The organism is Amycolatopsis palatopharyngis (genome assembly GCF_003385185.1).
GTDB classification, from domain to species: Bacteria; Actinomycetota; Actinomycetes; order Mycobacteriales; family Pseudonocardiaceae; genus Amycolatopsis; species Amycolatopsis palatopharyngis.
The window spans coordinates 1-57,671 of the sequence record NZ_PQHZ01000011.1; the positions used below are offsets into that span (position 1 = coordinate 1).

The following is a 57,671-nucleotide window of genomic DNA, read 5'->3' on the forward strand; positions in this document are numbered from 1 at the left end:
CGCCGGACTGGCGGCTCACTGGGACGCGGTGACCGAACTGGACTATTCAGTGGTCGCGGCCTTCACGATCGCCGCCCTCGCGGCGTCGGTGGCCTCGGGCAGGCTTGCCGGCCGCGTGGACGCCGACCGTTTGCGCCGCTGGTTCGCCTACCTGGTGATCGCGGTCGCGGTATTCGTCGCGGTTCAGGCCCTGATCAACACCAGCGCGCTGACATGAGAAACCACGGAAAGGAAGGAGTGCAGGATGCAGGTCGAGGAGCTCTACCGGCGACGAAACGAGGTACAGCTGGTGGACGTGCGCGAGCCCGAGGAATGGCAGGCCGGCCGCATCGAGAGCGCCCGGCACATTCCGATGGCCGAGGTGCCCACCCGGCTCACCGAGCTCGACACCACGCGGCCCGTGGTGACCGTGTGCCGCAGCGGTCACCGCAGTGGACAGGCAGCCGAATTCCTGCGGCAACAGGGTTATTCCGCGGAGAACACCGACGGTGGGATGCAGGCATGGCAGGAGGCCGCACTCCCCTTCACCACCCCTGACGGCAAGCCGGGAAGGGTGGCGTGAACCATGTGGTTCCAGCAGTTCTACCTCAACAGCCTCGGACACGCCTCCTACCTGATCGGGGACGAGAAGACCGGTCAGGCGCTGGTGTTCGACCCCCGCCGCGATGTGGAGATCTATCGACAGACGGCCCGCGACCAGGGATTCCGGATCACCTACGCGTGTGATTCCCATGGGCACAACGACTACCTGTCCGGGTTAGGCGAACTGGCCGGATCCGCGCACCCGCCGCAGGTATGGGGTTCAGCCGCCGGCGAGCTGAGTTACGCACACCGGCCGATCGCCGACGGCGAGCAGATCGAATTCGGCGACGTCGGCATCGAAGTGATGCACACGCCCGGGCACACCCCCGAGCACATCAGCCTGCTCGTCTACGATCGCTCCGCCAGCGCCGATACCCCAGCGTTGTTGCTCTCCGGCGGGGCGCTGCTTGTCGGTGACCTCGCCCGCCCCGACCTGCTCGGTGGCCAGGAGCAGGCCCGCCGCCACGCCGAGGTCTACTGCGACACGATCCAGACCAAGCTGCTCACGCTGCCCGACCACGTCGAAGTGTTCCCCACACACGTGGCCGGATCACTGTGCGGCGGCAACATCGGGTCCCGCCTGTCGACCACACTCGGATACGAGAAACGCACGAACGCGACCCTGGCCGAGGTCGCCGAGAAAGACGAATTCGTGCGGCAATGCATCCGGCTGGACAACCTCCCCGCCGTGCCCCCGTACTGGCGGCGTATGCGCACCCAGAACATGGCCGGCGTCGACCCCCTCGGCGTACTCACCGAGCCACCGGCACTACCACCCGACGACGTCGCCGCTGCCCTCGACGGCGGCGCCGTCGTGCTCGACACCCGCTCGTCGGAAGCCTTCGGCGGCGGCCACATCCCCGGCGCCGTCAATGTCGGCCTCGGCTCGTCCTTCGCCACCTGGGCTGGCACCGTGCTCCCCGCCGACGCGGAGATCCTGCTCGTGCTCGACCGCTCCGGGGATTTGTGGGAGACGGTCTGGCAACTGCTGCGCATCGGCTACCGCATGCCCGTCGGGTGGCTGGCCGGGGGCATGAGCGCTTGGCGCACCTCGGCACGGCCGATCGACCGCACCCCGCAGATCACAGTGGACGAGCTGAAACGCAGGCTTGACGAGGACGCGGTCACTCTGCTCGACGTGCGCCAGCCCGCGGAGTGGGCCGCCGGCCACGTCACCGGCGCCACGTTCATCACCGGCGCCGAACTACCCGACCGGCTCGACGAGGTCCCCGCGGACAAACCTGTCGCCGTCACGTGCGGCAGCGGCTACCGCTCGTCGGTCGCCGCCAGCCTGCTCGCGCGAGAACGCGACATCCCGGTGATCAACGTCGCCGGCGGTATGACCGCGTGGCAGCGTGCGAGCTACCCGACCACAACCTGACACAAGCGCTCTCTCATGGAGGACTGCGATGGATTACGCCCGTACTATTACCCTTGACCTGCCGTATGAGCAGGCCGTGCCGACGGTGAAGGAAGCCTTTCAGGAGCAGGGGTTCGGCACGCTCACCGAGATCGACGTGCAGGCCACCCTGAAGAACAAGCTCGACGCGGACATGGAGCAGTACGTCATCCTCGGTGCGTGCAATCCCCAGCTCGCGCACCGCGCCCTCGACATCGACCGGCAAATCGGACTGCTGCTGCCCTGCAACGTCGTGGTCCGCGCCGCTGGCGACAACCAGACCCTGGTGCAGGCCCTCGACCCTCAGGTCATGGTCACCGTGCCCGAACTCGACGAGCTCCAGTCCATCGCCGACGACGCCGGACAACGCATCCACGCCGCCCTGCAGGCACTCGCTGCCTGACCGTAGCGCAGGGGCGCCGGGAAGGACGCGACAGTTGTCCACAAGAGAGGGAACACGATGACGAGTGCGGAGAGGCAGGCTCCCGTAGGCGCGGCGCCGGCAGGCCTCCAACTGCCGGGCATCGTGCTGGGCGTGGGGCTCGGCGGGTTCGTCGACGGCATCCTGTTGCACCAGCTGCTGCAATGGCATCATATGCTGACCAGCACGAACACCGACAATATCGGAGTAGAGTACTACGATCCCGAAACGGTGTCGGGCCTGGAGATGAACACCGTCTGGGATGGCGTCTTCCACACCGTGTGCTGGCTCGCCGTCCTGCTGGGCTTGGCTATCCTGTACTCCCGGGTCACCCACAACCGCCGCCAGGTGTGGACTTCCCGCGTGCTGTGGGGCTGGATCCTGGCGGGCTGGGGCATCTTCAATCTCGTCGAAGGTGTCCTGGACCACCACATCCTGGGGATCCATCACGTTCACGGCGGCCCTCATCAGCTGTGGTGGGACCTCGGCTTCCTCGTCATGGGCGCGTTCCTGCTCGTCGGCGGCTACCTGCTCCAGCGCAGTGGCCGACCCGTCGACCCCCACGCTGTCAGCGGTGGGCAGGCAGGACGACATGACTGATGGGCCACGACCCGCATCCACCTGATTATGGCGCAACCAGCAGTGCCATCCAGCTGCTGCTGGTCACGCTCACGCTCCTCGTCTGTGCCGGGGTCTATCTTTACCTGGCACGGCGTGCCCGCGTGAGCAACCCGGTGCAGGGCTGGAGCCGGTGGCGCACGGCCAGTTTCCTCACCGGGCTCTTCCTGCTGGCCGTGGCGCTGCTGCCGCCGGTCGCGGCATGGGCCCACACTGACTTCCGTGGCCACATGGCGCAGCACCTGCTCATTGGAATGTATGCCCCACTCGCCCTGGTGCTTGGTGCACCTGTCACCGTGCTGCTGCGGGCCCTGCCCACGCTCCGCGGACGCCAACTGACCGCCATCCTGCACAGCCGCCCGGCCCATCTCCTGGCCCACCCGGCAACCGCCCTGATGTTGTCCACCGGCAGCCTCGCGGTGCTGTACTTCACGCCGCTCTACACCGCGATGACGAGTCAGCCGACCGGTCACTGGCTGCTGCACGCCCACTTCCTCTTCGCTGGCTACCTGTTCGCCTACGCCATCGCCGGCCCCGACCCCGCGCCCGCGCGGCCCGGTGTCCGCACCCGGCTGGTCTACCTCGGCTGCGCCATCGCGCTGCACGCCGTGATCTCGCAGTTGATGTACGGGGGCTTCTGGATCAACATTCACGCCCCGATCGTCGAGGTCCGGGGAGGCGCCGAGATCATGTACTACGGCGGCGACATCGCCGAACTCCTCCTCGCCGCTGCCCTCGTCGCCACCTGGCGCCCCGAACGGCACCCCGCCCCACCGCGGACAGGCCCAGGCCGCTTGGTCACCAGCCTGAGTCGTGGCCTCAGTGGTCGTCCGCGCGAGCGCGCGGGGCCGGCCGGTGTGGGCGGAGCAGGCGGAGGTGTTCGGTGTCACCGAGCAGGTCCAGGCGCCGGTGCAGGAGTGGATTGTCGGTGGACTGGCTACGGTGGCAGGCGATGGCTTGATGGTGGCGTGTCCGGGAGACGGGCAGGGTGAGGTCGACCAAGTCAGGCGGTGAGCCAACCAGGGGGCTGCCGAACTCCGGGTTGAGCTGGTCGGCGACCTGGGCCGGTAACGTCCAGCCGAGGACGGGCAGACCCAGATGGTCGGCGGTGGCCAGGGCAGCTTCGGTGGCACGGACGTGGTCGGGGTGGGACGTCACGCCGGTGGTGTCGAACGCCAGCAGGTAGGTCGGTCTCACCTCGGCGGCCAGCGACTCGACGTGACCGGCGAGTTCGTCCACGGACACGTCGGTCAGGCCTCCGTCGGGGTAGTCCAGCAGGACGCTGCGCTTGACACCGAGTACTGTGGCCGCCGCGTCCAGCTCGTCGGCCCGTAATGCGCCCAGATCGGCGTGCTCTCCGCCCAGGGTGGAGGCCTCACCGTGGGTGAAACACAGCACCGTCACCGACGTTCCCGCAGTGGCCAAGTGGTCGAGCACCGCGCCAAGTCCGAACGATTCGTCGTCCGGGTGCGCGACCACCGCGAGCACGGTGTCTGCCGCGTCGAGCAGGTCACGGGCCTGCTCTTCCCTGCTTCTTGCTTGCGCATCCTGTCCCATACCACCGTTGTACGCCCGGGGGTATGTCGCCGCCAGCTGAACGACCGCGCGGTCGATACGTGGAATGCCAGCCACTGCGAGACTGTTATAATACCCAGGGGGGTATGAGAAGGAGGTGCATGATGGCAACAATCGAGCTGGCTAATGACACTTTTGACGAGGTCATCAGCGCGGATGGCATGGTGCTGGTGGATTTCTGGGCGGCGTGGTGCGGGCCGTGCCGACAGTTCGCGCCGGTGTTCGAGCGCGCATCCGAGCGTCACGAGGATGTCCGGTTCGGCAAAGTGGACACTGAGGCGCAGCCGGAACTGGCGGCGCGGTTCGGTATCTCCTCGATTCCCACCTTGATAGTCGCGCGTGATGGCGTGGTGCTGTATGCGCAGCCCGGTGCGCTGCCGGAGAGTGCGCTCGAGGACCTGATCGGGAAGGCCCGCGAGGTCGATATGGGCCAGGTTCGGCAAGAACTCGCCGAACAGTGACCGTGATGATCCGATCGCGATCGTCAGCGCGGACGCCGAGTACCCGAATCCCGTGGAGCGGGGCCTGCGACCAGACAACGTCTGAGCTGAAGATTGTGAGACGAGGAGAAGCAAGATGGTAGACATCATCGCACTCGACACGCCCACGCTGGGCGACCGTAGCTACCTAGTCACCGATGGCGACGTGGCGTTCGTGGTGGACCCGCAGCGCGACATCGACCGATTCCTCACGCTCGCCCAGCAGCGGGGTGTGTGTGTCACCGACGTGTTCGAAACGCACATTCACAACGACTACGTGACCGGAGGGTTGGCACTGGCGCAGGCCACCGGAGCGGCCTACCACGTCAACGCGGCTGACACCGTGTCCTTCGATCGCCAGCCGATCAGTGACGGCGACGAGGTACAGATCGGCCCGGCGATGCGGGTACGCGCCTTGACCACCCCAGGCCATACCTTCACGCATCTGTCCTATGTGCTGGAAACCCCCGGCCGCCCACCGGCGGTGTTCACCGGCGGCTCGCTGCTCTACGGCTCGACCGGGCGGCCGGATCTGCTGGGGACCGTGCACACCGAAGAACTCGCGCACGCGCAGTACGGCTCGGCACGGAGGTTGGCCACCGAACTCCCCGACGATGCGGAAATCTACCCCACCCACGGGTTCGGCAGCTTCTGCTCGGCCACTCAGGCACAGGGCGAGCAATCCACCATCGGCCAGGAAAAGCAGACCAACCCCGCCCTGACACAGGACGAGCAGGACTACGTCCACTCCCTGCTGCAGGGCCTGGACGACTACCCGGCCTACTACACCCACATGATGCCGCTCAACACTGCTGGGCCACAGGCGCCGGATCTGTCCCCGCCGGAGCAGGCCGACGCCCCCGAGTTGCGCCGACGCCTCGAGTCCGGTGAATGGGTGGTGGACCTGCGCACCCGGACCGCGTTCGCGGCCGGCCACGTTCCCGGCACCCTCAACTTCGGCGCCGACGGCAACTTCGTCACCTACCTCGGCTGGCTGATCCCCTGGGGCACCCCGTTGACACTGTTGGGCGACACCGCCGAGCAGGTCGCCGAGGCGCAGCGTGAACTGGTGCGCATCGGCCTCGACCGCATCGAAGCCGCGGCCACCGGCGACCCGCACGAGTGGTCCGGCGACACGCCCCTGGAGTCGTTGGCTGTCGCGGACTTCGCCGACCTGGCCACAGTGCTCCACCACCGTCCGGTCGTGGTCCTCGACGTGCGCCGCAACCAGGAATGGGCCACCGGTCACCTGGACGGCGCCGTCCACATCCCGCTGCACGACCTACTCGACCGGCTTACCGACGTCCCCCCCGGCGAGGTATGGGTGCACTGCCGCTCCGGCTACCGTGCCTCCATCGCCGCCTCCATCCTGGCCGCCGCCGGCCGCCATGTCGTCGTGATTGACGACGACATTGACCAGGCTGCCGCAACCGGCGCCCCTTTCCGTGCCGCTGCCCAGCACAGTGCGGTGACGCGCTAACGGCGTTAGCCACTGGCATTGGCCGTGACCAGCGCGACCGAGTACAGCATGACACCGTTAAAGCAACCCACACGTCAAGGAAGATCATCATGGATTACGCCCGGACGATCACGCTCGATCTACCGTATGAACAGGCCGTGCCGACGGTGAAGGAGGCGTTTCAGGAGCAGGGGTTCGGTATGCTCACCGAGATCGATGTGCAGGCCACGCTGAAGACCAAGCTCGACGCCGATATGGAGCCGTACGTCATCCTCGGCGCGTGCAATCCCCAACTCGCGCACCGCGCCCTCGACATCGACCGGCAAATCGGACTGCTGCTGCCCTGCAACGTCGTGGTCCGCGCCGACGGGGACAACCAGACCGTGGTCCAGGCCCTCGATCCCCAGGTCATGGTCACCGTGCCCGAACTCGACCAACTTCAGCCCATCGCCGACGAAGCCGGACAACGCATCAACACCGCCCTCGACGCTCTGACCCACCGCAGCGTTTAGCGGTGCCTCGGACCGTGAAACCCGCAGAGGCGACGCAAGCACGGGCGACTGGAGTGTGACGACCATGATGGACGGTTCCATGATGGGCTGGTTCTGGCTCTGGCCAGTACTCCTGCTGATCGGACTAGCCCTGCTGGCCTACCTGATCTACCGGCTCATGCAGGACCGACACGGCGGTGCCCAAGAGGGCACCTCCTCCGCGCACCGGATCCTCGACGAGCGATATGCCCGCGGCGAGATCGACGAGCAGGAGTACCGCAGCCGACGAACCGACCTGAACTGAGCCAATCAATCAACCGACACCAGCCATTGTGCTGCCGTCAAGGACAGCCGGAACGTGGAGTATGACCATGAAACCTCCCAGATTTCCGTTGATGCCACTACTGCCCATGGGGATGATTGCTGCCCTCGTCGTCCCCAACGTGCTAGTACTTCGGAGGCTTCGCGCTCTCGAAATCCGCTTGCCCGATCTGGCGCAGTAGCGGTACCGAAACCCAGGCACCCTGTGCTTGTTAACCCGGCGTCACCGTAGCCAAAACCCCGGGCTGAATTACATTGGCTCGCACGCCGTGTCTTGCAGACGACGCTGATGTCCACGAATTACGGCGGCCGGTGTCTCGGACCGGGACCTCCCCCGTCAGCTCGCGCTACGATTGATGGTCGGAACGCCCCAGCAGTGAGGCGCCTACTCGTGCCATCCCTCGTTCGAGCAAGCCGAGTACGGCAATGGTTTGAGCAGGCCTGCGAAGGGAAACCCGGTGGACCAGCAATCAGTAGGCGATAGAGGAGACGTCATGATGCCCCGCACGCTGCGCTCAGCTGCTCTGTCGATCGGCGCCACCGCCCTCGCTGCCGCTCTCACCATAGGGAGTGTCTCCCCAGCAGCCGCTGCGTCGGAGAACCGTGGTGCAGGTGCTGACCGCTGCCCACCGGGATTGGCCCAGGCAATGCAGGAGATGATGGACAGCTCAGCCATGCAGCAGCTCATGCAGAATGCCAAGGACAACCCTGCCTTGGCGCAGGCGATGCGGCAAATGATGAACTCTCCCGGTATGGCGCAGCTCATGCGGGATTGCGGAATGCGCCCCATGTGACCCGCCTGCTGCTGTGCACCGAGACATCCAAGGAGAGGTTGGACCGCCTGCGGTGCGATCGCGATCGCCTTACCAGAAACCGGCTCTCCTGCTGTCGGGCCAGTTCCCCAGCATGGTCTTCGAACACTTGCGGGTCGGACCACGAAGTTCATGCCCGAATCCAGCATCAGATGCGCCACGTCCGGTAGCTCGACCTGTCGCGCGACAACTCCCGTTGCATCTCGAAGCCATCGGCGGGGCCGGGTCAACCGCAACAATTCATCTTCGATGCCGAGGTCGAGTTCGAGTTCGAGCAAGAACGCGATCGGGTAGCCGTCTTCGTGCCGACGCGCCGTAAGCATCGGGGCGGACCATGCCGCCGAAGAGCCGGCCGCAGCGCAGCTCGGACCACCACGCGGTCAGTCGTCCGCGGGCGGCGCCGGGCTGTCGGCTGAGTGCGACGAACCGCTGGAAGCGGTCGACGACGCGCCCCTTGAACAGGTCGAGCAGGCGGTGGTTGGCCGCACGCATGGTCGGGTGGCAGAGCTCGACGACCTGCTGCACGTTGACAAGTAGGAGGTGGACCAGCGCTCACCCCCGGTGCGGGCGAGCCGGCCACGCCGGAAATTCCGTTCGCGTTACGGACCCTGACGGGTTGTGCGGCGGGCTAGGTCGGCGGCGTAGGCGGCGCCAGACCTATTGGCCTGGTGGGCCCAGTATGTGGCGGTGTTGATGTGGATGCCGAGCAGCTTGCTGAGCACGACTGGTGGCAGCTGGCTGGCGAGGTCCATGAGGACAGTGCTGCGTGCGGAGCCGGGCCCCGGATACCCAGTGGGTGAAGTCTGGTCATGAGGCGGGCGGCGCTGATCGGCCGTCCCGGAGCGCCTCCGGGAAACAGCCAACGGATGGTTGGTCGGTGTGGCCGAGGACGGCGTGCCCGCGCCGGTCGTCGGCGAATTGGCACACGAGACCGTCCAGCGGACTGGGCAAGTCCACTGGCTCGGCGCCCAGCACGATCCGAGTTTCGCCATCCTCATGGACGATCTGGTCACGTCTCAGTCGGGCTAGTTTGGACAATGGCTGCCCGAACAGAAGCAGAAGCAGGCCAGGCCCGAAGCGATCTTGCACGGCGACGCTGTTCTCGTGCAAGAGGCGGCGGACCAGAGCCACTTCAGTAGCACCGACCCCATCGCGACGTCGAGCAGGAGGACGGCGAGCCGCCAGACTACGTCGCAACGGTGACCGACCGCACGCTGCATCCGATCGCCGTGCTGTGCCTGCTGGAATGCTACGAGTACCAGGCCAGCGGCACGATCGTCGGGCACCAAGCGAGGCGCACGATTGGACACGTCGCTTACGCGAGACGGTGCTGACCCGGCTGCCCGCCGAGGCCAAAGCGACCGTACGCCATGGCACCGACTATGTCCCGGCCTACCGGCTTCTAGCTGCCTACACCGAGACACCCTGGGGCATCGCGGAACTCGACCAGATCCCCGAAGTCGGCGACGGCGTCATCGAGGTCCCGGTGATCCAGAAAGGACTGCGCGCGGAGGTCCTGACCGGCCCGATCCACTGCCCCAACAAGGGCCTGTCCTACCGCGTCCGCCACGTCACCATCCTCGGTGTTGGGGAAGACCGGACGCTGCCAGCCTTCGCCCCGATCTCCGAACCCTCCGACGACGCGCCGAGCGTCTACCTGTTGTTCCAGTACGGCCGCTACGTCGTGCGCCCGGCAGACGCTCCGCCCGGCAAGTGGTTCATGGCCTCCGGCGCTCACCTCCACACGGGTGATGGGCGCTGGCGCGAGCTGATCGGGCACTGACTGCCCATCCCGCTGCACGACCGCACCGAGCCCTAGCCGGACCAGCGCCAACCGCAGCTGTGGAGTCCACCGACCCGAGCAAGCCCTGCCCATCGAGGAGTTGAACCATGCCTTCACACGACGAACTGCACGCCCGGCTGTTCCTTCTGCGCGCGGCCGAACCACCCGCGCCCGCCCTTCACCACTACGTCGCCGTCCACGGGCCGGTCGACGCCGTCGCGCAGATTCGGCGCGGCACCGCCCCCGCCGCCGTGCTCAGCGAGGTCACCCGGCCTGACGCTCGGATCGACGACGACCTGCGGGCACTCGACAACTGCACGGCCCGCCTGCTCAAGCCCGAAGACGGCGACTGGCCGCTCGGAAGGCGGATCGGCCTAGCCGGCCTCGGCGTTCCGCTCGCGCTTTGGGTGCGCGGCAGCGGTTCGTTGGCCGAGCTCACCAGCCTCGCCGTCACCATCACGGGCGCCCGCGCGTCGACGGAGTGCGGAAACACAGTCGCGGGGGACGTCAGTTACAAACTCGCCCGTGCCGGGGTGACCGTCCTCAGCGGCGGCAGCCTCGGCGTTGACGAAGCAGCGCACCGCGGCGCACTGGCCGCAGACGGCAGGACGGTCGTCGTGCTCGCCAACGGGGTTGACCGGACCCATCCGCACCAGCACGCCCGGCTCTACCAGGCGGTGATCGAGCAGGGCGGGTTGCTGGTCAGCGAGTACCCGATCGGCACACGACCGACCCGCATCCGGTTCCACGCGCGGTGCCGGCTGTTGGCTGCTCTCGCCGCGGCGACCGTCATCGTCGAGGCAGGACAGCGCAGCGGTGCCCTCGCCGTGGCCCGTGCCGCTGGAGAACTCGGCCGCCGGGTCTACGGCGTGCCGGGCTCGATCCACTTCGTGACGTCGAAGGGCGTGAACGAGTTGCTGCGCACCGGCGCCGCCACCGTGGCCAGTTCGGTCGAGCACATCAACTACCAGGAGGGAGTGCGATGACCGGCCCGGACGCCTTCCTGACCGCACTGACCGCCCTCGACCTGCCGCCCGAGTGGCAGGTCGAGGTGGCCATCCGTCCACGACGGCGCAAGACCGGCATTCAGGTCAATCCGGAGGCGGCGCCGTGCTGATCCCACCGACGGCCACCCCGGAGCAGGTTGCGCGGTTTGTCGGCAGCCATCGTCGATGGATCCGCCGAGAAGGTCGAGAGAGCCACGCGGTTGGCCCCGGATCACGCGGTAAAGGAGCTCGTCGACGGCGAGGAGTTCGACCTGCTCGGCCAGCGTTACCGGCTCCAGCTCGTCGACGCCTCGCCCGCGGGCACCGCACAGCTGCCTCTGACCACGTCCGACGGCGTCTTGTCCGCGCGGAGGCAGCGGCCAGAGCTGGTCCGCCGGGCAGTGATCGGGCTGTACCAGCAGGTCGGGCTCGCTTGGTTGCGCCGCGAAGGGCGCCACTACGAACTGGACGGCCACATCGCCGGCCTGAGCTACGCCGTGCGCGACCTCGGACGGCGCCCGTTAGGGCATCTACGAGGGGCCGCCGAAGCAAACGACGACGCTGCACTGGGCCGTGTTCGGCCTGCCGATGCGGCTCATCGAGTACGTGCTCGTCCACGAACAGGCGCACGCCACCCAGCCAAACGGACGCGCGCCCACGGCCGCGCATGACAACGGCGGATGTACCTCTGGATGCCGGACTGGCAGCAGCGCCGAACGGAACTCGCCGAGGTCGGCCGTCACGCTTGGCTCGGCGATTGAAACCGCAGGGCAAGAGGGGCGCATTGGCACAATCTGGTGGGTCCCGCGCCGGACGCAGTGCGAACAGCCAGGTCCGGCGCGAAACCCACCAGATGTCGAACTGGAGTGTTGTCCTCTACAGCGTGATACAACATGGAGTGCGGGTCGACACGATCTGCACCACGAGCGACCTGGAAGGAGGCAGGAAGTGGACAAGGAACAGCACTTCGAGCTGCTTCGGGAAAGTGCTGCCGAGGTCAAGGAACTCCAGGATCGGCTCCAGAGCGTCCGTGATCAAGAAGCAGCGCTTCAGGCCCAGCGGGTCACGACACTCGACGAGCTCAAGAAGGCCCGTGACGTGCGGTTCGATCGCATGACCGCGGCCATCGAGGACAAGGTCCCGAAAGCGCAGGTCGCCCGCGCCCTGGGCATGGACCGGACCAACCTGTACAAGCTGCTCGAAGGCAAGGAAACCGAACAAGACACCACGGCCGGCTGACGTCCGCGCTATCGCCGAACCGCTGGCGACCACGCTCAGGCGCCGGCCCCAACGCATGGAGGATGGGTGTATCTACAGCGGGTGGCTGTGCGCGGGTTCCGAGCTGCCGGCGACGAGGAGATCGTCTGCGAGTTTCCCGGACGCTTCTCGCTGTTGGTCGGGGCGAATAACGCTGGCAAGAGCACGGTGGCGGACGCGTTGTACCTGGCGCACCCGCACAGCTTCCCGCAGATCTCTCGACCCACTGTCGCCACCCTCGCCACCGCCCCGCCCCGCCAGATCGACATCTCGTACGCATTCAGCGCCGAGGCGGACGAGGGCCCGGTCGGGCAGATGTTGCAGAACCTCGCGATGCCGGCACCGACTTGGACCCGTCAGCTCGAACGGAACCTTGGCCGCGTCCGCGCGAAGACCGTTGGTTCGGAACCTGAAGAGTTCGACGCGCTGCGGCTCATCTACCTGCCGGCGTACCGCAACCCGCTCGACGAGTTGGCCCGCCGGGAGGCGCAGGTCCTGATCGAGTTGTTCCGCGCGGAGCAACAAGCCCGCAGCGGCCATCGAAACTTGGCTGACCTCCGCTCCCGCGCGAGGAGACTGCTCGATGCCCTCACTAAGACCGGCCTCATCGAGGCCGTCGAGCAGCGCGTCCGCGGTCACCTCACCGCGCTGTCGTCCGGAGTCAGCCACCAGTTCGCATTCGTCGGGGGGCAGGTTGTCGACGACGCGTACCTCGCCAGGGTGCTGGAGTTGCTCCTGGGCGCTATCGACGACCGAGCTTTCGCCCAGCGACTCGAAGTATCTGGCCTGGGATATGTCAACCTGCTGCACATCGCCGTCACCCTCGCCGCCATTCCGGACATGACCAAGTCCGCCGAGGCTCCAGAGGGAGGGGACGCGGGAGCTGACGAGGACGGAGCCGATGCGGGCGCTCAGGAAGGAGCAGATGAACTCACTGAAGCAGAACGGGACGCCCAACGCGAAGCTGAGGCGGAATCGCGAGAAGACGCGTTCTTCCCTGATCGGTTTCACGTCACGGTCGTTATCGAGGAGCCCGAGGCGCACCTGCACCCGCAACTGCAACACGGCCTGACCCGGTACCTGCGGCAAATCACCTCCGCACGGCCGGAGCTTCAGACGATCATCAGCAGTCACGCAGGCGACATCATCTCGGCGTGCAAGCCGGATGAACTGGTCGTGCTGCGGCGGCTGCAGGACGGACGACGCGCCTCGCGCGTCATGGCCACCATGCCCATTCACGACAAGAAGCGAACCTTGCGGATGGCACGGCTGCACCTTGACACGACCCGGTCGTCCGCGCTCTTCGCGGAGCGCATGATCATCACCGAAGGCGTCACCGAGGGGGCGGTACTACGGCAGTTCGGCCGCTTCTGGGCCGGACCCGACGACCTCAAGCGCCGGTTCATCGAGGCGCTCACGATCACCGTGATGGGCTGCAAGCCAGGCCGCTGGCCAGTCGACCTTCTGGCGGCACCTGGGCACGAGATTGCCAGCCGCATCGCCATATTCACCGACACCGATAAGCGGCCTCCCGAGACCTTCACCCAACCCCAATGGCTCAGCAAAAGCGATCCCCAGAACGTGCAGGGCTTCTACAACCAGCCGACGCTCGAACCAGCCTTCACCCCCGGCAACGAGGAAGCCGTGCGCGAAGCCCTGACACAGATCAGCGTCACGCCACCTGAACCCTTCACTCCCGACGCCATCGACACCCTTTTCGCCACCACAGGCAAGAAGCGCAAGGCCGAGTTCGCGCTCGCCTTCGCAGACGAACTCATGCGCCGCAGCGAAGACGGCGAACATGTCACGGTGCCTGAACACGTGGCAAAGATGTTCGATTTCCTCTACGCCGCCGCAAAGGACGACGATGCCGACCCGATCGCCGCTGACCTCTGAACAGCGCGCCGCCGCGACGACCACGGCGAACCGCGCGTTCATCGTGGCAGCACCAGGATCAGGGAAAACCACCGTTGCCGCAGAGCGATTTGGCGTGATCCGGTACGACACTCCCACCGATCTTCGCAGGATCCTGGCGCTCAGCTTCACCAGATCGGCGCGCGGTGAACTCGCTGCTCGAATCCGTCGCCGCTGGGGTAGCGGAGCGCTCTCCTGGCCCCACCAAGCCCTCACGCTCGACACACTGCACTGCGAAATCCTGGCGTTTCTCCTGCGACGGCAGGTCATCTCCTGGATGGGCGACCATACGGAACTAACCGTTCTGGACACGTGGAGAGGGCAGACCGGGGCCCGCTGGATGTCGAAAGAGATGGACTACCGGCGGATCGCCGTGCTGCACGGGACCACGGTCGGATCGCATGGCGTCAAGATCACGAGGCCCGACTACAACATCGGCGCCAAGAGACACTTCGAGGAGCACCTGGCGGCTGGACGATGTACGCACACCGAAGTGCGTCAGATCATCGCCGCTGTTCTTCGACGCGCCGAACTGCGCATGGAGGTAGCCAAGTACCTTACCGCTACCACGAAAGCGATCATCGTCGACGAGGTGTTCGATGCAAACGAGCTCGATCTCGAACTCGTTCGTCTCGCGGCGTCCGCCAGAATCAGTACCACTGTGATCGGTGATCCTTGGCAGGCGCTGTACGACTTCCGTGGTGCCCGTCCAGAGCTCGTTCCCCAACTTGTGGAACACGAGGGGTTCGAATCTTTCCCCGTCTCGGCGTCTTTCCGCTTCGAGACACCGGCGATGATCGGCATCGCCGAGTTGGCGCGAGCACACCGACCGATCGCTCTCGACGTGACCAACGACGCCACCGAATGCAACGTAGTTCTCGCGCACAGGTGGGACAACCTCTGGACAGGCCCCGACTGCATCCTGCCTTTGTCATTCGGCCGATTGGACAACCAAACTGATGCCGCGATCGCGCTTCTGCTGGACCGGCTCGTGCAGGGACACTTCGGACACGCTGCAATCTACGCCGACGAAGCAGCAGCGCTGCTCGGTCTTGAGCCAGACATAGTCCGCGCTGAAGGAGCCCTCCTTGGAGCAGTACTTGAAACACTCCGACCGGCAACCACGCAAGCGGCTACGGCAGCGATCACAGCACTCAGGGCGGTACTTCGCCTACTTGGAAGCCCTCGCCAACTCCGTCGCATGCCAGAAGCCGGGGAGGCTGTCCAACTAGACCGGCTACTCGCCTTGGCACGCCGCATGAACCAGCCACATGTGGTCGCCGGAATGACAGTGCACCAAGCAAAGGGACGTGAATGGCCAGTTGTCGGCCTGCGACTCGCTGATGTCGAGGTGGCCAGGCTGACGGCAGGGCTGAAACAGGAACGTTTTGACGATCGCGTCCTGTACGTTGCTCTAACCCGTGCTGCAAAGAAAGTCGTCCGCTGCTGACGAGCACCGATTCTTCTGCTACAAGCGCGAATCGACCGTGGGCCGCGAGGCCGCCAGATAGTCATCCCCGTTCCAGCGGTAGTTGCTGACCTGGACCGGCTCGCCGAACGTCGGGGCGTGCACCATCTTCCCTGCACCGATGTACAGGCCGACGTGGTGGACGTTGCCGGTTGTGCCGTAGAAGACCAGGTCGCCGGGAAGCAGCGGTTGGCCGGCGGGCACCAGTGGACCCGCGTTGTACTGAGTCTGCGCGGTACGAGGCAGGTTGATGCCGGCGGCGTTGTAGGCAGCTTTGGTGAGGCCAGAGCAGTCGAAGCCGGCATGGCCGCCGGCTGGTCCGTTGCCACCCCATACGTAGGGCAGGCCGAGTTGGCCGCAGGCGAAGTTGATTGCCATGATCGCGGCGGGGTTGGGTGCCTGGATCTTGTTGCAGTCGCCGGTTCCGACGGTGGCGGTGCCGTACCGTTTTGCCTGAGCCAGAACGCCGTTGACGTACTCCTCGTCATGGTTGTAGGCGAAGAGCGCCTTGCGGATGTCTTTCTGTGCGCCGGAATCGCACAGGTAAAACGCGGCGGCGTAGATGGCGTCGTGCGGGTTGTAGCGGGAGGGCGGGTTCGAGCCACCGGGCGGGATCGTGTGGCGTGCAATCACACCGTCGAAGGTGGGCTTGAGGAACTGCATGGGGCCGCCGGCCCCCATGTAGTTCTCGCCTTCCGTGATGCCGTCGCCGGATCCGCGGCCGTGCTTGGATTCGGCGTCGCCGATCGCGGCGAGGATCGTCCAGTCCAGCCCTGGGCACACGGAGGCTGCGGCTCGGTAGAGCGACAGGTAGTCGTTGGGGATCTCGGCGACCGCGGCCTGGCTCGGCTCGGTGCCACCGGTACCGAACAGCGCACTGACGATGGCTTTGCCGACACCCCCGATGAGGATGGGGATAGCGATGATGGCCGCGACAGCGGCAACGGCGATCTTCATGGAGTCACCTTCCGGAAGTGGCTGGTGGGTAGGGGTGGTGGGTGCGGGTCCGGCGCGGCCAGGTCCGCGGGCGCCTGCTGCGCTTGAGCCGATGTCGAGGACTGGACAGCGGTGGGCGGTGCGACGTGGGGCCAGAACCGCGCGAGCTCGACGAGCCGCAGTCGACCCGGCCGTCGCGACGCCGGACCGGAGATCGGCAACCACCGCGCGACGGCGGGGTTGTCCTCGCCAGCCACGCCAGCGACATCTGCGGCGCTGGTGGCTACGGGCACGAGCGCTGGCCGGTCCAACTGGGACAGGGCGTCGGCGAGCGCCGTGAGCACGTTGGTCTCGCGGCGGTTGGTGGGCAGCCACACCAGGACGGGTGTGGTGATTCCTGTTGCGATGGCGAGCTTTTCGTAACCGTGGAGCTTGCGGGCGAGCTTGCCGAGGTCCTCGGTGCCGAAGTCGAATTCGAGGAAGAACTCGATCTGGTGGCCGTCTTCGCGCCAACGGCCGTAGGCGTCGGGGCGGACCATGTCGCCGAAGAGCCGGCCGCAGCGAAGCTCGGACCACCACGCGGTCAGGCGGCCGCGGGCACCTGGCCGTCGGCTGAGTGCAACGAGGCTGGTGAAAACGCCGTTGACGCCCACGGTGTGTGCGAGGCGCAGGGAGTGGGCGATGCCGATGGCGTCTTCGTGGCGGTAGCCCAGTTGCTTGGGGTCGAGACCATCCTCGTAGGCGAGGGCGACCGAGCCGGCGATGTCGAGCACGTAGTGCATCGGTGCGGTGCCGGAGCTGACGAACGGCTGAAAGCGGTCGACGACGCGCCACTTGAACAGGTTGAGCAGGCGGTGGTTGGCCGCGCGCATGGTCGGGTAGCAGAGTTCGACGATCTGCTGGGTGGTGAAGACCTTGTGCTCGTGCAGCATCCGAGCAAGCCAGCGGTCCCGGAGGGTGAGCCGTCCGGCGAGCTGGGCGTGGTGCTCCCCGGTGGTGGCCGCCCGTGGCGTGGGGCGTTGGGGCATGTGCCCGCGCAATGCCCTCTGAGGCGTGGGATTCGAAATCATGGGTCGGCACCTCCCAGTCGTTGGGCCGGAATGGGGGAAGGTGAAGGCAACGCATGCGGGATCACCGGAGCGGAACGGGCGCGATAGGTGAGCCCACATGCGTTGCGGGAGAACAAGGCCCGACAGGTCAGACCGCGCGGCGGGGGTCTACAGTGGGCTGACCGGGGCGGCCCGTTGCGTTGTCGGCGTTGGTGACGGGCGGGCGGGTATTGACCCTGGCTGCTTTGCGGATTGCCTTGGCGCGTCCGGGAATCGCGGGCGGGAGCTTCTCGGTAACCGCGGTGAACGGCGGCGCTTCCTCGCCGCCCAGGACTAGCCGAGCGGCGACGTGGTACACGCCGAGATTGGACAGGTCGTGATCGCTCAGCCGCGGCATGGTGTGCCGGGCCAGCCGCTTGGCGTCCTCGGGCGAGGCGTTGAAGAAGATCTTGCTGCGCGCGTTGGTGCTGACGCCCTCTTCGAGCTCCTTCGGTAGCTGTCCGAGGTACTGGTGTGCCAACGCCATGGAGAGTCGGTAGCCGCGGGCCTCGGCGAGCATGTCCTCCAATGGATAGGCCAGGTTCAGGAAGTTGTGGCACTCGTCCACGTACAGCCCGCAGTCGCGGCGTTGGCGCTGCGGGACGCGAGCTCGGCGAGTCGCGGCCTGCCAGGTGCGGGCCACGACGATGGAACCGACCAGCCGCGCGGTTTCCATCCCTAGCGCGTCGCGAGCGATGCGCACCAGGCAGATCCCACCGGTGTTGAGCACCTCATCCATGTCCATAGTGGACGTTCCACCGGCGATGGCGGCGCGGACGAACGGGCGCAGCAGGAAGCCGCGGATTTTGTTCATCAGCGGCGCGATCACTTGTGCGCGGCTGGCTTCGGACAGGTCGTCGTACCAGGACCAGAAGCCCTTGAGGACCTCGTCATCGATCTGGTCGCAGGCCCGTTGCCGGAACGCCGGCACGGTCAACAGCTTGGGCAGGTCGACCAGCGTCGGGGTACCGGGCATCGCGGTCAGGGTGAGCAGCCCGGCGCGCAGGATGTCGTCGGTGCGCGGCCCCCACGACGAGGCGTAGATCCGGGAGAAGATCGAGACCAGGTTGTCGACCGCGCGGGCCTTATCCGCTCCCTCCAACGGGTTGAGCACCGGCGGGCGGGCGCGGGAGTCGGCGTCGAACAGCACGACCTTCTCGCCGAGCTCCTCGGGCAGGCGCATCAGGATGTCCGACACGAGGTCGCCCTTCGGATCGACCACGACGACACCTCGGCCGGCCTCGGCGTCGGCCAGGATCATCCGGGCCATCAGCTCCGACTTGCCGCTACCGGTGGCGCCGAGGATGTGCAGGTGGTGGCGGGCGTCGGCGACGTGCAGGCCGACCGGGCGGGAGTGCCCGGAGTCCGACAGCCCCAGGGGCTTGATCTGCTCCCCGGCCGTGGCGATACCCGGCGGGGGCGGCACGGCCTTCGCGCCGGCCCGCTGCAGGCCGGGGGTGGACTCGTCGATCGGCAGGTGCGCGATTGCGGCCAGCTCGAGGATCGAGAGCAGGTCGCCCTTGCCCAGGCGGCGTTCGGCCAGCACGGCGACCGGATCTCGACGGATCCGAACCCGGCGGTAGTAGTTGTGCTCGGAGTAGGCGGCGAACGCCGAGGCGATCGCGTGCCCGCGACCCCGCAGCACCTCCCGCACCGCCTGAACCTCGCCCGACGTGGCGTCCTCGGGCACGGTGGTGGCCACGGCGTAGCAAATACGGGTCTCGAATTGGTTCGCCCGCAGCTTCTCGACCACAGCACGGTCCTGGGCGGCGTACTCCAGGCTGGTCTGCCGATCCAGGCCCGGCGTCCGCGTGCTGGTCGACGACTTCGGGGTCTTGCCCGGCGTGATGACGTCGAGCAGCCGGCCGACCAGATGAACCGACCCGCCCGCGTGCACCCGCCGGGCGGCGCGGCGGGCTTTGGTCACTCGGTGGCCGGCGACCGGGCGGGCGAGGATCTGCACGCATGCCCGCTCGTGCGGGCCGAGCCCGACCGGTGCGCCGAGCATCGCGCGAATCGGGTCGGCCGGGTGCTCGGTGCGGATCGGCAGTGCTTCCGAGCGCGCCAGCCGCAGCTCGCCACCGACCGCCTCGACCCGCCGACCCGCTGCCGTCGTGGTCGGGATCGGGGGCTTGGCGGGGGTGGTGCGGGTGTGCGCGCCGGGCCAGGCGGCCTCGATCGCGCGCTCGACCATGCCGGGCGGCACCAGGCCCGGCACCCACAGCCGGATCTGCACGCCGTCGTCGGTGAATGTCAGCTCGAAGCTCAGGTGCGGCTGCCCGCCGAAGCGACGCCGCCACCCCGGCCGCAGCAATCCGACGAGGTTGGACCACACCGTGATCGCCCCGGACGGGTCGACCGTCGGCGGCGCGAGCACGGTGATCAGGCGAGCATCGATCATCAGGCGCTGGTGGTAGCGGCGGCGCCACCGACGGCGCGCGACGACCGCGGCGGTGACAGCGACCGCGAGCACCGGCCCGACGATCGGGCCCCAGGTCAGGGCGAGGTCGCGCAGGTGCGCCAGCACGTTCTGGAACGCGCCGAGCGGGTCACGCAGGTAGTCGCCGACCGGTGAGGCGAGCACGTCCGCGGTCTGCTCAATATGCGGTGGGATGAGGGCGGACAGGGGTGTGGCGGTGATTGGCCAGGACATCGGGGACCTCCCCACGCAAAGCGGTCGACGGGACGGATGCGAGCTGCGGTCAAGCCGCCCACGGCTGGTCAGCCGGCTCGGCCGTGGGCTGCTGGCTGTGGTCGGGGCGGGTGTTGTCGACGACGAGCCGCAGGTGCCGGCGGCCTCGGCGGGCGGCGCGGTCGGCGTCGACCTCGGCTTGCCACGCGGAGAACCGGCGCCCGGCCAGCCGCTTGAGGTAGGCGGGAATGCGGTTGGCCGGCACCCCGACCAGCCGCGGGCCCAGGACCGCGAGCAGGTCGCTGGCTTCCTGCGAGGCCCAGCCCGCCTCGGCGATCGCAGGCTCGTCGGGAAACACATCTGCGATCCGGTCGACGGCGGGATTCAACGCGGCATCCTGTGTCCCGCCATACGAGTAGACCCACAGAAAATTCGGCGGCGGGCCAGGCTCGACGAGCGTCCGGAATCGGGACACCTCTTTGGTGTAGGCGTAGAAATTCGTGTCGGGTCGAGTCCGGCAAATATCCAGCCATGCCTGAAGGTAGGCGTCGGAGAAGAAATCGCCGCTGTCGTGAATTCTGATCCAGGCGCCCCGGAACTTGGCCGCGCCGAGTTCCGCGACCATGGCGGCCTGCCAGCCGGCCAGGTCGTCCAGGACGTACATCAGGTTCGCCTGGTGCTTGGCGCGGACGACCGGCCAGGTGTAGGTGCCGTGCCGGGCGTAGCACGCCTGCGCGCAGATTCCGGCCGACGGACAGGTGTTGTAAGTGCGACCGTCAGCCAAGCGGCCGGCCCAGGCCGGCAGCGACCAGTTCCACACGCCAATCTGGCGCATCTCGCTGTTTTGCGTGAGCAGCCGCGTGGGCCGGTTAACGGTGGCGGAAATGGGCAATGACGTAGACATGGGTATCCCCTGGGTGCGATTCGGTGTATACGGATTGATTCCTGCGATTAGGCGGCGTCGAGTTCGATCTGCGACGCGTTGCCATCGTCGAACGAGTCCGCGATTCCCGCGGTGTCGTCCGCGCCGAGTTCGACGAAGGAGTTCTCGATTCCCGACGAGGTGTCGGAATACCCGGCGATTTCGGCGGGGTCAGTCGTGACCAATTGATGCTCGACCGGTGAGGCGATGGACTGGAATGCCACGCGCTGCGTCCCGGTCGACAGGAGGCCCTGGCCACGGTCCGCGGAGAGCAGGAACTGGCGCTCACCCATAGACAGGTCGAAGGTGCGGGTGATCTCGTCGATCGCCTGGGAGGCTTGCCGCAGCAGGATCTGCGTCGCGGCGTTGGCCACCACTGCCTTACCCAGATCCGAGCCCAGGACGTCCGCGGTGTCCTGGGTGGCCACCGTGAGACCGGCCCACTGTTTCCGGGACGCCTTAGCCATCCGGAACAAGAACTCCGCGCCCGCGGGCTCCTTCATCAACAGCCACGCCTCGTCGACCACGACCAGCCTGGGCTTGCGGATGGCCGGGTTAGAGACCTGCCGCCACACCGCGTCGAGCGTCAGCAACGTGCCGATCGGCTTGAGCTCGTCGGCGAGATCCCGCAGCGAGAACACCACCAGGTGTCCCTCCGGACGGGTCGACGTCGGGCCGGAGAACAGCCCCGAGAACGCGCCGGTGACATACGGGTGCAGCCGCGCCGCGAGTTCCACCCCGGCGGGGTCACCGGTCCCGGCGAGGACCTCGGCGAGGTCGGCCAGCAGCGGCGCCGGGCGGGTCCAGGTCCGCGGATCCGAGGTGATCCCCACGCGCTGGTAGGTCGCGGTGATAGCCCGGTCCAGTGCCGCACGTTCGGTCGCTTCGAGCTCACTGCCCAGCAGCACCGAGATCACCGTGTGCAGGAACAACGACCGGCGGATCAGCGCGTTGCGCGGTGCAGTGCGGCGCCCGTCCGGGCGGGTGTGGATCGGCAAGTCCATCGGGTTCAACCGGACCTGCTCGGCACCGAGGTGCACATACGTTCCGCCGACCGCGGCGGCCAGCCGGGCGTACTCGTCCTCCGGGTCGATGACGTGGATCTCGATCCCGCGATACAACGACCGCAACAACTCCAGCTTCACCAGGTAGCTCTTGCCCGCGCCGGAGCGGCCGAGGATCACCGAGTTGTGGTTGTCCAGGGCGAACCGGTCATGGTGGACCAACCCCTGGCTTCCGACGTTGAAGCCGTAGAGCACGCCGCTCGGTGCGCCGACCGAGGTCGGGTCGGGCGGTGGCAGGTCCGGTGAGGTGAACGGGAACGCCGCAGACAGCGCGCTGGTGTCGAACGTGCGGCGCATGCCGACGAGGTCCAGACCCATGGGCAGGCTGGTGATCCAGCCCTGCATGCTGCGGTACGTGGTCGGTTTGCAGTCCAGCAGCAGCGACGCCGCCAACGACCGGATCGCGGCGACCTCGTCGCTGAGGGCCTCCTCGGTGGGAGCGTGCACGGTCAGGTACAGCCCGAGCCGGTAAAGCTTGCCCTCGCCACGGGCGACCCGTGCGGACAAGTCGTAGGCATCCTCGGTGGCGGCTTCGACGTGCGGGTCGACCAGCCGGCCCTTCTCACTGGTGTGCCGGCGACCGCTTTCGAGCTTCGACAGCTGCTTCTTGAGACGGTTGGCCGCGGTGACCGGGTCGATCGGCTCGATGTGCAGCGAGACGTCGACCCGTCCGGGGTAAGTCAGCAGCGGCTGAAGCCACCCGTTGTGCACTTCGCGCGGGTAGCCGACGACGGCGAAGCTCGCGACCCATTCGCCACCGACTTCCAGCGCACGAGGACGGACGGAGATGGCGTCCGGAGTGAACGCGCTGGCCCGCCCGAGCGGCGGCTGCACGCTCTGGGCCTTCCGGCCGCGGCGCTTGTCCTTGGTCTTCATCAGCGGTACCTCCCCGCGGAGTTGACGTAGTCGTCGGGGTCCTCGGCGGTGTCGTCGAAGCCGTCATCCCAGGCGTCCTCGGCCTCGCCGAACTCGTCGTCGGTGGGGAACGCGGCGCGGCCGAACGCGCCTGCGTCCCAGCCGTCGTCCGGGGCGGTGGTGATGACCTCGTCCGAGGCGGCGAGACCGGAGTTCGGCGGGATCACGCTGTCGGGGTTGCAGGCCGCGGCGAGCACCGCGGTGGCCTGTCCGGCGTCCAGCGGGGTGACCACGATCCCCGAGGGGGACAGCAGCTCGACCGCCTCGCTGAGCCGGCGGACCAGCCGGGCTTCGGCGGCCCGCCGGGTGGCGTCGTCGACCAGGGCGGCCTGCTTGGCGGCCCTGCGTTTCGCGGTCAACGCGGCCAGTGGCGAGGCGCTGCCGAGTCCGTCGGTCGGGCCCGTGGTGAGCAGCGGTTCGCGCAGGATCAGCAGCACTTGGCGGCGCAGCAGGTCGGTGGCGCGGCCGAGTTGGTCGAGGTACTCGGCGTGCTCGCGCGCCGCCTGTTCCAGCGCCGGGTGCGGCAGGCCGCCGGCCTGTTCGCGGAGCTCGGCGATCTGCCCGGACAGGTCCAGTCGTTCCGCGCGGATGAGCACCTGCACGGGTGCGGTCAGCGAGTGCAGATACCGCCCGAAGGAGGCGACGAGGGACTCCTGCTCGCCCGGGGTGCGCAGCCCGAAGTTGATCGTCGAGCAGACCGCGACGACGGCGACCCCGTCCTTGCAGAGGTCGATGACGCCGGTATCGGTGACCGCTTCGGCGGGCAGCCGCAGCGCGGCCGGCGAGACCGTCGACGCCGCGGCGTCCCCGCCGTCCTTCCCCTGGGCGCGGCTCTTGCTGCTGGTATTCGTGACCTGTCTGCCCAGCCACTCGGGGGCCGGGCGGATGCCTTCCGGCGCGGCCACTCGGTGCTGCGGGCTCATCCGCTGCCGCAGCGCCGCCAGCACCAACCGGTCGAGGGTGATGCCGTCGCGCTGGCCGAGCGCGAGGAACGCGGCGGTCACCCCGATCGGGATGGCGACGATGAGGAACGCCACCAGCGGCACGAACTCGCGGGTGATCGTGTACGTCCCGTACAGCACAATCCCAGTGATGGCGAGGATGAGCAGCTGCCGCGCCGTCAGCGGACCGATCACCCGGTCCTCGCGATCGACGTCGGCAGGAATCCGGACGGGCTGACTCATTTCCCTTCACCTCTTGGAGCGGGTTTCGGCGTGCGGAACAGCGCCGGCGGAACGGACTGGGTGCGCCGGTAGGCGTCGCCGATGCGCGGCTCGGGCTGTGCCTGCCGGAACACCGGCGCGGCAGGCGCGGACGCCGACGTGGGTGGCGACGACGGCTGCGGTGCCGGCGGCGTGGCGGGTCGGAACTGCAACTGCGGGGGCACAGACGCGGTGCGGATCGGGCGGGCCGGCGGCGGGGTGGCGCCGCGTCGACGCGGCCCACCGGCTGCTTGGAACTGGGGCGCCGATCCCGGCCGCTGCCCTCGCCGCGGCGGTGAGATCGGCGTGGCGGGCCTGGGTGCGGAACTGAACTCAGGAGGCATGGCTGGTCCCTGGTTTGCCGGGGTGACGGCGGGGTCGTGGGTGGTGTCTTGGGGTGAGGGCTGCAGGAACTGCGGCGTCTGCGAGGGCAGCCGCGACCGGCGGGCCGCGCGGACGCGCTCGGCGTCCTGGGCCGCCTTGAGCCGCTTGTTGACCATCTCCGGGGTGGGCGCAAGGCGCGCCTGAGCAGGCCACGGCGAATTTGCCGACCCGCCACCGCGACCCCCACCACCTCCGCCGCCGCTCTTCGCCCCGACCGCGCCGCCGACCTTGCCCAGTGCGCCGGTCTTCCCGGCGACCATGCCGAAGGTCTTCGCCGCGATGTAGGCCTTCGCCAGCCCTCCGAGGAACGACCGGCCAGAGCTGACTTTGGCGGCCGATAACAACCAGAACGGGATCTTGAACAGGATGAAGAACAAGGCGATCGCGGCGACCAGCGTGCCGAGCGCGGACAGCGTCGAGCCGAACAGATGCACGCCGCCGGACAGGAACGTGCGCACTGCGGTGATCAGCACCAGCGCTTGAGCGACCTGGATCGCCAGCGTCGCGGTGATCGCCTTCCACCACCAGCGGGCCAGCGGGTCGGTGTGCGGCAGGGCGTGGAACATCAGGAACAAGGGGCCCGAGATGATCAAGACGAGGGTGATGACGATCCGGACCACGTAGACGACCAGCAGGCCCAGGCCCACCACGACGAGCACCAGGCCGACCAGGATGATGAACAGTCCGCCGGTCTGGATGCCGGCGACGGCGTCCTTGAGGGTGTTGCCCAGCGAGGGCGCGTTGACCCCGTCGCCGAGGATGCCCAGGGTCAGGCCGTTGGCCAGTCGGATGAGCTTGTCGGCGAAAAACAAGCTCAATGCCGAGGCCATGAACGCGATCGGGATCCGGGGCCCGATCTCCTTGATCGAGTAGCGCGCCTGGACGCTCTCGTGGCCCATCACGACGATGCCGCCGAGGAGGATGAGCAGGCCGTAGGCAGCGACCACGAGCTCCCACGAGTTGTTCCAGAGTTCGCCGATGCCGGGTAGGTCGCTGATCGTCGGTGTGGACAGCGCGGTGTGCCCGATCAGTTCCAGGATCGGCGAGAGCGCAGCTTCGACGATGCTGCGGAACGCCGAGTTGATGGCCTCGGTGATGCAGGCACCGATGTCGGTGATCCCGCAGTCCGAGTCGCTGACACCGTTGCCGCTGCCGGGCTGCTGCGGGCCACTTGTCGGTGGCGGCGTGGTCGGCTGCGGGATGCAGTCCTCACCCGTGCACGGCGTGCTTGGCGGCGCCGTCGATGGGCTGGGCGCGCTCGGCATTGGGAGTGTGGGCTGTGTCGGTGTGGGAGGCGGGGCACAGGGGATCGGCCGCGGCTCAGGCCCCAAGCAAGGATCCGGGTTCGGTGTGGTCGGCTGCGCCGAGGCGCTGACCGCGAGGACCCCGACCAGGAGCACGACGACGCTCAGCGCCAGCATCCAGCCCGCGTACCAGCGCCAGTGCCGACCAGCCGGCGGCCGGTCGGCGCTGGCGTCGGAGACCGGGGAGAGCATCGCTCGGTCCCCGTCGATTCGTCCGGCGGCAGCGGTCGCGACCGGTCCGCCGGACCGGCGGTACGGGCGAACCGTGGGCGGGGTGCCGGCCATCGGTCAGGCCCCCACGATCCCTTTGAGGATCTCCACGACCAGCGGCGCGAGCGCTGCCAGGCCGTAGCCCCACCCGGCGGACTTGAAGGCGGTCTTGGCCTTCTCGACCTCGCCGGGGTCGCCACCGCCCATCACGTATCGGACACCGCCGATGGACAGGAACACCGTGGCCAAGCCGGCCAAGATGCCCATGATCCAGTTGCGGACGTTGTTCAGGACCGTGGTCACCGAATCTGCCAGAGCGACGACCATCGTGTCGGCGTGCGCCGCCGACGCCGACGCCAGCAGCGCGAGGACCGCCAGCTCGACAATCAACGCCACGTGCGACCAGCGGCGGGGACGGACCGGAACCCAGGCCTCCGGCCTAGTGACCGGAGCACTGGTCGGCTCGCTGCCGGTGATCTCGGCCGGCGTGCTCGACGCTGGGGCCTCGGCCGGCGGCTGCGGAGTGCCATCGAGGCGGGCGCTGCGCGGTCCGCTCGCGGCGGGGAAGAATCGATCGATCAGGCGCATTGGGGCACCTCCGAAGGTCGGGCTGAGCGCGGGGATGTCCCGCAGCCCTGAACTCCGGATTTCGCATCCGTTTTGGACACGCGACCCTGAATTTTCTGCCCCGACTCGACCTCACTAACCGACACGGACAGTGACGACCGCGGCAAGTCGCGGGCCGGTGCGACCGGTCGCGCCAGGGCCACTGCGGTGGCTACCTGGTCGGTCAACGGGTCGGTCGGATCGGTCTCGGCGACGCCCTCGCGCAGGTACGCGGCGAGCCGGAGCTCGGCGCGTTTGCGCGCCTTGTAGACCGCCCACTCGCCGGTCTGGTGCCGCGCAGCCCAGTCCGCGACGGGCACCTCTTCCAACCGAGTCGCACCAATCAGCGCGGCCTCGGTCTGAGTCAGGACTCCGTCCGCGACCGCGCGGGCAAGGACCAGATCCGGGTGACCCCACGGCGCGTGCGGCGGGGTGGATCGGAACCCTGGCGCGACCGGAGTCGGACCCGCCAGCGCCTCGGCGAGCGCGTAGTAGCCGGACCGGTAGGCGGCCCACCGCAGCCGCAGCATGATTCGCGGCGGACGCAGATCGATGGTCGACAACGCGGTCAGGAAGCCGCGCAGAACCTCGGCGTGCACGTCGGCCGGATCGTTGGCGAACCGGTTGGTCAAGGTCGCCGCGACAGAAGTCAGCGCGGGCAGTGCGACCCCGACCGCGGCGATCGTCCAGGTCGCTCCTTCAGTACGGGAGCGCAGCACCAGATGCGCCCACACCGCGTCCCGCGTCGCCTGCGGGCACCGGCGCGCCAGCAGTCGGTCGCGGACCTCGTCCAGCGCAATGTGCCGGTCCGGCAGACCGGGAAAGAGCCGGCCGTTCAGCGATATCGGGTGCGGCCCGGTCACTAGCCAGGTAAACGTGTCCCGCGCGATATCCAATGAGTTCGGGACGGCCTCGTCGCCAGCGCGACGGAAAACGGATTGTGCTGCCATGTCGTGACTCCCACGGCGTCGATGTGAACAACAACGACGTCAGGAAGCCACGACCGATACCACGGAAATACCACATCATTACTAGGCGCCAACTAGCGAACCGCGCCGAGGCTACTAGCGAACTACTATTTCATCCCACGAACACCATGAAGCAAGATCAACAAAGCGCCCTCGTGGCCCGCGTAACCCGATCGACGCTAGTAGCCGACGAACTGCAGTTATAGTTGGTCACTAGTACGACGCTAGTAGCCGAACTGCGCCCGGATACAGTCGGCACTCAAGCTCAACCTGGCACCGCCGAAAAATCTTGAAAAATCTGACCACAGAGTGGCCCAGAAGACGGTGGGCGCCGACCTGGGTCGACGGAACGAGCGGCTCAGCGTCGAGGCTTTGGCAGAACTGTTCGAATCACGCCAAGTCGCCATTAACATGCACCTTTGCCATCTCAAATAAGTTTGGCGAGGCGTGTCCAAAACGGGGTCGAAATACAGAGTTAAGGGGCGTCAGAACGCACAGCCCCACCTCGTCGGAGGAGACCCGCGATGACCCCGACACACGGCAACGGCTCCCCAGGAGACGGCTCCCAGGAGCACGGCCCGACCGACCCCCCGACCGTCCCGATCCCGCTACCGCAGAGGCGGCGAACACCACGCCTACGCACCCTGCGCCTCACGCTGCACCATCCTCGTCCCGCCCAGCCGAGCACCGTCTGGCCGTGCGCTCAAGACGAACTCCGTGAGGGCACCGGGCTGCTCGCCAACTGGTTGCTGACTGCGGTCATCAAGATCGTCACCACCTACACCCAGCCCGGCCAGCGAATGCTCCTGCTTGCCCCCGCGCCCTACCTCGCGCCGCCCGCATCGTGGTCACCAACGGCGGGCCGTAACCAGTCCCGGCCCGGCCCGTACGCCGGACTACACGAAGCGGGCTGGACCGTGGTACGACTCGGCCGCAGCATCCGGACTCAGACGGCCGTCGCGCACCCCAACCTGGCCGGCGAACACTCCGGCGACGCGTCGGCCGAGGCCGAGTCCGGACCCCGACCCCGCACCGCCAGTCCGACCACCGACCAGCCCGCCGAGCCGTGGGCACACCGTCGTCCCGGACCGCACTCGACCGCGACCGGCGTCGGTCCGGACCGCTACGACCTCGTCATCACCACGGCCGAACCGCGCACCCTCGACGGGGTCCGTCCGGCCGACTGGGCCGGTCTGCTCACCCCGACCGGCACCCTTGCCGTCATCACACACGGTGAGCGAGCCCGTGGTCGGCTCACCGACCCCGCAAGCTCGCTCGTGCGCGCCGCGCACCATGCCGGACTGCGCTATATCGATCGCATCGCCCTGCTGCGCGTGCCCGTCCGCGACGGCGCACTCGCCGTCGCGACCCCGGCCACGCACTCCCGTTCCCAGGCTCCGGCACGACCGCTCGCGACGCCCGCTCGGCACATCCAGGTGCACGACGACCTCTTCGTGTTCACCCGCCAGCCGGCCCCGACCGACACCGCCGACGGGGAGGAGACCTCCAATGGCTGACCGTCCCACGTCGCCCTGGCCACTCCCCCTGCCACCGGGGGAGGAGCCCTCAATGCCGTCCCTATCGGTCTGGCCGACCGGGCAGCGCGACACTCTCGCGCAGCTGCGCGACACCGGCTGTGTGCCCGGCACCGAGACCGACACCGAGCGGATTCCACCCGCCGTCGCCGCCCATGCGATCGCCACCTACACCCGTCCCGGCGACCTCGTTCTCGACCCGGATTGCGGGGCCGGCACCGTGCTGACCGAGGCGCTGCGCGCCGACCGTCGCGCGCTCGGACTGACCGCCCGCACCCAGTGGTGGACGCTCGCTCGCGCCAACGTCACCGCCGCCAAGACCACAGGCGCGTGGCGCGACGGCTCGGTCCTCGACGCCCGCCCCAAGGTGCTCGCGACCATCCGGGCCGCAGGGTTGATCGGACGAGTCGGACTCATCCTGACCAGCTTGCGCACCGCGCCTGACCGCGCGACCGGTCCGGGCCGCGACCCGGTCGAGTCCGCCCTCGCCGACCTTGCCACAACACTGCTCTACTGCGAGCCGCTGCTGCGATCCGGCGGACACGTCGCCGTCGTCGCGCGGCCCCTCCGGTGTCCGGACGGCTCGCTGGTCGACCTGGCCACACCGGTGCTCGCCGCCGGAACTTCGGCCGGGCTGGCACCGGTCGAGCGGTGCATCGCACTGACCGCCGGACTGCGCGGCAGCCGGCTGGTCACCCGCGCTTCGCTTGCCGAACGCCGCGCTGCCGCCCGAGCACTCGCTGCCGGCGCGCCGACCGCGCTCTCCGCGCACCACGAAGTGCTTGTCTTCCAGCTCGCCCACGACGCCGACCTCGCCGCCGCCGCGGCAGTCGGCATCCCGTGGCCGACCGAGGACGAGGTGATCCGGCCCGCCGTCAACCGCGTCACCTACCCCGGCTGGGGACGAGCAGCATGACGACGCGCCTGTACTGCCGTGAATGCGGCTGGCATCCCGAGTTCCGCGGCAAGCGCGCTGCACTTCGCGCCGCCGCCCGCCACCAGTGCACCGGCACACCTGTGCCCGAGACGCGTCCACCCTGGTGGTCCCACCTGTGGACAAACCTGTGGACAAGGCAGTCGGATACCTCCGCCGTCGACACCGAAGCAGGTGCGGACGACCCGACCAGTAACAGCGAATTGGTCGACGCCCGCGGCAACCACATCCAGTGGGCCGCGCCCGCCGCGCACCACGCCGAGACCACCCGACGCGCCCGCCAGGCGATGGTCGAACTCGTCCGCGCCGGCTACCAGATCGGGCCCCCGCCCTACGGCTACCGCGCCCTGCGCATCCGGGTCACCGACCCCAGCGGACACAGCAAACTGCGGGCGGTCCTCGTCCCAGACTGGCAGACCGCCGCCGCCGTCAAGCAGATCTTCATCTGGCGGGCCGACCACGGCCTGACGTTCGCCGTCATCGCCGCACGACTCAACAGCGACCCGAGCCAGTACGCAGCCCCGGTGCCCAACGGGCGGTGGACCCCCAAGGCCGTCCGGCGGATCGTCACCAACGTCAAGTACACCGGCCGCCAGGTCTGGGCCCGCACCATCGCCGGCCGCCCGGCACCCATCGAGCAGTGGGTCACCTCGGCGCCAAAGGTGCACGAGCCACTCGTCGACGAGCGCACCTTCCACCGCGCCCAGCCCGGCCCCACTGAACTCCCGCCCAGTGCGACAGACCCGGCCGACTCCCCGCCGAGCGCGGCATGAACATCCGCCGGTGGACCGTCGCCGCCGTGGTCCTGTTCGCCGGGTACGCGGCGACGATCGCCGGCGCGAACTGGGCCACCTCACTCTGGCCAGCGGTCGCTATCGCGGGCCTGCACGTTCCCGCAGGCGCGTTCTTCGCCGGGCTCGCATTCACCGTCCGGGACCTCTTGCAGGACGCTGTCGGCACCCGGACAACGCTGCTCGCGATCGCCCTCGGCGCGGCGTTGTCCGGACTGGTCGCCGAGCCGCGCATCGCGCTCGCCAGCGCGGCGGCCTTCGCCGTCTCCGAACTTGTCGACCTCGCCATCTACACCCCGCTGCGCGACTGGAGTCACCTCGCCGCCGTGAGTGCGTCGAACACGGTTGGACTGCTCGTCGACAGCCTGCTGTTCCTGCCGCTGGCCTTCGGCTCGCTGACCTACCTCACCGGCCAACTCGTCGGGAAGACCACCACCACGGCCCTGGCGGTCGCTGTGCTTGCTGGTGTCCGCGCTCGCCGGAGGGCGATGCCAGCGTGAGGTTCTACCTCGGCGTCCACCAACCCATCTGGCTGACCCGCGTGCCCGACATCCCGCTGCTGGTGTCGCACCGGCGGCTCGGCCACCGCCGCACCCTGCCCCGCGCCATCACGGAATGGGCGCTCGACTCCGGCGGCTTCACAGAGCTGCAGCTTCACGGACGCTGGCAGATCGACGAGAAGGATTACGTCCAGACGGTCCGGCGCTACGCCGACGAGATCGGCAACCTCGCCTGGGCGGCGCCGCAGGACTGGATGTGCGAACAGCGCATCCTGAAACGCACCGGCTTGACGATCCGCGAGCATCAACGGCGGACCGTGCGCAACCTCGTCCGCCTGCGGGAACTCGCGCCTGAGCTCCCTTGGGTGCCGACGCTGCAAGGCTGGACTCTGTCGGACTACGAACGCTGCGCCGACTTCTACGAGCAGGCCGGGATCGATCTGGCCGCCGAGCCGCTCGTCGGGATCGGCACGGTGTGCCGGCGCCAGAGCAGCGCCGACGTGGAGCGCATCATGCGCGCCTTCGCCACGCGCGAGTTGAACCTCCACGGTTTCGGCATCAAGATCACCGGCCTCAACCGGTACGCCGAAGCTCTCGCCAGTTCGGACTCGATGTCCTGGAGCATGCGCGGTCGATACGTATCCGGATGCGGTCCGAGCCATCGCACCGAGTCGAACTGTCTGCGCTTCGCGCTCAGCTGGTATCGGCAGATCCGAACCACGCTGGGTTCGGCAGGGCTGTCTGCGGACACCGTGTCCCCGCAGGTATTGGGGAGGGCCGCGTGATGGCCGTCGCCGCGTTCGCCGCCGCGGGCTCACTGCTCGCCGCGGGACTCCGTGGTGTCCGGTTCGACGAGCGAGACATCGCGTGGAGTGTCGATTCCGAACAGCTCGTTGGGCGTGCACCGCAGCGTCGTGCACAGCGCCTGCAAGGTCGCCACTTTCACCTGGACCGGCTGCTTCTTGATCAGCACGTCAACCGACTGGAGAGACAGTTCGAACCCGGCGCGCTGGATGAGGATTTCGCGCAACTGGGTCGCGGTCCAGACGTCGCGGGAGGCCATGACCTTCCGCAGCCGCCACTCGATCTGCACCCGCTGCCGTCCCGTGTTCGTCGCTCCGAGGCGCTTCGCGCCGTCGCCAACCGACTCTCAGTGTCCCCGACGGCGACCGAAGCTGGCCGCCGCACGTTCGGCGTGTTTAGCAGACACACACCCACGAACAGATAGAACTTGAGATACACAGGCTGTACTAGATCTATTCAGGTGTTACCTTAATTGAATGGCGCATCTGTCCCCGGTTCAACAGAGAGGAGGTGCTTCGGCACCCATCACGTTCATCGCCATGCCGACGCGCCGCGGTTCGCGGTCAGCGCCGGTAGCGCTCTTCTGGACTCGCGTCGACCGCCCACCCCGAGCTGACGAGGTGACCCAGCACCAGTTCGGCAAGGCACACAGTCCTACCGAACGGCAAGAGTCCAGCACGGCCACGAGCGCCGGCCCCACACGGACGCATGCGGGGAGCAGAGGCCCGTTGGTCGTGACAGCTTTGGCGGTCCCAGCTCATTTAACGCACGTCATGGTGCGTGCCCGCATCGCCGCGAAACCCGCTTCGCGCGGATCGGCGACCGCAGGTGTCGGCAGCTGGGAGTGCCCGCTGTGTCGACGGTTCCTGTCGCCGACCAGCAGCCCCGTGAACCTCCGCCAGCCGCGGGCCTCACGGGCACGAAGGGGGCGCTCATGTGCGCTCAACCTCGCAACCCCGATCAGGCCGACAACAACTGCGCCGACGTTCCTGCTCCGGCCGACCAAGAGCAGCAGGGAAGCCCCGTCAGCGCGCCGAGCAGGCAACCCCGACGGCGCGTTGGCGCGAGCAGAGCTGTGCGCAACGTGGTGGTGCGCGGCGTTCGCCGCGATCCCCCCGACATGCGCAAGCTCGCGCGGGTGGTCGCCAGCCTCGCGGCAGACCTGGCGCAGACCGAAGCCAGCGAGCAAACGCTGCCCGCCGAGCCAGGCACCGCGGACGCCAGCCACCCCGATCACTGCCGCGACGCGGCATGACGTCGCGCGTTCGCGCTTGCGCAACGAACCCAGCGGATCGAAGCCGCTCGCCAATGACTCGAAAGGAAGGTTCACCACAATGCCGCCTGCCACTTGCGATCCCCGCAGCCGCCGAGCCGCACACCCACGGGCTCGACGGCCGGTACGCGTCGGCCTCTACCAGCGGTGGCCCACCCTCCGCGAAAGCGACCACCTGCAGACCTACGTCGCGTCCCAACCCGGTTGGCACATCGCTCTCCGCAGCAGCGACTACGCATCAGGCGGCACGCTGAAGCGTCCTGGGCTGCAACGGGTATTGGCGGCAGCCCGATCCGGAGTCATCGACGTGCTCGTCGTCAACCACCTGTACAGTTCCCGCAAGACACAGCACCTCGCCTTCGTGCTCGACGAGTTAACGTCCCGAGGCGTGCGGGTCGTCTCGGCCACTGATCCCGCCCTCGACACGGAGACCGCGCACGGCCTCTTCCACGTACGCGTGTTGAGTGCCGTCGCGGAGATCGAGCAGACCGGCGCACTCGCAGATCGTCGCGACCGGCGTCGCCACGACCAGCAATCCGCCGACGAATCGCCGCTCGCCGGCTAACTGCAAATCCCGCCGGAGCCCACTGCGCCGACCAAAACATCCCCATCCAGACCGACTCATAACGAGGTGTCATGACCACCGCCTACGCCAACTCGGACAACGAACTCCAGCCGTCGGATGCCCCTGCGCCCACCACCCGCGCGGTGATCTACACGCGCGTGGCCTCGCCCGGACGGGCCGAGACCGACCACAGCGTCACGGCCCAGCGTGAGGCATGTCTGCGCAAGGCGCGGGAACTGGGTTTCTCGCTCATCGACGAGTACGTCGACCCAAACGCTCGACTCTGGCGACGGCCGAAACGCCAGCTGTTCCGACGCATGCTCGCGCGGTTCCGCAGCCGTTGAGAAACAGCAACCCGGCCACGAATTCGCCGCTCGCCGGGAGCGCGCGATCCAGCCGCCCGGACCCACTCGCCGGCTGCACGGTCCTCCGTCCAGGCCGCCCTCAGAAGGAGGTGTCATGACCAGCGCTTATGCCGACTTCATCGATGAACTGCAGCAGGACGTCACCATCCCTATCCAGCCGCCAATGGACGACCTTGCCCACGGCACTCGCGCAGTGATCTATCTGCGCGTGTCCTCGACCGGGCAAGTCCGGACCGACTACAACCCGGAAGGCATCTCCATTCCGGCCCAACGGGAAGCGTGCTTGCGCAAGGCGCGGGACCTGGGCGTCACGGTCATCGACGAGTACGTCGAGCCCGGACGCTCAGCCATGGAGATGACCAAACGCGAAGCATTCCAACAGATGCTCGCGCGGGTGCGCAGCCAGGGCGACGTTGACGTCATCATCATCTACCAACTCTCGCGCATGGCGCGGAACCGCTACGACGACGCGATCGTCATGGCAGACCTGCGCAAGCGCGGCGTCACCCTGGTCTCGGCCACCGAGGCCATCGACGACACCCCGGTCGGCCAGCTGATGCACGGCATCCTGGCCACGTTCAACGAGTACCAATCCCGCCAGTCCGGTGCCGACATCGCCTACAAGATGGGCCAGAAAGCCCGCAACGGCGGCACGCTCGGACGCGCGAAGCTCGGCTACCTCAACCACATCGACCACTCCGACGGCCGCGTCATCCGCACGATCATCGTCGATCCCGAACGGGCGCCCTTTGTTCAGCTGGGTTTTGAGCTCTTCGCCAGCGGCGACTACACGCAAGAAGAGCTGGCTGACGAGCTCTACGACCGCGGCCTACGCACCAGGGCCACCCGGCGACACCCCGCCAAGAAGGTGTCCGAGAACAAGATTTCGCAAATGCTGCGTGATCGCTACTACCTCGGATACGTCGAGTACGACGGCGAAGAAATCCAAGGGCGGCACGAACCGCTCATCGACGAGGACCTCTTCGAGACAGTTCAGGAGATCCTTGAATCGCGAATGACGGCACAAGAACGCCGTCGCGTCCACCACCACTACCTCAAAGGATCGCTCTTCTGTGGACGCTGCCAATGCGACGGCATCAAGCGGCGGATGATCATCCAACGGACCATCAACTCGAAGGGCGCCGAGTACCTGTACTTCTTCTGCCGCGGCCGGCAAAAGGGGCTGTGCCAAGCACCCCACGTCAACGTCACGCTCGTCGAGGACGCTGTCGAGCGCCACTACTCCGCGATTCGCTTCAGCCAGCCGTTCATCACTGACATGCGCGACCAGATCGATGCCGTGCTCGGCGAGCAGGAAAAGTCCGCACGCCTGCTACGCAAGCAGATCACCGCACAACTCAAGGAACTCGACACCAAGGAGGAGAACTTGATCGACCTCGCAGCCGACAGCACGCTGCCGCAGACCAAAGTCAAGGAGAAGCTGCGCGACATCGCCCGCGAGCGCCGCCGGCTGGAGGATCGCCTGCACACAGCCAACGCCGACCTCACCGACAGCGCCCAGCTCGTCAACGCCGGCCTTGCTCTCCTCGAACAGCCCGACCAGCTGTACCGACGCTGCAACGACCAACAGCGCCGCCTACTCAACCAAGCTATCTTCCACACCCTCTACATCGAGGACGACAAGATCACAGAGGGTGAGCTCCGTGAGCCCTTCGCCGAGCTCCACGCCATCCAAGGTCAGCGGACCGCAGCAACCAGCGCGGAGGGCACAATCAAAAGGACCACCCGCAATGCGGGTGGTCCTTGCTCGCCTTCAGGCGTCGCGGTCCTACTTCGTGGCCTTCATTCAGGCACTTGTTCTAGTAAGACCCCTAGGGTGGAGCTAAGGGGACTCGAACCCCTGACCCCCTCACTGCCAGTGAGGTTAGCATCACTCTGAGTCCGCAGGCCAACGGTAGCAAGTCGAGAATCCCGTAGTCAAACGCTGCCCATGATTGCTGTTGGGTGCAGTTGCCCCGCCGTTCAACACGCCCCTGGGCTCCACGACTGCTCCAGACATAACCGCGTGAAGCCCAGCACCCGTTGTCAGAGAATGCTCGGCGTGGAGTGGCTGAAGAGAGGCTTGCGTAGCCGAAAGTTGGTGTGCCCTCCTCGCTTCCATATTGGTTCGGTGGAGGAGGTTTCCATTGGCACAGCTGACTTTGCAATCAGATCAGGTCGTGATCGCGATCGATCCACACAAAGCGTCGTGGACCGCGGCCGCGGTGAACGCGAAGCTGCAACCGTTGGCGACGCTGCGGGTTCCGGTCAGCCGGGACGGCTACCGGCAACTGCGACGCTTCGCCCGCCGCTGGCCGCACTCGACGTGGGGCATGGAAGGAGCCGGCGGACTCGGCGCTGCGCTTGCGACGCGTCTGCACGCCGACAACATCGATATCGTTGATGTGCCAGCAAAACTGGCCGCCCGCGTGCGTACGCTCTCGACCGGCCACGGTCGCAAGAACGATGACACCGACGCGGTATCGGTCGGCATCGCCGCCATGACCGCGGCCGGCTTGCAGTCCTCGGTAGTGGACGAGACCATCACCGCCTTGCGCGCGGTAGTGGAACACCGCGACGATCTGATCCGATCCCGCACCCAGACCGTCAACCGGCTGCACGTGTTGCTCACCAAGCTGGTTCCCGCCGGTGCACCCCACGAACTTGAGAGCAGACACCGCCGCCGCACTGCTGCGCACCGTCCGGCCCCGCGATATCGCCGCCAAGACACTACGCCTCCTGGCGGTCGACCTCGTTGCCGAAATCCGCCGTCTCGGCCAGCGTATCTCCACCGCCGACACCGACATCGCCACGGCAGTCACGCACACCAGCACCACACTGACCAGTCTGTACGGCATCGGTATAGGGCTCGCTGGCAAGATCCTGGCCCGGGTCGGTGACATCCACCGGTTCCGCTCGGCGGCCGCGTTCGCCTCCTACACCGGCACCGCACACATCGAAGTATCCAGTGGCGATGTCGTTCGCCACCGGCTCTCCCGCGCCGGAGACCGCCAATTCAACCACGCTCTGCACATGATGGCCCTGTCCCAAATCCGCCACCAGACCGACGGACGCGCCTACTACCAGCGCAAACGCGCGGCCGGCAAAGGACGCAAGGAAGCCATGCGATGCCTGAAACGACGCCTCTCCGACACTGCCTACCGTCGGCTGCTCCGCGATGCACAGCACAATGGCGGCGGGCCCGGGAGGACACTCGGGGGCGGCTCTATCGTCCAGCGCGGCTGACTGAAACCCCGGCTGCCAGCTCTTCGGACCAGTCACTTCCCGAGCCCGCCAACCCAACCATACAACCCACACACAAGATCAACTTGACCAGAGAGGCGCCGTTCGCGTGATAGGCCCCGTGCTTCCGGTTCAGGCGATGGATTGCGGCTGGAGGACCGCGCCTACCCGGTCGGAGAAACTGGACGGATAGCATGGGCGCCGACCATCCCCGCCACTTTGGCAGTTGCACACCCAACGCGATCCGGGGGGATGATCACGCTGGCTACACCGACACGGAGACCACGATCAACATCACAACCACGATTCGTACCCGATCGGTTACCCAACAGTCTCTCAGAGCGTTGTGACCAGGATGGAGGCGACAAGGATCGACGACGTAGTCACCGTGGTGAAGCCGCCGACGAGCATCGGCGTCAGGATCTCGTCGAGAATTTCCTTGCGTTCCTGCTCCGTGCGCCCGACGGACCGGCTGATCTCCTGACAGAGCATGAAGTCGCCAGGGAACCCGAACAAGGCTGTGAGCGCCACAGGCATGCCCTTGTACATATCCCACTTCAACAGCCGAGAGACGACCGCGCCGCCGATCATGATGCCGATAGCGCCGACGACCAGAATGACGATCACCGGACCGATGGCGCGGATCACGTCGGCCCAAGTCACGCTGCTCATGCTGGCGAGCACGACGATGATGACGGCGACCATTCCGAAACCGAAGCTGTTGGCTCGCTCCATGCTCCGCTCGGGGAAGAGGCCGAGAAGCCTTCCGCCCAGACCTAGAAAGAGGGCGAAGATGCTGTAACTGATTCCGGTAACCGACCCGAGCCAGGTGGCTAGGCTGGCTCCTGCGAACAACAGCAGCAGGAGGACTGCCGATTGCTGGAACCGTTCGGGGATCAACTGCAGCCCCCGGCGCGGGCTCTGCGGCTCCCCGCCACCGAGGATGATCGGAACTTCTTCCGGAACGGCGAAGGAGTCGCCAGCGCCGGTGTCGGCGGTGGTTGTCTCGTGGCGGACGAGGTTTGCTGCTCTGATCCTTGTCGCGTACTTCCTCAGCAGCACGTTCGCCAGCGGGATTCCCAAGAGACTCTGCAGCCCGAGGATGATCGCGGGGATGACCACCAGGCTGTTCAGCCCGAGGGCCTGCAGTTCATCCGCGGTGAGGACGTAGGCGATTATGCCTCCGGTCACCGGGCCGGCCCCCGCCACCGCGTGGTCATAGCCGAAGAACGGGGTGATGATCGCCAGCAACAACAGCGTTGCGACCAGCACCCCTGCCAGGGCGATGAGGATCGCCTTGTACTGGGACCGGATCTGGCTCAACGGGATCAGCGTGCCCATGTGCGTGATGACCGCGCCGATCAGCAGGGAGCCGACAGCGGCCAGCGTCGAGGCGGGCAGCAGATCGGCGGGGAACACCCCGGTCCAGATGAGGAGCAGGTAACCGGCGATCGCGACGAGCAGCGAGGGAACGTAGGCCTTGGTGATGATCGACACCACCTCGCTCACCGCGATGAGGAGCAGGATCGCCGTGGCCGCGTAGACCGGAGTGTCAAGCATGGGCGAGCTCCGCTCGCAGGGTGCGGGTATCGACCCGTATCTGCCCGTCTTTCCAGACCTGCTGGACCATCGCCGGAAGGTCGGCGAGCTGCTCCGCAGTGGTCAAGTTGCCCTTGAGTACCACGGCGTCGGCGAGGAAGCCCGGAGCCAGGCGCCCGATCGAGTTCTCGGGCGCGATGAGCTCACCGGCAACCGAGGTGCAGGCACGCAGCACAGCGGTCAGATCCATGCCGACGTCGACTAGCAGGCAAAGCTCCTCGAGGTTCTCCCCGTGCACGCCCACCCCGGAGTCCGTGCCCATGCCGATACGCACTCCGGCCGCTACCGCCTTGGCGATGGACTCGCGATGGCTTTCGACCACCAGCCGCGCCTTCTCGATAATCGGGGCGGGCAGTCCGCTTCCGCCGGCCTCGGCCTTCTTGATGACCGCCAGCGGCGCGGCGAGGGTCGGCACCAGGTAAGCGTCTCGCTCGAGGAACAGCTCGATCGCCTCGTCGTCGAGGTAGATGCCGTGTTCGATGCTGCGCACCCCTGCCCGCAGCGCGTTCTTGACGCCTGCGGCGGCCTGTGCGTGCGCCATGACGTAGCGGCCCTGGACCGCGGCCTCCCCGACGATCACCCTGATTTCTTCCTCGGTGAACTGCGCGTGCCGCGGATCGTCGGCCGGCGAGAGCACTCCGCCCGTTGAGCAGATCTTGATCTGGTCGGCGCCGGCACGCAGGATCTGCCGGGCGACCCTGCGGGCCTCTTCCACACCGTCGGCGACGCCGCTAGGGCGGCCCGGATGCGAGCTGAATGCCGGGGAGTGCACCCCTGAAGGCATCCATTGATCACCGTGGCCACCGGTCTGGCTCATGATCGAGACCGCGATGCGCATTCTCGGGCCCTGGATCATGCCCTGCTCCACCGACATCTTCGTGCCCAGGTCCGCCCCGCCGGCGTCTCGCACAGTCGTCACCCCTGCCCGCAGGGTGGCCTCCAGATGCTTGACGGACTTATAGAACTGCAGTGAGAAGGGTTCGACGAAGGCGTTCAGTGAGCCTGGGTTCGAAAACGCCATGTGGACGTGGAGGTCGATGAGGCCTGGTAGCACCGTGTTCCCGGAGCAGTCCACGACGGTGGCGCCGACGTAGGCGTCGGAGCCTGCGAGGCCCGGCCCGACCTCGAGCACCCGTTCATCGGCGAAGACAACGTCGGAAGGGCCAGGGAGGAAGTCGCTGCCATCGAAGACCGTGGCACCGCGCAGGACAACATAGCTCATGAATTATTCACCTTTCGGTCTCCCCACGGTTTGGTGCGGTCGACCACAACGACGATTCGCTTCAGGTTCGCGTCTTTGGGGTCCGCCCAGCTTCGGGAACCGGTGGGCGACCAGGAACGGCAATGTGCGTGGCCGCTTCGATGGTGTCGATCACAGGGTTGTGAGCGAACTTCCGGGCGGCGGTCATGTTGTCGTCACGTTCAGGTTGATAACCAGAAAGGACAAGACACTCCTTAATTCTCAAGTCAGTAGGCGAGCTTCCGCAGAGTGCTGGCGAGTACAGATGCCCCCATCGCGCACTCCTCAGCCGATGTGTACTCCTCAGGGCAATGTGACCGTCCGTCCACACTGGGCACGAAAATCATCGCGGTGGGCACGTGCGGCGCCCACATCTGACTGTCGTGACCAGCGCCGCTGGGAATTGGACGTGCGGAAACCCCGTGCTCCTCAGCCGCCTGCTTGACCAGCTTCTGCATCGACTCGTCCATTGGCGCCGGCGGCACGCACTTGGTGTCGTTGATTCCCACAGCCAGGGCTCGCCGGGTCGCGATCCACACGCATTCTCGACGGATGAGTCCCGCGAGGCGCTCGAGCGTCGACTCTTGAGGGTGACGCAGGTCGATCGAAAACGTGACCCGTTCAGGCACGATGTTCACCCCACCCGGCAGCACCTGCCACGCGCCGCAGGTCACAACGGCGGGCCAGCCCTCGGCCTCGACGAGAGTGGTCACGGCCTGGGTCATCTCGGCGGCGCCTTGCATGGCGTCACGACGCAAGTTCATCGGTGTGGCCCCGGCGTGGTCGGCCCGCCCCGAAACGGCGACGTCGAACCAGCGCAGGCCGGTGATGGCCGAGACGATGCCGATCTGACTACCCTCGTCCTGAAGCACCCGCCCCTGCTCGATGTGCAGCTCGACGAATGCCTCGACGTCGTTGCGACGCGCCGACCCGATCGTCGTCGGGTCGAGGCCGACCCGCGTCATCGCCGAGGCGAGCGTGACACCGTCGGCGTCGCGCAGGCTTTCGGGCTCATCGGCGGAGATCATCCCGAGCATGGCGCGCGAGCCGAAGAAGTTCGCGGCGAAGCGGCTGCTCTCTTCCTCGCACAGGGCGACGAGCTCGAGTGACTTCCGAGGCCTGCCACAGGTTCGGATCAGCGCTTCGATCGCGGCAAGCCCAGTAAGGATACCCAGGGCGCCGTCGTACCTGCCTCCCAGCCGCACAGTGTCGATGTGTGACCCGGTGAGCACCGTCGACTGGCTCTCGCTACCGGGCAGCCTGCCGAACACGTTTCCCGCCGCGTCCGTGCGGACCTGCAGACCCGCCTCTCCCATCCAGCGCGCGACCAGCTCGCCGGCCGTGCGCCAGGCGTCGTCGTACATGAAACGGATCAAACCGCCGCCGGGCTGCTCACCCACCTCGCCGAGCGCGGTGACCAACTCGTCCATCCGATGTGCGGTGACTTCCGGTAGGGAATTAGGCACTGGGGCCCTCCAGGGTGTTCGGGCGGTGACCAAGGCGCAGGTCATCGGGCAGCGATGCGCTGTCCAGAATGCGCAGGCACAGTTCGAGAGTGAGCCGCTCCTGCGGGACTGATAGCCGCAGGCCGGAAAGCTTTTCGAGACGACCGAGGCGGTACTGCACGGTGTGTGGATGCACGGACAGGGCGTGGGCGGCAGCCTTGGTAGAACCACCGTGGTCAAGGTAGGCGCGCAGTGTCTTCACCATTGCCGTCTGTCGCTGCCGGTCGTACCGCCGGACCTCACCTAGCGTGTCCTCGCACAACCGCAGGACCTCCCGGGCGCCAGCGCTGCGCAAAATGAGTCGGTAGGCTCCCAGGCTGCGTACTGCACACACGGATTGAACGTTTCCGACCCGCCGGTGCAGTTCGGCGACCAGGCGCGCCTCCCCGAAGGCGTCTGCGAACTCGGACACGGCGTCGATCAGATCCGACATCACGAAGCTTGCGTACCAGTCGGCCTCCAGCATGGCGAAACGTTCCAAAGTGATGCGCAACCGCTTCTGGACATCGTCGCGCGGCTCCGCCCACACGAGAACTACATGATCTCCCCGCACCGTTGCGGCGCCGAGCTCATCAGGGAATTCGCGTTGCGCACACGCCAGGAGTGCGCGTAACTGCCGTTGGTTGACCTTCGCTTCTCCACGGATGTCGTGATGAATGCGGCCGATGGCCAGCAGATAGGGTGCACGTAGCGCATTCGGCGCCTTTCCCTGTATCAGCAGTTCGAGGGTGTCCGCTTCGGCGCGGATGTGGCCTTCCTCGCGGGCACGGCGCTCCACGAATTCGGTTGCGGCGATGTGTGCGGCCGAGGAAACGGCAGCCGCATGCACCTCGTCAGGCCCGCTGTCGCCGAACAATGCACACAGGAATCCGAGGATCTCGGAGCCCCCGGGGATCGGCGCGACGAAAAGCACATTGTCGCCCAGCGTCGCGCGTTGTGGGCTGCGGGTCATTTCCGCTTCGTTCAGCGCAGCCGAGATCGAATCCCGATGCTCGTCGTCGATACCGGTCAGGGTCAGTGCGTCCGTCGGCGGCTGGGCGGTGCGGATAGTTCGCAACGCGTCGCACAGGAACACGCTCACACCGCACAATCTGGCCAGCCGAGCGACGAGCGCGTGAGCCGAAAGTCCCTCCCGGACGATGTCAGCGAGCGACTCCTGCACCTGCACCCGCCGCTCCAGCTGATCGCGCTGTTCGCTGACGAGCTGGTTCACAGTTTCCAGACGCACGCGCGCCGCACGCTCGGAGGTGAACAATTGCGCGTTGACCATGGCGACCGCCGCGCCCTGCGCGAGGCCCTCGAACAGGCGCAGATCGAACTGGCTGAACACCCGGGGCGCCGAGAAGTTCTCCACGATCATCGCGCCGATAGGTCTGTCCATGGTCAGCAGTGGGGCAACGAGCGCGCTATGCGGAAATTCGACCCCGCCCGCCGCGTCGGCCAGCAACCGGTGGCTGTCGGGCGGAAGGTCCTGTTGCGGAATCAGCGCTTCTTTCGTCTGATACAGCACCGACCTTCGTTCCTTGAAAGCACGCCCGGTCAGGCTCTCCCCCGGCGCCAGCTCGATTTTGTAGATGCTCGGACCAAAACCGATCGCGTGGCGCACCACGAGCCGCTCACGGTCTGGCTCGTACAGCAGCAGCACCCCGGCGTCGGCAGCCGGAATTATGCGGATCGCCTCCCGAAGGATTCGGTGGGTCAACGCATCGGCATCCAGGGTGGATGCCAGGGATCGGTTGATCTCGATGACTGCCTCGAGTCGATCGATCCCCGTGGGCTCCTCGCCTTCGGACATCGGTTCATCATGCACATGATGCCCGGATTTGACGTCAGTGAACTGGGTCACGAGGACGGACGGCGGCCTCACCTCGCCGTAGGCGAGGGTGCCGAGCCCCGCGGCGGCTGGCGCTCGGCGGAGTCGACGACCACTGAGCTGTTCTCGCAGTGCGGCCCGTGTCCTTCCCGTCCACGTCGGTCTCGTTGTGCACAGCCCAGCAGCGAAATCGCGCCGGCTCCAGACGGAGGTAGTCGTCGAGCACATCCGACAGCACGAGTTCGGGCGCGTGTTCGAATGGATCGTCGTAGCCCCACCCCACTGGCTCGGCGTGCGGACCACCTGCCCCGTAGCGGCCCTGGCTGCCTGCAGCTTCGAGGGGAGCCTTACCACGGAGCCGTCTGCGTACGCGAAGTCGCCGTCGCCGGGCGGATTGTTCTGCCCACCGAACGCGCCCCATCGCGAATAGCAGTTCCCGTCGCCCTCGAGGTTCACCATGCCCGGCGGCAGAAGCTCGATCTCGCGCACCGGCCTATCCCGCGCCCTTGCGGTGCCTGCGTGCGGCTGAGCGCCTGGTACTGCCACGGCATCTGCTGACTGATCGGGCAATGGAGCGACCGCCGGTGCCGACGATCTGCAGGATGTCACAGAATCCGGCCGTCGTGATCAGACCGGTCGGCACGCGATTGCGTCGGAGCAGCACATCGGTGGCGACCGTGGTGCGGTGCGTCAGGAGGTCCAGATGATTACCCAACCAGGCGGACGCCCAACTGGCGGAACGATCGTGCGAGGTGCTCGCGACCTTGTGGACGGCGCTCTTTCCATTGCAGATAAAGGGGGCGACGACATCGATGTGCCTTCCATCCATGTCCATGCCGGTGATCCTCATGAACCCGCCCCTTCCGGCTTGAGCTTTCGACCAGGCTAGGAAGCCCGACCGACCCCATCTATGGCTCACAGCCCAAGATCTCTAGCCGATACTTGGCACTTGGCCCAAATCATGGGCGACCGGGCGACCGTGACGCCAAAGAGACACCATCAGGTTCTGCAGATGGCGCATTGTCTGAGGCACCCGGGCCAGCCACGCGGGATCTCTCACCGCGACAGCACCCGCTCCCCGCTGTCCGAACCAACGCCGCCATCTGGATGCCGTAGCCGCCCTGTCCGACGAACCAGAACAGTCCCCTCGACGGTGTCATCGAATTCCGCCACCGGCTCGCCGTCAGGGCGAAGGTGCGCCGCCCGGCGCATGTGGCGGGGCGGCTCGGACACCAGGCTGTCTTAGAGCGTGTCTTACGTGGTGATCTACCGTTGATGCGACATGATCTGGGTCTGTAACAAGATCGGTGTTTTCGGCACTGGTGATTAGTACTTCTCGGCGGCCGGCCACCGATCACCGAACGTTTTCGCAAAGCGTTCAAAGCGGGTTTCCACCGCATCGTCCACCGTGCCTGCCCCTTGCCGGTCGGGTCCACGGACCGGGTGACCAGATACAGACACTTTAGCGTTGCTTGTTCCGTGAGGAAGTGCCCGCGTGCCCGCGCAGCCTTACAATACCGCGCATTTAATGACTCAATCGCGTTCGTGGAGCACAATACGCGCCGAATCCCGGGATCATAATCCAAGGACGGAGTAAATTCCTCCTAGGTATTACGTCACAGCCGGATGATCGCGAAATGCCAATCACCCCACTTCTCCTCCAACTCGTCCAATGCAACTTCCGCCGCATCAGTGGTCGCAGCCCCGTGTAAATTGGCTTCAGGTTCTTCTTCAGCGCATCCCAGTCACGCTTCGACGCCATCCGAAACGAATCCCCATCAAATGGGCCACACATCGACCACCGCATCCGGCAGCCCCTTCAACCCGTCACAGACCACGAAGAACACGTCCTTCATGCCACGATTCTTCAAGTCCTGCAACACTTGCAGCCAGAACTTCGCGCCCTCGCCACCGTTCCCAGTCCACATAGCCGAGCACGTCCTTACGGCCCTCGAGCGTCACCCCGACAGCCGCATAAAAACGCGCGATTCGCGACCTTACCGTCCCGCACCTTCACAACCACGGCATCAATAAACACCGCGGCGTAACATTCGTCGAGCGGACGCGACTGCCATTCCCGCAACTCCGCCACCACCGAATCGGTGATCCGCGATACCGTATCCTTCGACACCGACGCACCATAAATCTCAACGAAATGCGCCGAAATTCGAGTCGGTCGTCAATCCTTTCGCATACAACGACAACACGATCTCATCGACACTACCCAGCCGCCGCTGCCGCTTCTTCACGATCACCGGTTCAAAACTACCCTCCCGGTCCCGCGGCACCGCCACCTCTACTTCACCGACCGCATCCGAGATCACCGTCTTGGAGCGGGCACCGTTGCGCACATTCGAGCCCTCACGATCCGGCTCGCCCTGGCGCTTGGCGTGGCCGAGGTGCTCGGGTCATCTCCGCATTCAGCGCGGTCTCCAGCACCGTCTTCGTCAGCTGCTTGAGCAGCCCGTCCGGGCCCGTCAACGCCACGCCCTGCTCCTGCGCCTGGGCGATCATCGCCGCTACCAGCCGCTCCTGTCCACCGGCCGGTGTCGCGGCCTTCTTCTGGGATGCCCGTGTCGTCACAGCATCAACAGTCATCACACTCCGTGCCCATCCCGCCGGATCTCACCCCGCCGGGTCGGGCCGAAAAACACCGTTCGCTACACAGTCCCTTCCCAAGACCATCCAACCTTAGTTGGGTCACTGTCCGGAAGGTTCGGGGCACCTCAGGTGATCATGAGTAGTTGGAGTGGTCGGGTGGCGTCGCGGGCGTGATGTCGGAGTGCGGCGGCGATATTGGTGGCTCCGGCGAGGCGGTGCAGGCTGATCACCAGGTTCCGCAGCGAGGCCATGACTACGATCAAGGTCGTCACGGTCGCGGCCGGGATCGAGTTCCCACACGCCGTCCAGGCCCTGCAGATCACCCGCAAGACCCGACCGGCGACCGCCCGATCAGGCCAGCGCGGCCGGTGGCGCACCGAAACCATCTACGCGATCACCGACCTCGGACCGCACCAGGCCCGCCCCCACGAACTTGCCGCCTGGATCCGGGGACACTGGCAGATCGAGAACGGCCTGCACTGGGTCCGCGACGTCACCTTCGCCGAAGACCTCTCAACGGTCCGCACCGGAGCCGCCCCACAACTCGACCCCGCGCCAGGGTATCCCGGCGAGCTGACGGCGCAGCCGGGGTTGGTTGCCCTTGACCGTGAGCACCCGGACGATCAGCGTTCAGGAAGGATGCTGGCTGTGCTCGCACAGGGAACCTTGGACGCAACCGGCCAGTGGTGGGTGAGGCAGCGTGGACATGCTGGGAAGCCCGAACAGTGTCTTCCACGCACCTTTCGAAGCAGAACCGGCCAGAGCCGTGCCGGATTCTACCACCGACCGCAGCCCCGCAACCACCGCCAGTTCGCCAACAAGATCAAGACCGCTGCCACCAAGAGAGCGGTCTCGACAAGCTCGACCAGCGTTGGGGGGTCTCGACCAGCGTCGAGCGGTGGTCAGCGGGGGTCGGTGGTGCCGGACCAGCGGTCAACGAGCTTGTTGTCGATGCGCAGATGGTCCAGCAGCCGTCCCACGGTGTGGTACACGATGTCGTCGAGGGACTGTGGGCGGGTGTAGAAGGCGGGTACGGGTGGGACGATGAAGGCGCCCAGGTTGGCCAGTCGTGCCATGGTGTCGAGGTGGCCGGCGTGCAGGGGGGTCTCCCGTACGCACAGCACCAGTGGGCGACGCTCCTTCAGGGTGACGTCCGCGGCCCGGCTGACCAGGCTGGAGGTGATCCCGGAGGCGATCTCCGACATCGTCCGTACTGAGCACGGTACGACGACCATCCCATCGGTGCGGAAGGAACCACTGGCGATGGCCGCTCCGATGTCGGCCGAGCGATACAGGACGTCACAGCGTGATTCCAGGTCCGCTATGCCCATGGAGATCTCGTGCCGGAGCGTCACCATCCCCGCCGGGGACGCGACGACATGGCTCTCGATTCCCAACTCTTGCAACACCTCGAGCAGCCGGATTCCGTAGATCGACCCGCTCGCCCCGGTGATCGCGACGACGATACGCGTGGCCATGTGTCCTCCTCCCCGTGCTCAGAAGTAGTCGACCGGTGGGGTGTTGTCGGCCGCCTCGCGGATGCCGTCCACGGTGAGATCCTCCTGGCCGGGAACCCGGATCCGCAGGAACTTCATCTCCGACGCGTCCAGCGGACTGGTTGCATCCATACCCAGTTTGGACCCGACACCATCGACTGTCGACGGGTCCAACTTGGATCCTTGAGCTGTGTTCACGACCAACAGGTCCCGTTTGGCCTGGAACCGGGTCGCCACTGCCCACTCGACCTCCATCGGGTCGTGCACGTCCACGTCGGCATCGACCACGACCACGTGCTTGACGTCGTAGTGGACCGACAGGGCCGACAAGATCACGTTCGTGACCTCACCCGGCTTGTGCCCGGCGACCTGCACGTACAGATGGTAGCGGCAGGTTCCGCCGCGAGACAGGTGGACGTCGCGCACGCAGGCGAAGCGACGTTGCAGCTCCACCAGGAAGGTGGCCTCCCGGGGCAGCGCACCCAGCAGCAGATGCTCCAACCCGCCCCCGACGATCGTGTGGAAGATCGGCTTCTCCCGGGTGGTGATCGCATCTAGGGTGACCACGTGCCGCTCGGCCCGTTCCCCGTAGTACTGCGGGAACTCGCCGAAGGGACCCTCCGGCGCCCGTTCGGCGGCCTCGATCCGCCCCTCCAGGACGATCTCGGCGTCGGCAGGAACCCGCACCTCGTTGGTGACGCAGCGGGTCACCGGCAGCGGTTCCCCGCGCAGTGCACCGGAGACGGTCAGTTCGTCGACGCCGAGTGGCACAATCGCCTGGGAGGCCATCAGGGTGAGCGGGTCCACGCCGATCACGATGGCGATCTCAAGGGCCACGCCTGCTGCCGCGCTCTCGTCCAGGAAGGCGAGGGTGTGCCGCGGCAGCAACAGGACGCCGAGCTTGTCCGGCGCGGTGACCTGCAAGCGGTGGATCGACACGTTCTGCTGGCCAATGACCGGATTCCGGGCGATCAACAGCCCAGCGGTGATGTAGGCACCCGAATCGTGCTCGTTGTGCGTCGGGATCGGCAACTGGGTGGTCAAGTCGACATCACGGGTGACGACCTGCTGGCACGCTGGGTCGGGAACCTCGACCCAGTCGATCGGGTGCTCGGAGGCTGCCCCGAAGGCCCGGGCCACCTCGGCCGTGGGGACGCCCATGCTCTCGGCCATCCAGTCCCGCTGGGAGAGCAGCCCGGAGACCACCGGGGTGTCGCTGCCGCCTGGCGCGCGGAAGAAGGTCGCCGCGGTGCCGTCCAGCACATTCGCGGTGGCGGCCACCTCGAACCGCAGGTCCAGGCCGGCCTGCGGCGTGGTCAATCGGCCGCTGTCGGCCAGTCGACGCAGCCAACCCCGCAGGTCCGCGCCGGGGGGTAACTTGGTGATTTCCCGTTCGCTCATCGCGACATCTCACTCTCATCGGCTGATAGCTTTCCGTTCTGCAGACCGGACCAAGTCCGATCGCCTCCCCCACGATGGGGCCGGGACACGGCCACGGATCTGGAGTCGAATCGCACCGCCCAAGGGCAGGCGACCTCGATCGCGTTGATTGAGTATCCAAGGAATTGATCATCGTCAGCATCTACAATTGTCTTCACTACTTGCTCATTTCGACATGAAGGGCCTCGTCTTGCTGAGCAGGCCAATCTCGACTCAATCATTTATGCCAACTCCAAGCGGAGCGGCACACGTTCCCAAACAGCCAACGTGTTATTGATCCCCCGCGCCGGCTCGCCAGCCAACTCTATTCGATTCACTCGTGCGACGAGCGCCCTGAGTAGTGCCTCGGCTTCTAGCCGTGCAACGTGTTGTCCTACGCACTGGTGGAGTCCCATACCAAACCCGAGGTGCCCAGACGGATCACGCGTTATATCAAAGACATCGGGGTTGTCCCAGTGGCGAGGGTCTCTGTTCGCTGCTCCAAGCAACAGCATGACCTTTTCATGCTTCCCTACACTCAAGCCTCCAAGATCAACCGCTTCCGAGGTTGTATGGAAGACGACCTGAAAAGGGCTTGCCCATCTTACTATTTCGTCGAAAGCGTGTCGCGCCAGAGAAGGGTCGTTCTTCAGGATAGCCCATTGCTCCGGATGTGTGGCAAAGGCGTGAAGTAGAGCCGCGATCCCGTGGATCGTGGTATCAATGCCTGCCGATAGCAGCGATCTCACCGTAAGTGACGCTTGTTCTGGCAGGATCTCCCCGCGATCAGACGACTCCCAGATTGTTGCACCGAGGCTACCGGCGCGGAGGTTTTCTCGTTGACACATCGTGGCGACCCACTCGCTCAGCTCCGAAAGCCGACGCGCATTCTGGTGAAACAGTTCATTCTGTGGACCAAAAGCATTGAAAACCAAGTCACCGTAAGCGAGCAGGTTGCTGCGCCCTTCCGCCGGCAAACCAACGGCATCTGCGAATACCTTCAATGGATAGGCCGCTGCCAAATCCTTCATGCCATCCAACTCGGGACCTCGCAACAGGACCTCGTCGACCAAAGAATCAGCTTCTGCCATCCACGACTCTCGCAGGCGACGAAGAGTGCGCATACCGAGAACCTCGGACAGGACCCTTCGGGGTGCATCATGGTGAGGCGGGTCCGTTTCGGTGGGGTTCGCCGGAGGCCGCCAGGGCTTCTCCTTGTAGTAATTGGGCCACCCAATACCACCGCCAACTTGGAAAGTTTGCCAATTCGCTAAGACTTCTCGGATCTCGTCATACCGGCCAGTGGCATAGACACCGTTCTGGGGCATCCACACAACAGGCGCCGTCTCACGAACCGCACGTTGGAGAGGCTCTCGGTCGAGCAGGGTCGATGTCGCATAGGCATCGATATCGCACACCGGAGAAGTCACATTCTTGGTAGCGACGATATTCATGCTGCGATCCACCTTTACTAATCTAGAGATCAAGAGTGAGGCTAGCGGACTTAGCACGAGAGACGCAGACGAGCATACAGTCACCGGCCTCACGCTCCATATCATTGAGTACGCTGTCGCGATGGTCCGGGACACCATCAAGTACGGCAACTTCGCAGGTGCCACATACTCCCTGCCGGCACGAACTCAATGGCGCTTTTCCGAGACGCCGCAGCGCATCGAGTACGGTCTCCCGGGGCGTGACAGTCAACGTTTCCCCAGACCTGAGAGCCACTGAGATATCACGGTCTGCGGCTTGGCTCCGATCGGCGGCAACAAACCTTTCCGTCCGCAAAGAGTAGCGCGGCCATCTTTCGCAGGCTTCAGTGACCGCCAGTAGCAGTCCTTCCGGCCCGCATGCATAAATGGCAGTACGTGGAACAGGGGAACCAAGCCAGCCGCCAATGTCAGGCAATCCCAATTCATCCTGGGGCCAGAGGCGCACCGGTGCGCCCAACGTGTTAAGTCGATCATAGAAAGCCATCGAACGACGACTACGCCCTCCATAAAGCAGGTCCCAACTGGCCCCTACTTGGATCGCTTGCCTGATCATCGGAATCAATGGCGTTATGCCGATCCCTCCGGCGATGAAACGATACCTGTCCGCCGGTACCAACGGAAAGTGATTTCGGGGACCGCCGAACGGCAACACCATCCCCTCTCGGAGATGGTCATGGATCCATTGGGAGCCCCCTCGGCTGTCAGGAGTTCGCAGTACCGCAACTTCGTAAGAGAACCCGTCCCAACGGTCTCCACAGAGCGAATAGTGTCGGACGAGATCGTTGGGAAGAAACAGTTCCAAATGGGCTCCCGGGCTCCAAGGCGGCAGCCGCCGTCCGCCGGGATCTTCCAGAGTCAGACGGATAACTCCTTCAGCTACTCGTTCCTTCTTTCTCACCACAAGCGCTCCGCTGTCGTCCGCCGAACTGGCGGATGCGATTTGTGTGGGCATGAACTACCTCCTCAAGTCTGAGGATTGTCCGCAGATCGAGAGGACATGACAGCGTAATCGGTCTGCGTTTCGCCGGCGACCACCTGACGCCGAAGCGGGATCAGCTGGCGACTGTGCGACTGCTGGCCAGCCGGTGACTGTCCCCGATTTCCTAGGTCAACGTTGAAAGGACGGCGTTGCATGGATTGGTCACAGGCTGTCCACCTCTGGAAGGATTTCCACGGAGTCGACGACCGCCTTGATCTCGGTGAACTGGTCGATGCCGGCGGCACCGCGGGTCCGCCCGAGCCCCGACATCTTGAACCCACCGGACGGAATCTCCGGGAAGGACTTGTTGTATTGGTTGATCCACACGGTGCCGGCGTCGATGCGATCCGCCACCGCCCGGGCGAGGGCAGTCTCCTCCCCCCAGACCGAGGCGGCCAGCCCGAACGGAGTCGCGTTGGCCAGTGCCACCGCTTCCGCGATCGTCTCGTACGGCTCCACCCCGAGTACCGGTCCGAAGATGTCCTCCTGTACCAACGGTGAGGAGGTGTCGGCCCCGGCGACCAGGGCCGGGCGGAGGAAGTAGCCGTCCTTGCCCGCCACCTCGACCCGGTCACCACCGGTGACCAACACCTTGTCCTTCCGGGCTTGGTCGAGGTAGCCGGAGACCTTGGCGTAGGCGGGCTCGCCGACCAGCGGTCCGACCTCGGTCGACTCGTCGGCGGGATCACCCATCACGAGGCCGTCCAGCGCGACACGCAAGGCGTCCACCGCGGCATCGAACTGGGACTGGTGCACCAGGATTCGGGTGCAGGCCATGCACATCTGGCCGGCGGTGATTACCGATGCCCGGCCGAGAGTCGCCAACGGGCCGTCCAGAGCGGTGTCCGGGAGCAGCACACTGGTCGCCTTGCCGCCCAGCTCCAGCAGCGGCCGGGTCATCGTGCCAGCGGCTGCCCGCATCACGGACTGTCCGGCCGCGGTCGACCCGGTGATCGCCACCCCGCGGGTGCGCGGGTCCTCGACCAGCCCCTGGCCGACCTCCCCTTCACCGGCGACCAGGTGCAGCACGTCGGCGGGGACGCCGGCAGCGAGGCCCAGCTCGATGGTGCGCTGGGTGACCCGGTACGTCTGCGAGCTCGGCTTGACGATGGCGGTGACCCCGGCGGCGAAGGCGGGGGCCAGATCGCGCAACAGCAGGAGCACCGGCCAGTTCCACGGGGTGATGAACACCACGGGACCGAGTGGCTCGCGCCGGACCAGGGCGCGATTGCCGTCGGACAGCTCGTGGAACTCGTCCCGGCTGGACCGGCAGGCACCGGCGTTGAAACGGAGCGCCTCGCAGCCCCCCGCAATCTCGATCCGGGCCTCAGCGACGACCTTGCCGGTCTCCCGGACGAGCTGGTCGGCAAGAGACTCCGCCTCGGCCTCCAGTGCGTCCGCCCAGGCGAGCAGGACGCGGCTGCGCAAGCGATGATCACGGCTCCACGCACCGGACCGGTGAGCGGTGAGGGCACTCGCCACCACACGGTCGAGTTCTTCCGGGGTGGCGGGGTCGGGAACCTCAACGACTTCCTGGCTGGCGGGCAGGCGGATGGTGCTCATGAGAAGATCCCGCCGCCGTCGACGATGATCGTCTGTCCGGTGACGAACCCGGACTCCTCGGAGGTCAGCCACGTCACGGCGCTGACCAGGTCCTCCGGCTGCATCGCCCGCGGGATCGCCCGGGTGGCAGCGACCTTCTGCATGTAGTCGTCGGTGTTCACCGCGCGGGACCCTGCATCGTCGACCAATCCCGGGGAGACACTGTTGACGGTGATCTTGTCGACACCGAACTCCTTGGCGGCACTGCGGGTGAGTCCCTCGACCGCCGCCTTGGAGGCGACGTAGTGGGCGAAGCCGGTGGCACCGTTGCGGGTGACCACCGAGGCGATGTTCACGATCCGTCCCCGACCGGACTCCTTCAGCAGCGGCACCGCGGCACACATCATCTGCCAGGTGCCGGTCACGTTGACCTTCAGCACCTTGTCCCAGTCCGCCTCGGTGAGTTCGAGGATCGAGCGCTTCGGCCCCAGCCCGTGGTAGATCGCAGCATTGTTCACCAGTGCGTCGGCACCGGCGAACTCCTCCGTGGCGACAGATATCACGCGCTCGCAGTCCTCGGCCGAGGTGACGTCGGCGGTGACGAAGACGGCGCGACCCGGCCCCGACTCGTTTGCCTCCTTCACCGCCTGCTCACCCGGTTCGTTCGCCGGAGCGATGTCGGTGGCCACGACGTTCCGGCCGGCCCGGACGAAGGCCTTCAGGTAGGCGCGGCCTATGTCGCCGGACACACCGGTCAGGATGGTGGTCAACTGAGTATTGCTACTGGTCACCGGGAACTCCTTAGGGTCTTGGATTTAAAGATTGTTGGCTAGGTCAGGTAGGGGAGGCACTTCGGGCGACCGAGGACTCGTCGTCCATTGCACCTCGCGTTTCCGGCGAGGCCAGAACTGCCACGATGAACACGACGGCCGAGCCGATCACGAAGATCACCAACCTGGACGGGATGTCGTCTACGGTCGGGCTGAGCAGCATGACAAAGGTCGGCAGCAGGCCACCGAGCATGAAGCCGGTGTTCCAGGAGATCGCCGTGCCGCGCGACCGGATCACAGTCGGGTAGCGCTCGTTGAGGAAGATCATCACCGGGGCGTAGGCTGCGTTGGCGAGGAAGGCGACCACGCACGACAGCAGGACGACCTGGGCGGTGTTGGACGGGTCCGTACCCGCCAGCACCAGGAGCAGGATGGGCACGGTCACCAAGGTGATCCCACCGGTCACCAGCATGGTGATGCGCCGGCCGAAGCGTTCACTGAGTTCACCTACGAGCGTCGTGGAAACAATCACGACCAGGCTGGCGACGAGCAGGATCCAGCCGCGCTCGGAGGGTGAGATCGGGATCACCACGTCGAGGTAGGTGGGCAGGAAGCCCGAGGTCAGGTAGTATTGAGCGCCAGCACCAGCAGCCACGGCAATGTTCAGCAGGGTGATCTTGCCGAAGCGTCCGCCAAGCATCTCCCGGAAGGTGACTTTGGTGGTGGTCCCACTCTCCTTCGCCTTGCGCTGCTGTTCGAGGAAGGCGGGGGTCTCCTCCACCTTGCGGAGCACGAAGAAGCTCAGCACCGCGCCTAGCAGGCCGGTGAAGAACATGAACCGCCAGCCGGTCTCGTTGAACGCGTCCCCGGGGAAGATCTGCGAGATGATGATGAAGGTGATGCTGGCCAGGGCTGCACCCAGTCCGGCGCCACCCCCGCCGACCATGCCGGACATCATGCCGCGGTAACGGGGAGGCACCGATTCGGTGCCGAGGGTGTGGGTCACCGAGGTGACGCCACCGACGAAGAGACCCTGGATGACGCGCAGGGCCAGGAAAAGGATCGGAGAGAACATACCGGCCGTGGCATAGGCCGGTACCAGGCCCATCGCCGCCGTGGAGAACCCGAGCCCGAGCAACACCACGACCATGATCTTCTTCCGCCCAGCGTTGTCGGCGAAGCTGCCGAACAGGGCCGCGCCACCGGGGCGCATTACGATGCTGACCGCGAAGGAGACGAAGACCAGCGCGAGACTGAGGGTATCGCTCTCGGTCGGGAAGATGTTATGGGCCACCGCGCCGGCCACGTAGAGCAGCAGGAACAGGTCGAACAGGTCGAAGGCCCATCCCATCAGGGAGGCAAAGGCGGCGGCGAGCGGACTCCCGCTCGGCGGCGCCGCCCTTGCGGAAGAGGTGCTGGACGTGTTGTGAGTCATTACAGTGACCTCGTTGTCTGGAAGGACTGCCGACAGAGCCAGGCAGTTGGTCGTTCGGCAGGTGGTTCTGCCGGGAGGACTCCGGACGGGGATTGCGTCTCGGCATCGATCAACTTCCGGCGGAGGATCTTCCCCACCGGGCTCTTCGGAATCTCCTGGACGATCTCGACCCGCTTGGGCACCTTGTACGGCGACAATCCGGATCGGTTCTTGGCCCAGTCGCGGATCTGCGGGCTGAGCTCACCTGTGTCTGCTCCGTCGACTGGTACGACGAAGGCGGTCACGGCCTGCCCCCACCGCTCGTCGGGAAGCCCCACGACGATCACCTCGGCGATGTCGGGGTGGTGGGACATGGCGTCCTCCACCTCCACCGGGTGCACGTTCTCGCCACCGGTGATGATCATGTCGTCGACGCGGCCCTCGACCCACAGGTCACCGTCCTCGTCGACTCGGCCGATGTCCCCGGTGTGGTACCACCCGTGGCGGATCGACTTGACATCCGCGTCGGGGCGCTGCCAGTAGCCGGCGAAGGCCTCGTCGCAGCGCAGGTCCACCACGATCTCGCCCTCGGTCCCGACCGGGAGCGGCTCGTGGGTCTCGTCGGAGGTGGGATTGACCACTCTCCAGCGACCGAAGATCCCCGGGCGACCGGCCGCTCCCGGCTTGGCCGCCGCGTTGTCGGCGATGGAGAAGGTGTAGACCTCGCTGGAGCCGTAGTGGTTGACGAACACCTCGGGGTGAATGGCCTGCACCAGCTGCTCGCAGAGCGCGGAGGTCATCGGTGCTCCGGCGAAGGCGAGCTTGCGCACGCTGCCGGCCACCCGTTCCATGTCGCCGCCCTTGTGCACGACCGACCAGAAGGCCGTAGGCACCAGGTAGAGGCCGGTCACTCCCTCCTGCTCGATCAGGTCCACCGCCTCGTCGGGCGAGAAGACCGGCTGGACGACGAAGGTCCCGCCGACCACCATCATCGACAGCAGTGATCGCAGCCCCATCGTGTGGTACATGGGCATCGCGCCCAGCGTGACCTCACCCTGGGCGTAGCGGCACTGGATGACGTGCGCGACCGAGGCAGCGTGCTCGTTGCGCTGGGTGCGCGGCACGCCCTTGGGACGGCCGGTGGTGCCGCTGGTGTAGAGCATCACGCTCCAGTCGTCCGGGCCCACGTCAATTCCGGGATCGGCGGGATCCGCCTCCGCGACGGCCTGCTCGAAGTCCCGGGCCCCGGCCACGCCGTCGGTGGCGACCGACAACACGATGGGCTGCACGTCCGAGGCCGTGAGCACAGCGTCGGCCAGCGTGCTGGCGACCGCATCCACCACGACCACCGTCGGCGCCGAGTCGGTCAGGCAGTACACCAACTCGGCCACGCCGAGCCGGATGTTATACGGAATCGACATCACGCCGAGCTTCTGCAGTGCGAGGTGGGTGCTGGCCATCTCCTCGCTGTTGGACAGGAACAACCCGACTCGGTTCCCACGCCGTACTCCAAGGGAGGTCATCAGGTTGGCGATCCGGTTCGTCCGCTCGTCCAGCTCACGGTAGGTCAGCCGGCGCTGGCCAGCGAAGGCGAGCCGCTCGGGGTGGCGTTCGGCCGTCCAGGTGAGGGTTCTTCCGAGTTCCACGGGTTCACTTCCTTCCGGTCAGGAGGCGCCCGAGCGCCTTCACGCGGGATCGAATGAGGGTCATCGCCATCGCGCAAGCACTGGCCGGGGCGGCTTCGGTGGGGGCTTCGCCGCGCGCGGAGGCTTCGACGTTGCCGGCGAACTGGCCGAACATGTCGCGGCTGACGTCGTTGACGAGGCCACGCCCGAACTGGGCGATCCGCCCGACCATGTGTAGTTCGGCAACGGCGCGCAGGGCGGTACGCCCCTCCGCCTGCGGTTCCGCAACCAGATCGACGACGGCCGCGACGGCGCCCGAGGACGCGTCGGCGGCCTGGCCGATCACCTTCACCCGGTGGGTCTGCTCGT

The 57,671-nt window shown here is 66.6% G+C and carries 53 protein-coding genes, 1 tRNA gene and 6 pseudogenes (1 of these 60 running past the window's edge); 31 read left to right on the forward strand and 29 right to left on the reverse strand.

Going from position 1 to position 57,671, the window contains the following annotated elements; all coding sequences use genetic code 11:
- The 6 genes and pseudogenes from D0C15_RS10720 to D0C15_RS34975 form a co-directional block, all read left to right on the forward strand.
- Positions 1-217, forward strand: a pseudogene (locus D0C15_RS10720) (sulfite exporter TauE/SafE family protein); the annotation flags it as partial.
- A gap of 27 nt (positions 218-244) precedes the next feature.
- A complete protein-coding gene (locus D0C15_RS10725) occupies positions 245-562 on the forward strand; it encodes a rhodanese-like domain-containing protein (RefSeq protein WP_043830916.1) in 318 nt (105 codons plus the stop codon).
- Positions 563-565: 3 nt separating this feature from the next.
- Positions 566-1,963, forward strand: coding sequence for an MBL fold metallo-hydrolase (locus D0C15_RS10730; RefSeq protein ID WP_112285676.1), 1,398 nt, complete (start codon positions 566-568; stop codon positions 1,961-1,963).
- 28 nt (positions 1,964-1,991) lie between these two features.
- Positions 1,992-2,384: a DUF302 domain-containing protein gene (locus tag D0C15_RS10735; protein WP_043830833.1), complete on the forward strand. Its 393-nt coding sequence runs from the start codon at positions 1,992-1,994 to the stop codon at positions 2,382-2,384.
- A 57-nt stretch (positions 2,385-2,441) separates the two neighbouring features.
- Positions 2,442-3,002 carry a DUF2243 domain-containing protein gene (locus D0C15_RS10740; RefSeq protein WP_043830831.1) on the forward strand — a complete coding sequence of 187 codons (561 nt, stop codon included), beginning with the start codon at positions 2,442-2,444 and terminating at the stop codon, positions 3,000-3,002.
- Positions 3,002-3,760, forward strand: a pseudogene (locus D0C15_RS34975) (cytochrome c oxidase assembly protein); the annotation flags it as partial. The gene D0C15_RS10740 and the pseudogene D0C15_RS34975, both read left to right, overlap by 1 nt.
- 79 nt (positions 3,761-3,839) lie before the next feature.
- Here D0C15_RS34975 and D0C15_RS34680 read toward each other — a convergent pair.
- The gene (locus tag D0C15_RS34680) at positions 3,840-4,652 is read right to left on the reverse strand and encodes a PIG-L deacetylase family protein (protein WP_245789002.1); all 813 of its coding nucleotides are present in this window, start codon (positions 4,650-4,652) and stop codon (positions 3,840-3,842) included.
- A gap of 47 nt (positions 4,653-4,699) precedes the next feature.
- On the opposite strand from D0C15_RS34680, the gene trxA reads away from it, so the two are divergent.
- The 13 genes from trxA to D0C15_RS10795 all read left to right on the forward strand — a co-directional run bounded on the left by trxA (position 4,700) and on the right by D0C15_RS10795 (position 15,547).
- Complete coding sequence (gene trxA / locus D0C15_RS10755) at positions 4,700-5,056, forward strand: thioredoxin (protein ID WP_043830913.1); 357 nt, start codon at positions 4,700-4,702, stop codon at positions 5,054-5,056.
- 115 nt (positions 5,057-5,171) lie between these two features.
- Positions 5,172-6,554: an MBL fold metallo-hydrolase gene (locus D0C15_RS10760; RefSeq protein WP_043830829.1), complete on the forward strand. Its 1,383-nt coding sequence runs from the start codon at positions 5,172-5,174 to the stop codon at positions 6,552-6,554.
- A gap of 89 nt (positions 6,555-6,643) precedes the next feature.
- Positions 6,644-7,045, forward strand: coding sequence for a DUF302 domain-containing protein (locus tag D0C15_RS10765; protein ID WP_043830827.1), 402 nt, complete (start codon positions 6,644-6,646; stop codon positions 7,043-7,045).
- A gap of 64 nt (positions 7,046-7,109) precedes the next feature.
- Positions 7,110-7,328: an SHOCT domain-containing protein gene (locus D0C15_RS10770; protein WP_043830825.1), complete on the forward strand. Its 219-nt coding sequence runs from the start codon at positions 7,110-7,112 to the stop codon at positions 7,326-7,328.
- A 511-nt stretch (positions 7,329-7,839) separates the two neighbouring features.
- Entirely contained in the window at positions 7,840-8,139 is a 300-nt protein-coding gene (locus D0C15_RS34045; protein ID WP_137095937.1) for a hypothetical protein, read from the forward strand.
- An 897-nt stretch (positions 8,140-9,036) separates the two neighbouring features.
- Entirely contained in the window at positions 9,037-9,186 is a 150-nt protein-coding gene (locus D0C15_RS34050) for a hypothetical protein (RefSeq protein WP_157376277.1), read from the forward strand.
- Between the two features lie 298 nt (positions 9,187-9,484).
- The gene (locus tag D0C15_RS10775; RefSeq protein WP_043830822.1) at positions 9,485-9,940 is read left to right on the forward strand and encodes a hypothetical protein; all 456 of its coding nucleotides are present in this window, start codon (positions 9,485-9,487) and stop codon (positions 9,938-9,940) included.
- A 107-nt stretch (positions 9,941-10,047) separates the two neighbouring features.
- A complete protein-coding gene (locus D0C15_RS10780) occupies positions 10,048-10,926 on the forward strand; it encodes a DNA-processing protein DprA (protein ID WP_051171989.1) in 879 nt (292 codons plus the stop codon).
- A complete protein-coding gene (locus D0C15_RS35445) occupies positions 10,923-11,057 on the forward strand; it encodes a hypothetical protein (protein WP_264082894.1) in 135 nt (44 codons plus the stop codon). The genes D0C15_RS10780 and D0C15_RS35445 overlap by 4 nt, the downstream gene beginning before the upstream one ends.
- A 36-nt stretch (positions 11,058-11,093) precedes the next feature.
- Positions 11,094-11,597: a SprT family zinc-dependent metalloprotease gene (locus D0C15_RS34055; protein WP_072029960.1), complete on the forward strand. Its 504-nt coding sequence runs from the start codon at positions 11,094-11,096 to the stop codon at positions 11,595-11,597.
- A 277-nt stretch (positions 11,598-11,874) separates the two neighbouring features.
- Entirely contained in the window at positions 11,875-12,165 is a 291-nt protein-coding gene (locus D0C15_RS34980; RefSeq protein WP_043830820.1) for a hypothetical protein, read from the forward strand.
- A 186-nt stretch (positions 12,166-12,351) separates the two neighbouring features.
- On the forward strand, positions 12,352-14,079 hold the full coding sequence (locus D0C15_RS10790; RefSeq protein WP_162830003.1) for an ATP-dependent nuclease: 1,728 nt from the start codon (positions 12,352-12,354) through the stop codon (positions 14,077-14,079).
- On the forward strand, positions 14,051-15,547 hold the full coding sequence (locus tag D0C15_RS10795; protein WP_076153523.1) for a UvrD-helicase domain-containing protein: 1,497 nt from the start codon (positions 14,051-14,053) through the stop codon (positions 15,545-15,547). Before D0C15_RS10790 ends, D0C15_RS10795 begins: the two co-directional genes overlap by 29 nt.
- A gap of 18 nt (positions 15,548-15,565) precedes the next feature.
- On the opposite strand, the gene D0C15_RS10800 is transcribed toward D0C15_RS10795, so the two are convergent.
- The 9 genes from D0C15_RS10800 to D0C15_RS10840 form a co-directional block, all read right to left on the reverse strand.
- A complete protein-coding gene (locus D0C15_RS10800; protein WP_043830815.1) occupies positions 15,566-16,522 on the reverse strand; it encodes a C40 family peptidase in 957 nt (318 codons plus the stop codon).
- Entirely contained in the window at positions 16,519-17,529 is a 1,011-nt protein-coding gene (locus tag D0C15_RS10805; protein ID WP_323807863.1) for a replication-relaxation family protein, read from the reverse strand. The genes D0C15_RS10800 and D0C15_RS10805 overlap by 4 nt, the downstream gene beginning before the upstream one ends.
- Before the next feature lie 169 nt (positions 17,530-17,698).
- A complete protein-coding gene (locus D0C15_RS10810; RefSeq protein ID WP_112285675.1) occupies positions 17,699-20,242 on the reverse strand; it encodes a helicase HerA domain-containing protein in 2,544 nt (847 codons plus the stop codon).
- 49 nt (positions 20,243-20,291) lie between these two features.
- Positions 20,292-21,125, reverse strand: a complete 834-nt coding sequence (locus tag D0C15_RS10815) for a GP88 family protein (protein WP_043830811.1) — start codon at positions 21,123-21,125, stop codon at positions 20,292-20,294.
- Between the two features lie 47 nt (positions 21,126-21,172).
- Complete coding sequence (locus tag D0C15_RS10820) at positions 21,173-23,083, reverse strand: VirB4 family type IV secretion system protein (RefSeq protein WP_043830809.1); 1,911 nt, start codon at positions 23,081-23,083, stop codon at positions 21,173-21,175.
- Complete coding sequence (locus D0C15_RS10825; RefSeq protein ID WP_043830806.1) at positions 23,083-24,306, reverse strand: PrgI family protein; 1,224 nt, start codon at positions 24,304-24,306, stop codon at positions 23,083-23,085. Before D0C15_RS10825 ends, D0C15_RS10820 begins: the two co-directional genes overlap by 1 nt.
- The gene (locus D0C15_RS10830; RefSeq protein WP_043830804.1) at positions 24,303-26,297 is read right to left on the reverse strand and encodes a TrbL/VirB6 family protein; all 1,995 of its coding nucleotides are present in this window, start codon (positions 26,295-26,297) and stop codon (positions 24,303-24,305) included. Before D0C15_RS10830 ends, D0C15_RS10825 begins: the two co-directional genes overlap by 4 nt.
- A 3-nt stretch (positions 26,298-26,300) precedes the next feature.
- A complete protein-coding gene (locus D0C15_RS10835) occupies positions 26,301-26,549 on the reverse strand; it encodes a pilin (RefSeq protein WP_225950548.1) in 249 nt (82 codons plus the stop codon).
- 251 nt (positions 26,550-26,800) lie between these two features.
- The gene (locus D0C15_RS10840; RefSeq protein WP_043830802.1) at positions 26,801-27,778 is read right to left on the reverse strand and encodes a hypothetical protein; all 978 of its coding nucleotides are present in this window, start codon (positions 27,776-27,778) and stop codon (positions 26,801-26,803) included.
- Between the two features lie 542 nt (positions 27,779-28,320).
- On the opposite strand from D0C15_RS10840, the gene D0C15_RS34060 reads away from it, so the two are divergent.
- The 5 genes from D0C15_RS34060 to D0C15_RS10860 are packed head-to-tail and all read left to right on the forward strand — an operon-like array spanning position 28,321 to position 32,341.
- Positions 28,321-29,313, forward strand: coding sequence for a hypothetical protein (locus D0C15_RS34060; protein WP_072029967.1), 993 nt, complete (start codon positions 28,321-28,323; stop codon positions 29,311-29,313).
- Between the two features lie 52 nt (positions 29,314-29,365).
- Positions 29,366-30,247 carry a DNA methyltransferase gene (locus D0C15_RS10845; protein ID WP_162830004.1) on the forward strand — a complete coding sequence of 294 codons (882 nt, stop codon included), beginning with the start codon at positions 29,366-29,368 and terminating at the stop codon, positions 30,245-30,247.
- On the forward strand, positions 30,244-31,038 hold the full coding sequence (locus D0C15_RS10850; protein WP_081684792.1) for a recombinase family protein: 795 nt from the start codon (positions 30,244-30,246) through the stop codon (positions 31,036-31,038). The genes D0C15_RS10845 and D0C15_RS10850 overlap by 4 nt, the downstream gene beginning before the upstream one ends.
- Positions 31,035-31,556: a VUT family protein gene (locus tag D0C15_RS10855; RefSeq protein ID WP_043830797.1), complete on the forward strand. Its 522-nt coding sequence runs from the start codon at positions 31,035-31,037 to the stop codon at positions 31,554-31,556. Before D0C15_RS10850 ends, D0C15_RS10855 begins: the two co-directional genes overlap by 4 nt.
- Positions 31,553-32,341 (forward strand): deazapurine DNA modification protein DpdA family protein, encoded by a 789-nt coding sequence (locus D0C15_RS10860; RefSeq protein WP_043830795.1) that lies wholly within the window; start codon positions 31,553-31,555, stop codon positions 32,339-32,341. The genes D0C15_RS10855 and D0C15_RS10860 overlap by 4 nt, the downstream gene beginning before the upstream one ends.
- A 29-nt stretch (positions 32,342-32,370) precedes the next feature.
- Here the strand turns inward: D0C15_RS10860 and D0C15_RS10865 are convergent, their stop codons facing one another.
- Positions 32,371-32,649, reverse strand: a complete 279-nt coding sequence (locus D0C15_RS10865; RefSeq protein WP_043830792.1) for a helix-turn-helix domain-containing protein — start codon at positions 32,647-32,649, stop codon at positions 32,371-32,373.
- A 564-nt stretch (positions 32,650-33,213) separates the two neighbouring features.
- Here D0C15_RS10865 and D0C15_RS34065 point away from each other — a divergent pair.
- From D0C15_RS34065 to D0C15_RS34985, 4 genes and pseudogenes are all read left to right on the forward strand, one after another.
- Entirely contained in the window at positions 33,214-33,615 is a 402-nt protein-coding gene (locus D0C15_RS34065; protein WP_162830005.1) for a hypothetical protein, read from the forward strand.
- A gap of 79 nt (positions 33,616-33,694) precedes the next feature.
- Complete coding sequence (locus tag D0C15_RS10875; RefSeq protein ID WP_116043634.1) at positions 33,695-34,198, forward strand: recombinase family protein; 504 nt, start codon at positions 33,695-33,697, stop codon at positions 34,196-34,198.
- A gap of 71 nt (positions 34,199-34,269) precedes the next feature.
- Entirely contained in the window at positions 34,270-34,542 is a 273-nt protein-coding gene (locus tag D0C15_RS10880) for a recombinase family protein (protein WP_043830785.1), read from the forward strand.
- Positions 34,543-34,726: 184 nt separating this feature from the next.
- Positions 34,727-35,518 (forward strand): annotated as a pseudogene (locus D0C15_RS34985) (recombinase family protein); the annotation flags it as partial.
- A gap of 378 nt (positions 35,519-35,896) precedes the next feature.
- Here the strand turns inward: D0C15_RS34985 and D0C15_RS34990 are convergent.
- On the reverse strand, positions 35,897-36,151 hold the full coding sequence (locus D0C15_RS34990) for a hypothetical protein (protein WP_051171979.1): 255 nt from the start codon (positions 36,149-36,151) through the stop codon (positions 35,897-35,899).
- 250 nt (positions 36,152-36,401) lie between these two features.
- Positions 36,402-36,467, reverse strand: a tRNA-Ser gene (locus D0C15_RS34070).
- A 321-nt stretch (positions 36,468-36,788) separates the two neighbouring features.
- Between D0C15_RS34070 and D0C15_RS35680 the strand changes: the two are divergent.
- Positions 36,789-37,148, forward strand: a pseudogene (locus tag D0C15_RS35680) (IS110 family transposase); the annotation flags it as partial.
- Between the two features lie 79 nt (positions 37,149-37,227).
- Positions 37,228-37,809 carry a transposase gene (locus tag D0C15_RS34690; protein WP_211323160.1) on the forward strand — a complete coding sequence of 194 codons (582 nt, stop codon included), beginning with the start codon at positions 37,228-37,230 and terminating at the stop codon, positions 37,807-37,809.
- A 333-nt stretch (positions 37,810-38,142) separates the two neighbouring features.
- Here the strand turns inward: D0C15_RS34690 and D0C15_RS10895 are convergent, their stop codons facing one another.
- The 7 genes and pseudogenes from D0C15_RS10895 to D0C15_RS34695 all read right to left on the reverse strand — a co-directional run bounded on the left by D0C15_RS10895 (position 38,143) and on the right by D0C15_RS34695 (position 46,827).
- A complete protein-coding gene (locus D0C15_RS10895) occupies positions 38,143-39,366 on the reverse strand; it encodes a hypothetical protein (protein ID WP_116043640.1) in 1,224 nt (407 codons plus the stop codon).
- The gene (locus tag D0C15_RS10900; RefSeq protein ID WP_116043643.1) at positions 39,359-40,627 is read right to left on the reverse strand and encodes a metal-dependent hydrolase family protein; all 1,269 of its coding nucleotides are present in this window, start codon (positions 40,625-40,627) and stop codon (positions 39,359-39,361) included. Before D0C15_RS10900 ends, D0C15_RS10895 begins: the two co-directional genes overlap by 8 nt.
- A 245-nt stretch (positions 40,628-40,872) precedes the next feature.
- Positions 40,873-42,111, reverse strand: a complete 1,239-nt coding sequence (locus tag D0C15_RS10905; protein ID WP_211323161.1) for a Zn-dependent hydrolase — start codon at positions 42,109-42,111, stop codon at positions 40,873-40,875.
- Positions 42,104-43,945 (reverse strand): helix-turn-helix domain-containing protein, encoded by a 1,842-nt coding sequence (locus tag D0C15_RS10910; RefSeq protein WP_162830007.1) that lies wholly within the window; start codon positions 43,943-43,945, stop codon positions 42,104-42,106. The genes D0C15_RS10905 and D0C15_RS10910 overlap by 8 nt, the downstream gene beginning before the upstream one ends.
- A 511-nt stretch (positions 43,946-44,456) precedes the next feature.
- Positions 44,457-44,813, reverse strand: a complete 357-nt coding sequence (locus D0C15_RS10915) for a hydantoinase/oxoprolinase N-terminal domain-containing protein (protein WP_116043652.1) — start codon at positions 44,811-44,813, stop codon at positions 44,457-44,459.
- Positions 44,814-45,289: 476 nt separating this feature from the next.
- Positions 45,290-46,561 (reverse strand): annotated as a pseudogene (locus tag D0C15_RS35450) (IS256 family transposase).
- A 128-nt stretch (positions 46,562-46,689) separates the two neighbouring features.
- Complete coding sequence (locus D0C15_RS34695) at positions 46,690-46,827, reverse strand: hypothetical protein (protein ID WP_245975712.1); 138 nt, start codon at positions 46,825-46,827, stop codon at positions 46,690-46,692.
- On the opposite strand from D0C15_RS34695, the pseudogene D0C15_RS35010 reads away from it, so the two are divergent.
- A pseudogene (locus D0C15_RS35010) lies at positions 46,814-47,083 on the forward strand (transposase); the annotation flags it as partial. The gene D0C15_RS34695 and the pseudogene D0C15_RS35010 sit on opposite strands and share 14 nt — an antisense overlap.
- A gap of 383 nt (positions 47,084-47,466) precedes the next feature.
- Here D0C15_RS35010 and D0C15_RS10930 read toward each other — a convergent pair.
- The 9 genes from D0C15_RS10930 to D0C15_RS10970 form a co-directional block, all read right to left on the reverse strand.
- Positions 47,467-48,042: a UbiX family flavin prenyltransferase gene (locus D0C15_RS10930; protein WP_116043658.1), complete on the reverse strand. Its 576-nt coding sequence runs from the start codon at positions 48,040-48,042 to the stop codon at positions 47,467-47,469.
- Between the two features lie 18 nt (positions 48,043-48,060).
- The gene (locus D0C15_RS10935; RefSeq protein WP_116043661.1) at positions 48,061-49,461 is read right to left on the reverse strand and encodes a UbiD family decarboxylase; all 1,401 of its coding nucleotides are present in this window, start codon (positions 49,459-49,461) and stop codon (positions 48,061-48,063) included.
- A 260-nt stretch (positions 49,462-49,721) separates the two neighbouring features.
- Entirely contained in the window at positions 49,722-50,945 is a 1,224-nt protein-coding gene (locus D0C15_RS10940) for a cytochrome P450 (protein WP_245975702.1), read from the reverse strand.
- A 10-nt stretch (positions 50,946-50,955) separates the two neighbouring features.
- Positions 50,956-51,924 (reverse strand): PDR/VanB family oxidoreductase, encoded by a 969-nt coding sequence (locus D0C15_RS10945; protein ID WP_116043667.1) that lies wholly within the window; start codon positions 51,922-51,924, stop codon positions 50,956-50,958.
- A gap of 189 nt (positions 51,925-52,113) precedes the next feature.
- Positions 52,114-53,514 carry an aldehyde dehydrogenase family protein gene (locus tag D0C15_RS10950; protein WP_116043670.1) on the reverse strand — a complete coding sequence of 467 codons (1,401 nt, stop codon included), beginning with the start codon at positions 53,512-53,514 and terminating at the stop codon, positions 52,114-52,116.
- Complete coding sequence (locus tag D0C15_RS10955) at positions 53,511-54,284, reverse strand: SDR family NAD(P)-dependent oxidoreductase (protein WP_162830008.1); 774 nt, start codon at positions 54,282-54,284, stop codon at positions 53,511-53,513. The genes D0C15_RS10950 and D0C15_RS10955 overlap by 4 nt, the downstream gene beginning before the upstream one ends.
- A 43-nt stretch (positions 54,285-54,327) precedes the next feature.
- Positions 54,328-55,698, reverse strand: a complete 1,371-nt coding sequence (locus D0C15_RS10960; RefSeq protein WP_116043676.1) for an MFS transporter — start codon at positions 55,696-55,698, stop codon at positions 54,328-54,330.
- Entirely contained in the window at positions 55,698-57,323 is a 1,626-nt protein-coding gene (locus D0C15_RS10965; protein WP_116043679.1) for a class I adenylate-forming enzyme family protein, read from the reverse strand. Before D0C15_RS10965 ends, D0C15_RS10960 begins: the two co-directional genes overlap by 1 nt.
- 4 nt (positions 57,324-57,327) lie before the next feature.
- Positions 57,328-57,671 carry the end of a xanthine dehydrogenase family Fe-S subunit gene (locus D0C15_RS10970; protein ID WP_245975703.1) on the reverse strand. The gene runs 838 nt beyond the window's last position, so the window shows 344 of its 1,182 coding nt (coding positions 839-1,182); the start codon falls outside the window, past its right edge — the gene reads right to left on this strand; the stop codon is at positions 57,328-57,330.

Coding starts and splice junctions, on each gene's coding strand:
- D0C15_RS10760 (WP_043830829.1), top strand. CDS start 5,172: ATGGTAGACATCATCGCACTCGACACGCCCACGCTGGGCGACCGTAGC.
- D0C15_RS10875 (WP_116043634.1), top strand. CDS start 33,695: ATGCCGCCTGCCACTTGCGATCCCCGCAGCCGCCGAGCCGCACACCCA.
- D0C15_RS10880 (WP_043830785.1), top strand. CDS start 34,270: ATGACCACCGCCTACGCCAACTCGGACAACGAACTCCAGCCGTCGGAT.
- D0C15_RS10960 (WP_116043676.1), bottom strand. CDS start 55,698: ATGACTCACAACACGTCCAGCACCTCTTCCGCAAGGGCGGCGCCGCCG.
- D0C15_RS10780 (WP_051171989.1), top strand. CDS start 10,048: ATGCCTTCACACGACGAACTGCACGCCCGGCTGTTCCTTCTGCGCGCG.
- D0C15_RS10805 (WP_323807863.1), bottom strand. CDS start 17,529: ATGCCCCAACGCCCCACGCCACGGGCGGCCACCACCGGGGAGCACCAC.
- D0C15_RS10950 (WP_116043670.1), bottom strand. CDS start 53,514: ATGAGCACCATCCGCCTGCCCGCCAGCCAGGAAGTCGTTGAGGTTCCC.
- D0C15_RS10850 (WP_081684792.1), top strand. CDS start 30,244: ATGACGACGCGCCTGTACTGCCGTGAATGCGGCTGGCATCCCGAGTTC.
- D0C15_RS10910 (WP_162830007.1), bottom strand. CDS start 43,945: ATGTCCGAAGGCGAGGAGCCCACGGGGATCGATCGACTCGAGGCAGTC.
- D0C15_RS10930 (WP_116043658.1), bottom strand. CDS start 48,042: ATGGCCACGCGTATCGTCGTCGCGATCACCGGGGCGAGCGGGTCGATC.
- D0C15_RS10800 (WP_043830815.1), bottom strand. CDS start 16,522: ATGAAGATCGCCGTTGCCGCTGTCGCGGCCATCATCGCTATCCCCATC.
- D0C15_RS35445 (WP_264082894.1), top strand. CDS start 10,923: ATGACCGGCCCGGACGCCTTCCTGACCGCACTGACCGCCCTCGACCTG.
- D0C15_RS10810 (WP_112285675.1), bottom strand. CDS start 20,242: ATGTCCTGGCCAATCACCGCCACACCCCTGTCCGCCCTCATCCCACCG.
- trxA (WP_043830913.1), top strand. CDS start 4,700: ATGGCAACAATCGAGCTGGCTAATGACACTTTTGACGAGGTCATCAGC.
- D0C15_RS10820 (WP_043830809.1), bottom strand. CDS start 23,083: ATGAAGACCAAGGACAAGCGCCGCGGCCGGAAGGCCCAGAGCGTGCAG.
- D0C15_RS10735 (WP_043830833.1), top strand. CDS start 1,992: ATGGATTACGCCCGTACTATTACCCTTGACCTGCCGTATGAGCAGGCC.
- D0C15_RS10740 (WP_043830831.1), top strand. CDS start 2,442: ATGACGAGTGCGGAGAGGCAGGCTCCCGTAGGCGCGGCGCCGGCAGGC.
- D0C15_RS10815 (WP_043830811.1), bottom strand. CDS start 21,125: ATGTCTACGTCATTGCCCATTTCCGCCACCGTTAACCGGCCCACGCGG.
- D0C15_RS10855 (WP_043830797.1), top strand. CDS start 31,035: ATGAACATCCGCCGGTGGACCGTCGCCGCCGTGGTCCTGTTCGCCGGG.
- D0C15_RS10900 (WP_116043643.1), bottom strand. CDS start 40,627: ATGAGCTATGTTGTCCTGCGCGGTGCCACGGTCTTCGATGGCAGCGAC.
- D0C15_RS10915 (WP_116043652.1), bottom strand. CDS start 44,813: ATGAGGATCACCGGCATGGACATGGATGGAAGGCACATCGATGTCGTC.
- D0C15_RS10895 (WP_116043640.1), bottom strand. CDS start 39,366: ATGCTTGACACTCCGGTCTACGCGGCCACGGCGATCCTGCTCCTCATC.
- D0C15_RS10840 (WP_043830802.1), bottom strand. CDS start 27,778: ATGGCAGCACAATCCGTTTTCCGTCGCGCTGGCGACGAGGCCGTCCCG.
- D0C15_RS10945 (WP_116043667.1), bottom strand. CDS start 51,924: ATGCCCACACAAATCGCATCCGCCAGTTCGGCGGACGACAGCGGAGCG.
- D0C15_RS34045 (WP_137095937.1), top strand. CDS start 7,840: ATGATGCCCCGCACGCTGCGCTCAGCTGCTCTGTCGATCGGCGCCACC.
- D0C15_RS10770 (WP_043830825.1), top strand. CDS start 7,110: ATGATGGACGGTTCCATGATGGGCTGGTTCTGGCTCTGGCCAGTACTC.
- D0C15_RS10935 (WP_116043661.1), bottom strand. CDS start 49,461: ATGAGCGAACGGGAAATCACCAAGTTACCCCCCGGCGCGGACCTGCGG.
- D0C15_RS10730 (WP_112285676.1), top strand. CDS start 566: ATGTGGTTCCAGCAGTTCTACCTCAACAGCCTCGGACACGCCTCCTAC.
- D0C15_RS10830 (WP_043830804.1), bottom strand. CDS start 26,297: ATGGCCGGCACCCCGCCCACGGTTCGCCCGTACCGCCGGTCCGGCGGA.
- D0C15_RS10835 (WP_225950548.1), bottom strand. CDS start 26,549: ATGGTCGTCGCTCTGGCAGATTCGGTGACCACGGTCCTGAACAACGTC.
- D0C15_RS10765 (WP_043830827.1), top strand. CDS start 6,644: ATGGATTACGCCCGGACGATCACGCTCGATCTACCGTATGAACAGGCC.
- D0C15_RS10825 (WP_043830806.1), bottom strand. CDS start 24,306: ATGAGTCAGCCCGTCCGGATTCCTGCCGACGTCGATCGCGAGGACCGG.
- D0C15_RS10795 (WP_076153523.1), top strand. CDS start 14,051: ATGCCGACCCGATCGCCGCTGACCTCTGAACAGCGCGCCGCCGCGACG.
- D0C15_RS10845 (WP_162830004.1), top strand. CDS start 29,366: ATGCCGTCCCTATCGGTCTGGCCGACCGGGCAGCGCGACACTCTCGCG.
- D0C15_RS10725 (WP_043830916.1), top strand. CDS start 245: ATGCAGGTCGAGGAGCTCTACCGGCGACGAAACGAGGTACAGCTGGTG.
- D0C15_RS34060 (WP_072029967.1), top strand. CDS start 28,321: ATGACCCCGACACACGGCAACGGCTCCCCAGGAGACGGCTCCCAGGAG.